The organism is Paraglaciecola polaris LMG 21857 (genome assembly GCF_000315055.1).
Taxonomy (GTDB): Bacteria; Pseudomonadota; Gammaproteobacteria; order Enterobacterales; family Alteromonadaceae; genus Paraglaciecola; species Paraglaciecola polaris.
The window spans coordinates 1-55,765 of the sequence record NZ_BAER01000075.1 but is presented as its reverse complement, the minus strand read 5'-3'; the positions used below and the strand labels follow the sequence as shown (position 1 = coordinate 55,765).

At 44.5% G+C, this 55,765-nt stretch carries 47 protein-coding genes and 1 pseudogene; 17 read left to right on the top strand and 31 right to left on the bottom strand.

The features are described from left to right. Positions 1–859, top strand: an 859-nt coding sequence (locus tag GPLA_RS14460; RefSeq protein ID WP_040514910.1) for a sensor histidine kinase, incomplete at its 5' end; no start/stop codon positions are given. On the opposite strand, the gene GPLA_RS14455 is transcribed toward GPLA_RS14460, so the two are convergent. After that, entirely contained in the window at positions 836–1,432 is a 597-nt protein-coding gene (locus GPLA_RS14455) for a TetR/AcrR family transcriptional regulator (RefSeq protein ID WP_007105682.1), read from the bottom strand. The two genes, GPLA_RS14460 and GPLA_RS14455, sit on opposite strands and share 24 nt — an antisense overlap. 114 nt (positions 1,433–1,546) lie before the next feature. Between GPLA_RS14455 and GPLA_RS14450 the strand changes: the two genes are divergently transcribed. Further along, positions 1,547–2,635 carry an MBL fold metallo-hydrolase gene (locus GPLA_RS14450; protein ID WP_040514898.1) on the top strand — a complete coding sequence of 363 codons (1,089 nt, stop codon included), beginning with the start codon at positions 1,547–1,549 and terminating at the stop codon, positions 2,633–2,635. Positions 2,636–2,700: 65 nt separating this feature from the next. On the opposite strand, the gene GPLA_RS14445 is transcribed toward GPLA_RS14450, so the two are convergent. The 3 genes from GPLA_RS14445 to GPLA_RS14435 all read right to left on the bottom strand — a co-directional run bounded on the left by GPLA_RS14445 (position 2,701) and on the right by GPLA_RS14435 (position 8,833). Continuing rightward, the gene (locus tag GPLA_RS14445; RefSeq protein ID WP_007105680.1) at positions 2,701–5,868 is read right to left on the bottom strand and encodes an efflux RND transporter permease subunit; all 3,168 of its coding nucleotides are present in this window, start codon (positions 5,866–5,868) and stop codon (positions 2,701–2,703) included. Between the two features lie 12 nt (positions 5,869–5,880). Further along, positions 5,881–6,996, bottom strand: coding sequence for an efflux RND transporter periplasmic adaptor subunit (locus tag GPLA_RS14440; protein WP_007105679.1), 1,116 nt, complete (start codon positions 6,994–6,996; stop codon positions 5,881–5,883). 361 nt (positions 6,997–7,357) lie between these two features. Beyond that, positions 7,358–8,833 carry a hypothetical protein gene (locus GPLA_RS14435; protein WP_007105678.1) on the bottom strand — a complete coding sequence of 492 codons (1,476 nt, stop codon included), beginning with the start codon at positions 8,831–8,833 and terminating at the stop codon, positions 7,358–7,360. 193 nt (positions 8,834–9,026) lie between these two features. Here GPLA_RS14435 and GPLA_RS14430 point away from each other — a divergent pair, with 193 nt between their 5' ends. After that, positions 9,027–9,542 carry a thioredoxin family protein gene (locus GPLA_RS14430; RefSeq protein WP_007105677.1) on the top strand — a complete coding sequence of 172 codons (516 nt, stop codon included), beginning with the start codon at positions 9,027–9,029 and terminating at the stop codon, positions 9,540–9,542. Between the two features lie 61 nt (positions 9,543–9,603). On the opposite strand, the gene GPLA_RS14425 is transcribed toward GPLA_RS14430, so the two are convergent. From GPLA_RS14425 to GPLA_RS24050, 3 genes are all read right to left on the bottom strand, one after another. After that, positions 9,604–10,038 (bottom strand): OsmC family protein, encoded by a 435-nt coding sequence (locus GPLA_RS14425; RefSeq protein ID WP_007105676.1) that lies wholly within the window; start codon positions 10,036–10,038, stop codon positions 9,604–9,606. A 245-nt stretch (positions 10,039–10,283) separates the two neighbouring features. Then, positions 10,284–10,730, bottom strand: a complete 447-nt coding sequence (locus GPLA_RS14420) for a TetR/AcrR family transcriptional regulator C-terminal domain-containing protein (RefSeq protein WP_007105675.1) — start codon at positions 10,728–10,730, stop codon at positions 10,284–10,286. A 10-nt stretch (positions 10,731–10,740) separates the two neighbouring features. Continuing rightward, positions 10,741–10,938, bottom strand: coding sequence for a TetR/AcrR family transcriptional regulator (locus tag GPLA_RS24050; protein ID WP_007105674.1), 198 nt, complete (start codon positions 10,936–10,938; stop codon positions 10,741–10,743). 137 nt (positions 10,939–11,075) lie between these two features. Between GPLA_RS24050 and GPLA_RS14415 the strand changes: the two genes are divergently transcribed. The 3 genes from GPLA_RS14415 (at position 11,076) to msrA (ending at position 14,444) form a co-directional block, all read left to right on the top strand. Continuing rightward, positions 11,076–12,167 (top strand): HlyD family secretion protein, encoded by a 1,092-nt coding sequence (locus GPLA_RS14415; protein WP_007105673.1) that lies wholly within the window; start codon positions 11,076–11,078, stop codon positions 12,165–12,167. 26 nt (positions 12,168–12,193) lie between these two features. Beyond that, positions 12,194–13,747 carry a DHA2 family efflux MFS transporter permease subunit gene (locus GPLA_RS14410; RefSeq protein WP_007105672.1) on the top strand — a complete coding sequence of 518 codons (1,554 nt, stop codon included), beginning with the start codon at positions 12,194–12,196 and terminating at the stop codon, positions 13,745–13,747. 109 nt (positions 13,748–13,856) lie between these two features. After that, positions 13,857–14,444, top strand: coding sequence for a peptide-methionine (S)-S-oxide reductase MsrA (msrA, locus tag GPLA_RS14405; RefSeq protein WP_007105671.1), 588 nt, complete (start codon positions 13,857–13,859; stop codon positions 14,442–14,444). Between the two features lie 94 nt (positions 14,445–14,538). Here the strand turns inward: msrA and nspC are convergent, their stop codons facing one another. Together nspC and GPLA_RS14395 are read right to left on the bottom strand one after the other, a co-directional pair. Further along, complete coding sequence (nspC, locus tag GPLA_RS14400; RefSeq protein WP_007105670.1) at positions 14,539–15,678, bottom strand: carboxynorspermidine decarboxylase; 1,140 nt, start codon at positions 15,676–15,678, stop codon at positions 14,539–14,541. A 58-nt stretch (positions 15,679–15,736) separates the two neighbouring features. Then, positions 15,737–16,939 (bottom strand): saccharopine dehydrogenase family protein, encoded by a 1,203-nt coding sequence (locus GPLA_RS14395; protein WP_007105669.1) that lies wholly within the window; start codon positions 16,937–16,939, stop codon positions 15,737–15,739. Positions 16,940–17,182: 243 nt separating this feature from the next. Between GPLA_RS14395 and GPLA_RS14390 the strand changes: the two genes are divergently transcribed. Next, on the top strand, positions 17,183–17,416 hold the full coding sequence (locus tag GPLA_RS14390) for a DUF2061 domain-containing protein (protein WP_007105668.1): 234 nt from the start codon (positions 17,183–17,185) through the stop codon (positions 17,414–17,416). A gap of 315 nt (positions 17,417–17,731) precedes the next feature. Here the strand turns inward: GPLA_RS14390 and GPLA_RS14385 are convergent. The 6 genes and pseudogenes from GPLA_RS14385 to GPLA_RS14360 all read right to left on the bottom strand — a co-directional run. Continuing rightward, a pseudogene (locus tag GPLA_RS14385) lies at positions 17,732–18,211 on the bottom strand (AAA family ATPase); the annotation flags it as partial. A 130-nt stretch (positions 18,212–18,341) separates the two neighbouring features. Further along, positions 18,342–18,980 (bottom strand): nicotinamide riboside transporter PnuC, encoded by a 639-nt coding sequence (gene pnuC / locus GPLA_RS14380; RefSeq protein ID WP_007105666.1) that lies wholly within the window; start codon positions 18,978–18,980, stop codon positions 18,342–18,344. Then, entirely contained in the window at positions 18,977–20,038 is a 1,062-nt protein-coding gene (locus GPLA_RS14375) for a Kelch repeat-containing protein (RefSeq protein WP_040514906.1), read from the bottom strand. The genes pnuC and GPLA_RS14375 overlap by 4 nt, the downstream gene beginning before the upstream one ends. Positions 20,039–20,171: 133 nt before the next feature. After that, positions 20,172–21,116: a 1-aminocyclopropane-1-carboxylate deaminase/D-cysteine desulfhydrase gene (locus GPLA_RS14370; RefSeq protein ID WP_007105664.1), complete on the bottom strand. Its 945-nt coding sequence runs from the start codon at positions 21,114–21,116 to the stop codon at positions 20,172–20,174. Positions 21,117–21,149: 33 nt separating this feature from the next. Then, positions 21,150–22,226 (bottom strand): GGDEF domain-containing protein, encoded by a 1,077-nt coding sequence (locus tag GPLA_RS14365; RefSeq protein ID WP_007105663.1) that lies wholly within the window; start codon positions 22,224–22,226, stop codon positions 21,150–21,152. A 67-nt stretch (positions 22,227–22,293) separates the two neighbouring features. Continuing rightward, positions 22,294–23,010, bottom strand: a complete 717-nt coding sequence (locus GPLA_RS14360) for a ZIP family metal transporter (protein ID WP_007105662.1) — start codon at positions 23,008–23,010, stop codon at positions 22,294–22,296. Between the two features lie 236 nt (positions 23,011–23,246). Here GPLA_RS14360 and GPLA_RS14355 point away from each other — a divergent pair, with 236 nt between their 5' ends. Both GPLA_RS14355 and GPLA_RS14350 read left to right on the top strand, forming a co-directional pair. Then, positions 23,247–23,636, top strand: a complete 390-nt coding sequence (locus GPLA_RS14355; RefSeq protein ID WP_007105661.1) for an MAPEG family protein — start codon at positions 23,247–23,249, stop codon at positions 23,634–23,636. A 162-nt stretch (positions 23,637–23,798) separates the two neighbouring features. Beyond that, positions 23,799–25,100, top strand: coding sequence for a mechanosensitive ion channel family protein (locus tag GPLA_RS14350; protein ID WP_226993116.1), 1,302 nt, complete (start codon positions 23,799–23,801; stop codon positions 25,098–25,100). A 41-nt stretch (positions 25,101–25,141) separates the two neighbouring features. Here the strand turns inward: GPLA_RS14350 and aceK are convergent, their stop codons facing one another. Together aceK and GPLA_RS14340 are read right to left on the bottom strand one after the other, a co-directional pair. Then, positions 25,142–26,875, bottom strand: a complete 1,734-nt coding sequence (gene aceK, locus GPLA_RS14345) for a bifunctional isocitrate dehydrogenase kinase/phosphatase (RefSeq protein WP_007105659.1) — start codon at positions 26,873–26,875, stop codon at positions 25,142–25,144. A gap of 128 nt (positions 26,876–27,003) precedes the next feature. Beyond that, the gene (locus GPLA_RS14340) at positions 27,004–27,426 is read right to left on the bottom strand and encodes a MaoC/PaaZ C-terminal domain-containing protein (protein WP_007105658.1); all 423 of its coding nucleotides are present in this window, start codon (positions 27,424–27,426) and stop codon (positions 27,004–27,006) included. 470 nt (positions 27,427–27,896) lie between these two features. Between GPLA_RS14340 and thrA the strand changes: the two genes are divergently transcribed. From thrA to ung, 4 genes are read left to right on the top strand one after another with little or no spacing between them, the layout of a single operon-like run. Beyond that, the gene (gene thrA / locus GPLA_RS14335) at positions 27,897–30,359 is read left to right on the top strand and encodes a bifunctional aspartate kinase/homoserine dehydrogenase I (protein ID WP_007105657.1); all 2,463 of its coding nucleotides are present in this window, start codon (positions 27,897–27,899) and stop codon (positions 30,357–30,359) included. After that, the gene (gene thrB / locus GPLA_RS14330; protein ID WP_407636150.1) at positions 30,359–31,378 is read left to right on the top strand and encodes a homoserine kinase; all 1,020 of its coding nucleotides are present in this window, start codon (positions 30,359–30,361) and stop codon (positions 31,376–31,378) included. The genes thrA and thrB overlap by 1 nt, the downstream gene beginning before the upstream one ends. A gap of 48 nt (positions 31,379–31,426) precedes the next feature. Then, a complete protein-coding gene (thrC, locus tag GPLA_RS14325; protein WP_007105655.1) occupies positions 31,427–32,710 on the top strand; it encodes a threonine synthase in 1,284 nt (427 codons plus the stop codon). Between the two features lie 21 nt (positions 32,711–32,731). Next, entirely contained in the window at positions 32,732–33,400 is a 669-nt protein-coding gene (gene ung, locus GPLA_RS14320) for a uracil-DNA glycosylase (RefSeq protein WP_007105654.1), read from the top strand. Here ung and GPLA_RS14315 read toward each other — a convergent pair. The 8 genes from GPLA_RS14315 to GPLA_RS14280 form a co-directional block, all read right to left on the bottom strand. Beyond that, entirely contained in the window at positions 33,397–34,842 is a 1,446-nt protein-coding gene (locus tag GPLA_RS14315) for a sensor domain-containing diguanylate cyclase (protein WP_040514895.1), read from the bottom strand. The two genes, ung and GPLA_RS14315, sit on opposite strands and share 4 nt — an antisense overlap. 385 nt (positions 34,843–35,227) lie before the next feature. Then, positions 35,228–35,851 (bottom strand): thiol:disulfide interchange protein DsbA/DsbL, encoded by a 624-nt coding sequence (locus GPLA_RS14310; protein WP_007105652.1) that lies wholly within the window; start codon positions 35,849–35,851, stop codon positions 35,228–35,230. A gap of 134 nt (positions 35,852–35,985) precedes the next feature. After that, on the bottom strand, positions 35,986–36,951 hold the full coding sequence (locus tag GPLA_RS14305) for a serine/threonine protein kinase (RefSeq protein ID WP_007105651.1): 966 nt from the start codon (positions 36,949–36,951) through the stop codon (positions 35,986–35,988). Further along, the gene (gene ccoG / locus GPLA_RS14300) at positions 36,951–38,378 is read right to left on the bottom strand and encodes a cytochrome c oxidase accessory protein CcoG (RefSeq protein WP_007105650.1); all 1,428 of its coding nucleotides are present in this window, start codon (positions 38,376–38,378) and stop codon (positions 36,951–36,953) included. Before ccoG ends, GPLA_RS14305 begins: the two co-directional genes overlap by 1 nt. A 220-nt stretch (positions 38,379–38,598) precedes the next feature. Further along, positions 38,599–39,837 (bottom strand): ATP-binding protein, encoded by a 1,239-nt coding sequence (locus GPLA_RS14295; RefSeq protein ID WP_007105649.1) that lies wholly within the window; start codon positions 39,835–39,837, stop codon positions 38,599–38,601. Between the two features lie 9 nt (positions 39,838–39,846). Continuing rightward, positions 39,847–40,545: a response regulator gene (locus GPLA_RS14290; RefSeq protein ID WP_007105648.1), complete on the bottom strand. Its 699-nt coding sequence runs from the start codon at positions 40,543–40,545 to the stop codon at positions 39,847–39,849. Further along, entirely contained in the window at positions 40,545–40,898 is a 354-nt protein-coding gene (locus GPLA_RS14285; protein ID WP_226993115.1) for a DUF3019 domain-containing protein, read from the bottom strand. Before GPLA_RS14285 ends, GPLA_RS14290 begins: the two co-directional genes overlap by 1 nt. Positions 40,899–40,967: 69 nt before the next feature. Further along, positions 40,968–41,837 (bottom strand): MipA/OmpV family protein, encoded by an 870-nt coding sequence (locus GPLA_RS14280; RefSeq protein ID WP_007105646.1) that lies wholly within the window; start codon positions 41,835–41,837, stop codon positions 40,968–40,970. 269 nt (positions 41,838–42,106) lie between these two features. Here GPLA_RS14280 and GPLA_RS14275 point away from each other — a divergent pair, with 269 nt between their 5' ends. Beyond that, complete coding sequence (locus GPLA_RS14275; RefSeq protein WP_007105645.1) at positions 42,107–43,474, top strand: hypothetical protein; 1,368 nt, start codon at positions 42,107–42,109, stop codon at positions 43,472–43,474. Positions 43,475–43,664: 190 nt separating this feature from the next. Beyond that, positions 43,665–44,189, top strand: a complete 525-nt coding sequence (locus tag GPLA_RS14270) for a DUF3016 domain-containing protein (protein ID WP_007105644.1) — start codon at positions 43,665–43,667, stop codon at positions 44,187–44,189. Between the two features lie 66 nt (positions 44,190–44,255). On the opposite strand, the gene GPLA_RS14265 is transcribed toward GPLA_RS14270, so the two are convergent. The 5 genes from GPLA_RS14265 to pepA form a co-directional block, all read right to left on the bottom strand. Next, entirely contained in the window at positions 44,256–45,941 is a 1,686-nt protein-coding gene (locus tag GPLA_RS14265; protein ID WP_040514890.1) for a GGDEF domain-containing protein, read from the bottom strand. Further along, positions 45,928–47,460, bottom strand: a complete 1,533-nt coding sequence (locus GPLA_RS14260; RefSeq protein WP_007105641.1) for a bifunctional metallophosphatase/5'-nucleotidase — start codon at positions 47,458–47,460, stop codon at positions 45,928–45,930. Before GPLA_RS14260 ends, GPLA_RS14265 begins: the two co-directional genes overlap by 14 nt. Positions 47,461–47,667: 207 nt before the next feature. Further along, positions 47,668–50,433: a valine--tRNA ligase gene (locus GPLA_RS14255; RefSeq protein ID WP_007105640.1), complete on the bottom strand. Its 2,766-nt coding sequence runs from the start codon at positions 50,431–50,433 to the stop codon at positions 47,668–47,670. Between the two features lie 14 nt (positions 50,434–50,447). Beyond that, a complete protein-coding gene (locus tag GPLA_RS14250) occupies positions 50,448–50,930 on the bottom strand; it encodes a DNA polymerase III subunit chi (RefSeq protein WP_007105639.1) in 483 nt (160 codons plus the stop codon). A 24-nt stretch (positions 50,931–50,954) separates the two neighbouring features. Then, a complete protein-coding gene (pepA, locus tag GPLA_RS14245; protein WP_007105638.1) occupies positions 50,955–52,460 on the bottom strand; it encodes a leucyl aminopeptidase in 1,506 nt (501 codons plus the stop codon). A 287-nt stretch (positions 52,461–52,747) separates the two neighbouring features. Here pepA and lptF point away from each other — a divergent pair, with 287 nt between their 5' ends. Further along, entirely contained in the window at positions 52,748–53,854 is a 1,107-nt protein-coding gene (lptF, locus tag GPLA_RS14240) for an LPS export ABC transporter permease LptF (RefSeq protein ID WP_007105636.1), read from the top strand. Next, the gene (gene lptG, locus GPLA_RS14235) at positions 53,851–54,912 is read left to right on the top strand and encodes an LPS export ABC transporter permease LptG (RefSeq protein ID WP_007105635.1); all 1,062 of its coding nucleotides are present in this window, start codon (positions 53,851–53,853) and stop codon (positions 54,910–54,912) included. The genes lptF and lptG overlap by 4 nt, the downstream gene beginning before the upstream one ends. Before the next feature lie 39 nt (positions 54,913–54,951). Here lptG and GPLA_RS14230 read toward each other — a convergent pair whose 3' ends face one another. Continuing rightward, the gene (locus GPLA_RS14230) at positions 54,952–55,458 is read right to left on the bottom strand and encodes an RDD family protein (protein ID WP_007105634.1); all 507 of its coding nucleotides are present in this window, start codon (positions 55,456–55,458) and stop codon (positions 54,952–54,954) included. Positions 55,459–55,765: the final 307 nt, after the last annotated feature.

The window sequence follows — 55,765 nt, the reverse complement described above, 5'->3', positions numbered from 1 at the left end:
GCGCTACTTTCATAAGGATGGGCAGTTGATTTGGGTGAAATTGACCGTGTCATTGGTGCGCGATGATGATGATCAACCACTGTATTTTATTTCACAGATACAGGATATCAGTGAGCAGAAAAAGGCTTCACAAGCATTATTGAGTGCAAAACAAGAGATGGAAGAGTTCTCCTATCGGATCACCCATGATTTGCGTTCTCCGTTAAGCTCAATGGATTATGTGATGAGTATGATAGCTAATTGCATAGAAGACGAGGAATACCAGAAGGCGTTAAGTACCGCGAAAGCAGCGCAAACCGGCATCACTAAATTAAGTGATCTGGTTACCAGTGTACTCGATGTGAGTAAAATAAAGCTGCAGGACGAGCCAGTTCAGTCAGTAGATGTTTCGGATATGGTATATAACGCGCTTGGTGCGCTGAGTCACATGAAAGACTTTGTCCGGTTAGATATTGAGACCTATTTTGACTATATAGGTGAAATTAATACCAAACCTCTGAAATTTATGCAAATTGTCGATAATTTTCTGTCAAACGCAATTAAATACCAAGATACAACAAGAGCTAATTCGTTTATTAAGATCTCTACTTACTCAGCCAACAATGTTTTTGTATTTGAAGTATATGATAATGGACTGGGGGTCGACGAGCAGTACAGGGATAAGTTGTTTAATATGTTTGAGCGCTTTCATCCTAAAGCGTCGTATGGCACGGGACTTGGATTGTATATGGTGAAAAAAAGCGCCGAAATGTTAGGCGGAAACGTATCCTACTCAACACCTGATTGTGCCGTTGGATCGATTTTTCGTGTCAGCCTACCGCTAAATAAACGCAGCTTAGATGGGACGATAGCGCGCTAAAAAAGTGCGCACGGTTTGCTCGATTATTTGCGAGGTTTGAATGGAGATCGATGTTTCGAACCCGTATAAAACAGGGTAAAAAATAAAAGATTTTAGCTGATAGACAAACTGCTTCGCGGCAAAGTCTATGTCTTCAATGTGCAGTTCTCCTGCCACGCAAGCCTGCTGTAGAAACTCGTGTAAATATCGCATACAACCAAACTGATTACTGGCAATACTTTTAGCCAAAGTCGGTTGTTGCAACATCTGCATGAAGGCTATCTTAGCTATGCGTAGAAAACGATCTGATGTAAGTAACACGACTTCTTGATTGGCGATGGCCGTGAGTTGTCTTTCAATAGTCATGTGCTGAGCGAATACCAGTTCTTCGCCTTCTTCGAGTTCTTCAAACATACGGCTCAAAATAGCGTCAAATAACACGTCTTTGCTAGCGAAATGGTTGTAAACCGTACGCTTAGAGGCTTTTGCTTGGGTTGCGACTTGATCCATTGTGGTGTGCTGCACACCGTGCTCAAAAAATAGTTGTTCAGCGGCATCGAGAATATTAATGCGCTTTTTGTCTGATAATTTCATGTTTGTCCTTACAAGTGAAATTACATATTAACTTAGATAAAGTGCACTTGATAGTTTACTTTTTGTTATTCCGATGACAAGCTACACTCATTAGTTTACTTTTTGGGGTGGTGAATGAAAACATTCGTCCTGAGCATATTATTCATTTGTGTGAGTAGCATCATAGGAGCATATCTGTTGAACAACGAATTACGCGCAAGATCAGCGAAAAGCCTGCCAAATACGGCTCATTTCGCCGATGGGAAATTTCACAACGACGTGCAGAGTGAAGCCCCTACTCTGGGTAAGACGTTAGGGATTTTCGCCCGGTATTTTACCGAGAAAAAAACTGATGCGACGCCGACCGAGCCAATGCCGATGCACAGTGTAACGCGGGCGCAACTCGATGCATTAAGCGAGCATGAAATACATATAGTTAAGCTTGGGCATTCATCATTGTTGCTCAAAATGTACGACGAATATTGGCTTATTGATCCCGTATTTTCACAACGCGCTTCGCCATTTTCATTTCTCGGACCTAAGCGTTTTGAACCAACGCCTATCAGTATTGATGCCTTGCCCCCCATCGACAAGGTCTTGATATCACATAATCACTATGACCATTTAGACCGAGCAGCAATTAAGACGTTGAATGCTAAAACGAAAGCATTCTATGTTCCTTTAGGCGTAGAAGCTGATTTACAGAAATGGGGGATACATGCAGATAAAATCCAGCGCTTTGACTGGTGGCAAGAATTGCAAACTCAACATGCGCTGGTGGTATTTACCCCTACTCAGCATTTTTCCGGTCGTGCAATTACCGATGGTAATAAAACGCTTTGGGGATCTTGGGTGATTAAAACGGCCACTGACAGTGTGTATTTTAGTGGTGACTCAGGGTACTTTTCTGGCTTCGAAGCTATCGGTGATAAATACGGGCCATTTGATATCACGCTGATTGAAAACGGTGCTTATGACAAAGATTGGGCGGATATTCACATGACTCCAGAGGAGTCAGTACAAGCCCATGTAGACTTACGTGGGAAGATAATGGTGCCCATTCATAACGGTACCTTTGATCTCGCGTTTCATCCTTGGTATGAACCATTAGTCAGAGTCAAAGAAGCGGCTAGCAAGCACAATGTAACGCTGAGTACACCGGTATTTGGCCAAATTTTTAGCTCTAAACAACAGTCAATTCAAGAACAATGGTGGCCTAAATAGCCAATCAATAAAAAAGGCCCATTACGGGCCTTTTTGGTATTACGTGTCTTAGTTCATTTCGCTCATTATTCTCTTTCAGTTACCGGCACTCGGCCCATATCGTCGAGCTTTTGGCCTTTAACTAACATCGATAACTTACGCATCAGTACGTAGAAAACCGGGGTGAATATCAAACCAAAGAAGGTCACTCCCAACATTCCACTGAATACTGCTACACCTAAAGCTTGGCGCATTTCAGCGCCTGCTCCAGTGGCTGCCGCTAGCGGTAATACCCCTAAGATAAAGGCGAATGACGTCATCAATATCGGGCGCAAACGCAGTTTAGCCGCGTCACTTGCCGCTTCGTACAAACAGGCACCTTCTTTTTCTCGATGACGGGCAAATTCCACGATAAGTATGGCGTTTTTACTTGCCAAACCAACCAATACAATTAAACCGACTTGGGTCAAAATGTTGTTGTCTAAGCCCATGAAATGCACACCTGTGATGGCACTAAGTAAACACATGGGAACAATTAAAATAACAGACAAAGGTAAGGTCCAACTTTCGTACAGGGCTACCAACAGCAGGAATACGAATATAACCGCGAACGCAAAAGCCAAGATACCTGTGTTACCTGATTGTTGTTCTTGATAAGCCAACTCGGTCCATTCGTAGGTTATACCGTCAGGTAGAATCTGCGCTGCCAAACGCTCCATAGTGGCAATTGCCTCACCTGAACTGAAGCCTGGTGCTGTGCTACCAATTAAGTCTGCGGCAGGATACAAGTTGTATCTTGGTACACGGGAAGGCCCTGAACGATATTCGAACGTGGCCACTGAGCTAAGAGGAACCATCTCACCGTTTGCATTACGTACTCGGATACGGCCTATGTCATCTGGCTCCATTCTATAAGGAGCATCAGCTTGGGCAGTTACCCGAAACGTTCTGCCTAAGTAGCTAAAGTCATTGACGAATGCACTGCCTAAATACACTTCTAACGCGCTAAACACATCAGACACGGATACACCTAAGCGTTCCACCCGTTCTCTATCTATGTCGGCATACAGCTGGGGTGTGTTGGTTTCGAAGAAACTAAACACAGATGTGGTGGCAGGCTCTTGATTCGCCGCCCCTGCGAGTTGCCACATCGCTTGTTCTAACGCAGGCAGACCCAGACCATTTCGGTCCTCGAGCATCATTTTAAATCCGCCACCATTACCAATACCGCGCACCGGTGGTGGTGGAATGACCACCACATTGGCATCATCGATCGCGCCCATCTTCGCGCGGGCTTGGCCTAATACATCATTAAAGGTCACGCCCAATTCAGCGCGCTCATCAAATGACTTCATTATAGTGAAAATGGCGGCAGCATTGGTGGCATTAGTAAAGGTTGCACCAGAGAAGCCAGCAAAAGCAACCGCGTTCTCAACACCATCAATGCTTAGCAATTTGTCTACCGCTTCTTGCACCACGGCATCCGTGCGTGACAAGGAAGCACCCGCGGGCAGTTGCACCCCGACGATAAGGTAGCCTTGATCTTGAGCCGGGATAAAACCTCTTGGTACTATGCTGAACATATATACCGTGAAGCCCATCAACACTAAGTAGATCAGCGACATTATACTGCCATGACGGACCAGTCTTGATACCAGTTTGGCGTAGGCGTCAGATGTTCTGTCCATGCCTCGGTTAAACTTCCCAGATAGGTAATGAAACCCACCACTTTTTTCTGATTCATCTTTATGAGGTTTGAATAATACCGCGGCAATCGCTGGGCTTAATATCAAAGAGACCGAAACGGAAATGATAGTCGCCACGGCAATGGTAATACCAAATTGACTATAAAACTGTCCGGAAATCCCATCAACAAAGGCTGTGGGTAAGAAAACCGCTATTAACACTAAGCCGATGGCTAATACTGCACCACCTACTTCAGTCATGGTTTGGCGTGCGGCTTTTAAAGGGCGCATACCTTGCGCCATAAGCCGTTCCATGTTTTCTACCACAACGATTGCGTCATCCACCACAATACCGATGGCTAAAACTAAGCCAAATAAAGTGAGGTTATTCAGTGAAAAACCTAAAGCGCTTAGTATGGCAAAGGTGCCCACCAGTGAAATAGGAATGGCAATAATCGGAATAAGCGCTGCACGCCAGTTTTGTAAAAACACCATGATAACTAAGACCACTAACGCGATGGCCTCATAAATGGTGTGTTCCACAGCCGTAATCGACTCACTGATAAAATTGGTTGGATTGTAGGCAATTTTATAGGTTAAATCTGGCGGAAAACGTTTTCCCACCTCAACCATAGCCGCTTTTATCGCATCGGCTGTTTCAATTGCATTTGAACCTGGGCGCTGGAACACCGGCATCGCTACCGCTTTTTTATCTCCTAAGTAACCACGAGTCGTGTAACTTTCGGCGCCTAGTTCAACACGTCCCACATCCCGTAAACGTACAATTTTGCCATCTTGGTTTTTGATAATGACATTCTCAAACTCGGCGGGCTCGATCAACTGGCCTTGGGTTTGCACATTGAGCTCAAACGCAGTTTGACCAGCTGCAACGGGTGATTGATTTAAGGTACCGCTGGCAACTTGAATATTCTGACCACGTAAGGCCGTTACCACTTCCGCCGCTGTCATGCCTAAGGATGCAATAATATCTGGGTCGAGCCAAACTCGCATGGAGTACTGACTGGCACCGAACAGTAAAATATCACCCACGCCATCAATACGAGAAAGCTGATCTCGAATTTGCAATGACGCATAGTTAGCGATATAGGTTTGATCATAGGTACCATTTGGCGAATACATATTCACGACTAGCATTAAATCGGGCGAGTTTTTCTTGGTGGTGATGCCTAAGCGTCGAACCGTTTCTGGCAACCTAGGTTCGGCTATGGCGACTCGGTTTTGTACCTGTACTTGTGCATTGTCCAAGTCAGTGCCGAGTTTAAAGGTAACGGTAATAGTGACACGTCCATCAGCGGTTGATTGTGACGACATGTACAACATATTTTCCACACCGTTGATTTGCTGCTCTAGTGGGGTCGCAACCGTCTTAGCCGCTACCTCTGCGCTGGCACCTGGGTACGACGCGGCCACTTGAATGGTCGGCGGGGCAATTTGCGGATATTGCTCAACAGGCAAGCTGAAATACGCCAAGCTACCTATGATGAGTACGATTATAGCGAGAACCGAAGCGAACTTCGGTCGATCGATAAAGAAATGCGATACGTTCATATTCTTATCCCCTTACAGCGTGTATTGGCTGGAAAGGTCGACTTCTTTGGCCTCAACCGGCGTGCCAGGTCTAGCGCGCATTAGATTATTCAGGATCATACGATCACCTGTGTCTAAACCGGATTCAATTACCCGCAATTCATTCGTGTGTAATTTGCCCAAGGTGACAAACTTACGGTCGACCTTGCCTTCATCATTGACAACAAAAACAAATTTACGCGACTGGTCTGTACCAATAATGGCGTCGGGGATCAGTATTTTCTCAACGTTCAGTTCTGATAACAAACGAATGCGCCCAAACAAACCAGGCAAAATAAAACCACCTGGGTTATCTAAGATTGCTCGGCCAACTATGGTGCCTGTGTTCTGATCAATTTGATTATCAACGAAGTCCATTACGCCTGTGTGGGTAAAGTCGCTTTCGTCTTGCAGACGAATTTTCACTGGATTGGATGCACTGCGTGAGCTTTCACGTTTATTCGATTGGCTTAAACGTATGTAACGTAATAAATCCCGTTCACCAGCATCAAAGTAAAAGTGAATTGGATCAATGGAAACCACATTGGTTAGCAAAGTGGCATTGGTTGCCGTGCCATTAATAAGGTTACCTTCGTTGATTAAATCGCGAGAGACAACGCCATCAATAGGGGATTTCACTTCAGTAAATTCTAAGTCAAGTTTAGCCGTATTAACATTTGCTAGCGCCATATCGTGTTCATTTTGGCGACGGTCTACTTCTTCTTGAGAAAGAGAGTTTTTCTTACGTAAATCTTTACCGCGTGTTAGCTCTTTTTTGGCTAATGCAAGTCGAGACTCGGCACTTTGTAAGGCGATAGTAAATGGACGCTGGTCAATAACAAATAGCACATCGCCCTTTTTGACCATCTGCCCGTCTTTGAAATTCACTTTATCTAAATACCCACTGACACGGGCGCGAATATCCACTTGTTGGGTGGCGTCGAAACGTCCCGTGTATTCATCCCACTGGGTGATGACAGATTGGATTGGATTGCCTACTTCAACGGGTAAAGCTTGCGGGGTAGATGCTTGTTGTTCAGGTTGCTTTGAGCAAGCGGTAACGAAAGTTAACAGTATTGTGGTCAATAAATAGGGCTTGAGTAAGCGCATTACATTAAATCCTTGTTTGGCGTGAGCAACACACGCTTAATTTTTATATAGTGTTGGTTTATGTTCAGTATGGCTGATATGAGTGCATTAATCTTAGAATCGCTCGTAGACCCTTGTTTATGGGTCGTTAAATGCAGCCCAGTATATTCTTATGCTCGCTTTCTACGTTCATGAAGCAAAGACAGATTAAACAGTAAAAAAATCTCATTTTTTTACTTAATGTCGAATAAACTGATGTCCGGCGAAAACCAGTTGGGTAAGTGGGGGCAGAATAGCAATAAACAAGCGACGAGAAATAATTTTTGTACTATTCGGTATGTATTTTAGTTATATATTATTCTTTTGCCGATTTTCATCCCCCTTACTGGGGCCAAAGATTTTGCTGCTTTTTAAAGTGAAAATATCCCTGAACTGTCCAGTATGTGGGGAGCGTTTCTTGATTTTTGGGTTGATCGAGGGTTATAGCAATTTTTTCAGCGACCGCCTTGAGTGTGGCAGCTGGTGTCTTTGAAAAGAGCTGATAAACCGGTTCAAAATATAAATTTTGTTGTTGGGGTAAAGTGAACTGTTTGCCAGTGCGGTGGTGTGTGTCTAACGTGGTAATGATAAGGCAGTGTGGCTCATTTGCGTGTTTAGGGTTTAACGCATTCACCACAGCGTAAGCATAGTTCGTTGGCACCATGCTTTGTGCATCCGCGGGGCCAAATACCACACCGTATCCCATAGGGAAATGACCAACAATTTTCTGTAAGCCGTTTGCACTGGATAAAGTCAGGGCACCTTTTTGAGCTGAGTGCAGGACAACTTTGCTGGCTTTGGGTAAATCGGCGACATTAAATTTGGGTTTAGTGGATAGCACGATTGAGGTATAAATTTGCACGGCCTTGAGTGTACTGCCTAATGCTTCTTTTGGTTTTATTGCGTCATTTAACATGCTCTGTGTTAAGCGATAACGATTATTTTCATTTTTGTCAAAATGCGCTTTGCGCTGCACATATTCTGGAGAGTCGTCATTTTCTTCGTCATATTCTTCCGTACCTAAGCCAAGGGAAACGTAGTCCATTGTTTGCTCGTGATTCATGATCAAAAGTGGTATCCGTACGTCTTTTTCTAGCACTCGGAAAGGATTAAACGAGCCGTCAGAGCCTTTTAACAAGCGCTGTATCTCAGGATGTTGCATACCTATATCTTGTAACAAGGCAGCACTTACTAGGGGACGTGCCACATCTCTTTGAAATAAATTAAGTACTGCAGATTTATTTGACGGCGCTGAGAAACGTGATGAACTATGAAAGCGACTGACAACATATTGGTTTTCTACGTCCTCACTGGTTAATAACTGATCAAGTAAACGTAAACTGAGCACAGCCTTATACAAGGGCTTACAGCGCTGATGCGCCGGTGCTACATTATTACCTTCATGGGGGCACAGTAGTAAGAGTGTGGTTAATACTTTTGCACTTTTTTGCTGGGTTTCCTGCCAGTCACGGCCTTCACATAATTGAATGATATCAGTACAGATTTGTTTCAAATATTTAAGACGAGCATAACGCTGACGTGCCTGTTTTACGGTTTCATCTTTTAGTTCTTTTTTGGCGTTGTTGTGAAGCTCACGCAAATGATTTTTCTGGATATCATTTTTGGCACTATCGAGATCTTTATGCTTTTCTTTCACAACCCTTGTCAATTGCTGAATGACGCGCTGCTGGCTTTGTGCTCCTTGAAAATAGATTTCAGCTTGCTCAAATAAGGAACTTTTTGTTTGAGTTGCAGCATTTATTTTAGCCACCAACGCATTGACCGACTGAGTAAATGCGTTATCGCTCGGTGTCGTCATAGTCTGTATCCTTTGCGGGTTAAAAGTTGCTGACAAAGCATTATAATTCTAGCGCAAAAAAAAAGGCCAAGTCACTGATTTTATTTACCTTTGATTTATCCTCGTAAACTAAATTAAGGGCGGGAGTAAAAATACTCGTTAATTAGCTGGCGGGTTACAATTAAACTTGCTTTTTAAATGGTGACATTATTGAATGTCAGATAAACAAATATGGAGTGATAACGTGTTGAAGCAAGTGAAAACTTTGGGGATATTGTGGCTAATGAGCTTGATTGTGGTTGGGTGCAGCCAATCTGTGCCTAATGAGCCAGATTTATTGGGGAAAATAAGCGCTGAACAATTGTTCGCCCAGTATCCTGTATTTCAAGCTGAATATAATCGTTACCAACCAAGCCAAGCTGAGCTATCCGCTGTTGGTGAATTAAAAGATGACACCCTAGTGGTCTTGTTCGGTACTTGGTGCCACGACAGTCAGCGAGAAGTCCCTCGTCTATTGAAGACCTTTGATCTTAGTGGGTTGGATGTGCCTAAGTTGACTTTAGTGGCTGTGGATACCAATAAAATGGATCCTCAAGGATTGGCCAGCAAATACGCACTTAAGTATACCCCTACCTTTGTGTTGCTAGACGGTGAAAAAGAGGTAGGTCGTGTGATAGAAAGGCCAAAAACAAGTTTAGGGGAAGATTTGCACGCTTTGACTGAGCTATAAGAAAAAGTCTTTTATATACACAAAGCAGGCCGTTACAGACCTGCTTTGCTGTTTACATATACTAGCTTTTGCTTAGTTCGAAATTTAAAGTAATGGGGACATTTAGTAGTTTGGATACAGGGCAGTTTTCTTTGGCACCTTGGGCTATTTTTGCAAACTCATCTTGGGATATTCCCGCGACTTTAGCTATTAAATTTAATGCTGATTGGCTTATTTCAAAGCCACCATCGGTTTTATCTAAACTGATTTTTGCCGTAGTGCTAAGTTCACCGTCGTCATAACCGGCATCTGCTAAAGCAAATGACAATGCCATGGTAAAACAACTGGCGTGGGCTGCACCTATGAGCTCCTCTGGATTGGTCCCTTTACCATCTTCAAAACGGGTGTTAAAACCGTACGGGTGATTAGATAAGGCTCCTGTTTGCGTTGAAATGCTGCCTTTACCCGATTTACCGAGGGGCTTGTATGTCGCACTACCTGATTTCACAATACTCATGGAATTTTCCTCAACCTAGGTTGCCAGTTGAACACTAGCAACATGAATGTATTCGATTAGATGCAAGTGCTTTGCCGTTTTTATACAATCGTGGGGAACCTCGGCCACATGGTACTTACAACGTTGGCTTTAGGGTATTTTACATAATCGTTCAGGCGTAATGACGAAGTACTTACGCAGGTCAGTGCAATTCTTACTGACTATGCTTAAGAGAATAAAATAAATGCTGGCGCCCATTGAGCGTATTAAGAAGGAGCGTAACCGTTGATAAACATGGCGACCGCTGTGGCGACAAATTCTTCTTGCTGTGCAAGACTAAGATTGACGACTTCACCTAACATACAACGGATATGATAATTGCCTTTGAGTGCGCCCATAAAATGGCTGGCTGCAATGTAGCAATTTTGAATATCTAATTGCTGCTTGTCTACTTGGCCCTGAAGGTAATCGGCAAGGTTGCGGATCGCCCGCTCTGTGGCCAAGGTCAAGAAAATCTCACGCAATCGAGGCGTACGCACTGCTTCACCTATTAGCAGACGATGAATGGCTCCGACCTCAGGTGAAATAACCATACTAAAAAAGCGCAGGCCTATTTCTAGTAAGGCACTTTCTGGAGGTTTGTTTTGCAAATGGCCATAATCGATTTCACTTAATAACTGATCACTTTTGCGTTCGATAACAGCATAAAACAAGCCTTCTTTATTACCAAATAAACGATACAGGGTTGCCAGTGACCCCCCCCGCGATCGAGACGATCTCCTGTAAACTGGCCGCTTCATAACCCGATTTAACAAAAACTTTTGTCGCGGCTTGAATAATTTTATCACGACGTATTAAGCCACGTTCACGGGGCGCATATTGCGTTATGTCGTTTGATTCTAGTTGTGTCTTTATTGGCATGAATTGGCTGAGTAAGTGAGACAAAATAACAATAACAAATATTTGCGTTTTTCGCTTTGTTATCGATTGATCGTTTTAAAGTGTAGTGTAATATACATTACACTTAGTGGTCAAAGCATTCAAATTCGGGCGCGCTCATGTGGTTAAAAAAAGGGTTTTTTCTAATTGTGTTAGTGGTACTAGTGGGTTGGGGTATTACTAAAGGTATTGAGTGGTTCGAACATGGACGTTTTATTGAAGAAACAGACAATGCTTATATCAAATCTGACAGTATTTCAATTCGTGCGGAAATAACTGGGCGAATTGAAACCCTTGCCGTTCAAGAAAACCAGCACGTACATAAAGGCCAATTACTGGTGCGCATTAACGCCAGCGATTATCTGGCTAAATTAGCCCAGGCCGAAGCTGAGCGAGCGGTTGCCCAAGCTGCACTTGTGAATGCCGAGCAGCAAATTAACCTACAACACAAAAAAATCGATGAAGCGATAGCAAATATTGATGCTGCAAAAGCGCAAGTGAAACGCGGTCAGCTAAATTTGGAACGTTTTCAAATTTTGGATAAGCAGTCGTTTGATTCCAAACAGCAATTGCAAAATACTGAAGCCGATGTAGCTGTTGCAAAAGCTGAATTAGCACAAACTCAAGCGGCCTTTGCGGCGAGTCAACAAATGTTTGCTGTGTTAGAAGCGCAAAAGCAGAGTGCTGAGGCCAACATTAATGCGGCTGAATCGCAAATAGCCTATGCCCAGAGTCAATTGGCAAAAACCGATATTTTGGCTCCTAGCGATGGCATTGTGGGTAACTTAGGCGCGCGCAGTGGTGGGTTAGTGCAGCCAACAATGACACTGTTATATTTAGTGCCTTTGCCGGAAGTGTACGTAGTGGCAAATTATAAAGAGACACAAATTGGCCATATGACAATCGGTCAACCGGTTAAGCTCACGGTTGATGCTCAAGATGACGTGGAATTCACCGGTGTTGTGGCATCAATTTCCCCTGCTACCGGCTCTGAATTTAGTTTATTACCGAAAGACAACGCCACCGGAAACTTCAACAAAATAGTGCAGCGCGTGCCGGTACGTATTCAAGTCACTGGGCCAAGTGAATATATGCATTTGCTGCGGCCTGGTTTATCTGTTGTGCCCTATGTGGATACCCAAGGGTTCAACCAGCAAAGCGCCTATCTGGCAAATGATCGGGTGTTAACTTCCCAGCGTGATATGCAGTAAGCCGTAAGCTAAATAGGGCGCTTGAGATGAGTGATGAAAAAGTAACCGAGATGCCATCGGTACGACAGCGGATCGGTTTTGTAGCGGTTATGCTAGGCATGTTCATGGCGATCCTTGATATTCAAATTGTCGCCAGCTCATTAAATGAAATTCAAGCTGGTGTCTCAGCCACACCAGATGAAATATCCTGGGTACAAACGGCTTACCTTATCGCCGAAATCATTATGATCCCACTTTCTGGGATGTTAACCCGTTGGTTATCAACACATCTAACCTTTGTTATCTCATGTATCGCCTTTACTGTTGCGAGTGTGGGCTGTGCATTAGCGCAAACGATTGATCAACTTATTATCATGCGTGCTATCCAGGGGTTTGTAGGGGGCGCCATGATCCCCATCGCCTATGCCATCAGCTTTAAGTTATTTCCGCTTAGGGTCATGGGGGCCGTGCAAGCTGTGATTGGTATGATTGCCACAACGGCACCTTCTATAGGGCCAACACTGGGCGGCTACATTACGCAGCATGCGAGCTGGCACTGGTTGTTTTTAATGAATGTGGTGCCAGGCATATTAGCCAGTGCCGGAGTGTGGTTTTATTTACGTATTGATAAACCGGATTTCTCCCTTTTCAAGAAAATCGACTTTTTAGGGTTACTCTATCTCGCGCTATTTTTGGGTCCACTGGAATACATACTCGAAGAAGGCCCAGGAGACGAGTGGTTCGACAGTACTCTAATTCTACTACTCAGTACGGTATGTGCCTTTGGGGCGCTTGGATTTTTCTGGCGTGCTTTTCGTGTCACTTTGCCCATTGTTGATTTACGGGTCTTTCGCGATCGTAATTTTGCCTTGGGCGCATCTCTAGGGTTCATTATTGGTATTGCCCTGTATGGAATGGTGTATTTGATGCCGCTTTTCCTAGGCACAGTGCGGGGCTTTAATAGTTTTCAAATTGGTCAGCTAATGTTTGTGACCGGTGCATCTATGTTCTTCAGCGCACCGATAATTGGGCGTTTGTCAGATAAGGTTGATGCGCGTTATATGTTGGCCGTGGGATTAGTCATGGTGGGGGTAGGCTCTATGATGAACGCAAATTTAACCGACCAAGCTGACTTTAATCAATTTATGTGGCCACAGATGGTCCGTGGTGTCGGGTTACTCATGTGCTTACTGACCGCCTCTCGTATCGCCATGGGTACCTTACCGAACAGTGAAATTAGTAATGCCGCGGGTTTGTTTAACGTGTTGCGTAACTTAGGCGGGGCGGTGGGATTAGCCTTTATGGATACTATTCGTGATATACGGGTAGATTATCATTGGGCACAGCTGATACCTGCTATTGATACTAGTCGTGCTGTGGTGCTTGAAGAGCTGACAAAAGCCCAGTTAGCCGTTGCTGGTGCGGCAAGTGATCCAGCTGCCGCTGCCATTAAACAAATTGCTGACAGAGTCATGATGCAAGCACAAGTTTTGGCTTTTAATGATCTATTTCTTTGGATCGGGGCTATGTACGCTTGCGCGTTGCCGTTGATGTTCTTTATCCGCAAAGCGCGCAATGAAGACACCGGAGGTGCGCATTAATGCCAATTCAGAGTACGGGAGATGAATGAAAGCCTAAAGCCACTTTACCGTTCTTCTATTAAACAACGCCTAATGTATAGGCTTTACGTTTTAGTTTGAAAGGATGTTTATGAAATCTGTTGTATTCGCATTATTGGCCAGCGTCGTCTTTGCCACCCCTTATGTATCAGCGGATGAAGCCGTACTAGCTGGTGGCTGCTTTTGGTGTATGGAATCTGATTTTGAAAAGCTGGAGGGGGTAAGTGATGTGGTGTCTGGTTTTACCGGCGGTACAGTGCGCAACCCCACCTATAACGGAAATCATCAAGGGCACTACGAAGCGGTTAAAATAACCTACAACCCTGACAAGGTAACCTATAAGCAGATCCTAGAGCATTTCTGGGTTAACACTGATCCCTTTGATGATCGAGGCCAGTTTTGCGATAAAGGGCATAGTTATTTGAGCGCCATTTTTGTGGCTAACGAGCATGAACGGAAGGTTGCCGAGCAATCTAAAAAAGACGTTCAGGCGCAATTTCCAAGGCAATCTGTTGTTACCCCTATTTTAGCTGCAAAACGTTTTTATCCCATTAAAGGCAATGAAATTGCTCATCAAGACTTTTATAAAAAAAGCCCAGTACGCTACAAGTTATATCGCTGGAACTGCGGGCGTGATCAGCGCTTAGAAGAGATTTGGGGTGATAAAGCAAGCCACTAATTATCATAACTTGGCCCGCACTTTGGCGTATATAACAAGCACAAAAAAGGCGTAACTTCAAAACTTGGTTACGCCTTTGTTAGCGAGATTAGTATTAAGATAGCTTGTTCTTAAAGTCTTCGTATTCGAATTTACGTACTAATTCGAACTCACCATTTTTACGTAAAATACCGATTGATGGATGCTCTACGCCATTAAAAAAGGTCGTTTTGACCATAGTGTAGTGGATCATATCTTCGAAAATAATCCGCTCGCCAATGTGTAATTCATGATCAAAGCTATATAGATCAATGGCATCACCGGTTAAGCAGGAGTTTCCACCAAACCGATAAGTGTAGGCTAGTTCACCTGCTTTACCTGCCCCGCGGACTTCTGGACGGTAGGGCATTTCGAGCACATCTGGCATGTGGGCGGTCGCTGACATATCGACAATCGCAATTTTATCGCGGTTCTCAACAATGTCGATGACCTCACACACAAGCGGACCGGTTTGCCAAGCGACTGCTGACCCCGGTTCGAGAATGACGTTTAAATGAGGGTGACGGGCTTTGAATGCCTTTAACGTAGCGATAAGGTGATCTAGATCATATCCTTCTTTTGTCATCAGGTGACCACCACCAAAGTTGATCCACTTAATCTGTGAGAAATATTGGCCGAACTTTTTTTCAACTGCCAATATGGTGCGTTCGGTGGCATAAGAATCACATTCACACAAATTATGAATGTGAAATCCTTCGATTCCACTCAGATCAGCGTCGACTAAGTCTTTAGCCAGAATGCCGAATCGCGACCCTGGCGCGCTTGGGTCGTACAACTCCGTTTCAGCTTCACGGTGTTCGGCATTTAAGCGTAGGCCAGGTGACACACTCGAGCGTAAAATCTGTTGTTTATAGCGCTGCCATTGGCCAAGGCTGTTAAATGAAATGTGGTCAACTAATTCCACTAACTGATCAATATCCTCGGGTTTATAGGCCGGGGAAAAAGCGTGTACCTGTTTGCCAATTTCTTCTTTGCCTAGGCGTGCTTCCCACACGGCACTGGCAGTGGAACCTTGCAAATATTGCTTGACCAAGTCAAAAGTAGACCACATGGAAAAGCCTTTTAATGCCAAAATAATCTCTACGCCACTTTGTTCTTGAACGCGCTGCATGAGCTGCAAATTTGCTTCGAGTTTGGCTTCTTCGCATACATAACAAGGAGAGGGAATAGCAGGATTTAACATTGGATCAGTCACGGGGTACTCCGCTGAATAAGTAAAGGGCCAAATCATTGGCCCGTGTATTATGGTCGGTTTACTTGCTAAACGGACTCGCGTCGCATTCAATCACATGCCAAGGCAGACCATGTTGATTCAACATATCCATGAAAGGGTCAGGATCAAATTGTTCCATGTTCCAAACACCTGGTTTCTTCCATTTACCGCTTAACATCAATGAAGCACCTATCATCGCCGGAACACCAGTGGTGTAAGACACCGCTTGGGCACCAACTTCAGCAAAGCAGGCCGCGTGTTCGCAGTTGTTGTAGATAAAGATAGTTTTTTCTTTGCCGTATTTTAAGCCTGTGATGTAAGTACCAATACAGGTCATGCCTGTGTACCCGTCAGCCAATGAGCCTGGGTTAGGCAGCACAGCTTTTAAGAACTCTAGGGGCACAATTTGTTGACCTTGGAAATCGATTGGTTCGATACTGGTCATGCCAATGCCTTCAAGCACCTTAAGGTGCGTCAAGTAAGCATCGCCGAAAGTCATCCAGAAGCGTGCACGTTTTAAAGTAGGGAAGTGCTTAACGATCGACTCAAGTTCTTCGTGAAACATCAAGTAAGATGCGCGCACACCAATGTTTTTGTAGTCTAAGTCTTCACGTACGCTCAATGGATCGGTTTCTTTCCATTCGCCATTTTCAAAGAAGCGTCCGCGCTGAGTGATTTCTCGAATGTTAATTTCAGGGTTGAAGTTAGTCGCAAAAGCTTGGCCATGGTCGCCACCGTTACAATCAACGATATCCAGATAATGAATTTCATCAAAATAGTGCTTGGCGGCATAGGCTGTATACACATTGGTTACGCCGGGATCAAATCCACTGCCTAACAAGGCCATTAAGCCTGCTTTTTCAAATTTTTCTTGATAGGCCCACTGCCACGAATACTCAAATTTTGCCACATCTTTTGGCTCATAGTTGGCCGTATCTAAATAGTGCACACCCGTCTCTAAACAGGCGTCCATGATGGCTAAATCTTGGTAGGGCAAGGCCAGATTAATAACTAAGTCAGGTTTGACTTGATTAATTACCTTAACGACTTCACTAGCGTGATCTGCGTCTACTGTAAATACACCTTTCACACGGTCGATGCCGACTTCTTGTTGCAAGGCCTCACATTTGGAAACCGTGCGGCTAGCAAGATAAATTTCGTCAAACAGCTCAGGTAAACGAGCACATTTTTTGATGGTGACAGCAGCCACGCCGCCAGCGCCAATAATCAGAACACGAGACATAGGGAGACCCTTATAAGTAACAAGATTCAATAAAACGCGAATGCTATCACCTAATTATCGGATGTAAACAAACGGCGACGAAAAAACTCAAGTTGATGGGATATATTCCCATACAAAGCAGGCGGAAATAATTAAATGAGAATTAATCTTATTTGTAGATTGATGCGATTGATTTGTTTCATTGGCTCGATTGGCGAACGCAGAATATTATCTGTTCATCAGCCTCATTAAACCGGAATATCTATGAAAACCATTACCTTCGCTATCACCCATTTTACCGTCGCATTCAGCGTTGCATACCTATTAACGGGCAGCTTTATTGTGGGGGGCTTGATTGCCGTGGTTGAGCCAGCGGTTAATACGGTTGCTTACATGATCCATGAACGTATTTGGGAAAATAAGCGACTTCAAGCAGAAGGGACAGAGTCAGTGCAATCTAGGCGTTTTGCCACATCACACTTTGGGCATAGTCACTAGAACCAAAGCGGTTGCCGCATTGCGAGGATCAAAAAAGCGCCTTACCCGGACAAGAATAAGACGCTTTCGTTTGAAGAGCTTTATATCGCTCAGTACTGCTTTTTTTATTATAGTTATTTTTGTTCCCCGTGCTGGGTGATCTGGACACCTAACACACTTAAGTCTTTGCAACTCATAGGCCAACTTTTAAAAGCTATATATTTCAATAGGTTATGTTTTTTGTGCTGGGAGAAGTGGTTAAAGAAAATATTCCAATGGTATAAATCAGTGCAAGAAGCACCAAATAAGTGAACTAATTCAATCGTTTACATTATTTTAACAGCTTGCGGCAGCTGCTTGCTGTGGTTCAGTGTTAAGTGATGTCAGTGCAGATAGCACTTGGGCCTCACGAGACTCAATGGTGCCACTTACTTTTATGAAGCTGATTCCGTGGGCTAGTAAATATTGATTCAGAAACTGTTGAAATTCACTGCGATTAGCGTCGCCTGAGCGCTCCCATGTATCATCATAGGGAATATCATTGTCGCACAGTACCACCAAATCATAGCGTTGCCAGCTGGCATGGGCCAGTTTGCTCAGTTCGGGTAAAGGCGTGGTGTGATAGTGACAGGCGAAATGCCAAGTTGTAAAAGCGTTGGTATCACAGAATAAATAACGATTAGCGTTTGTTTCCGCTGCATCTTCCCATTGGTTTTGAATTTGAGCGATATGCAGCAACTGTTCTGGGCTAAGGCGACGGTCCACCTGGTGCTCAATCCAGTATTCACGGCCATATTCAGCAACTGACAGGGTATTTAGGCGCCTGGCAAGGACTTCGCTAAGTGTCGACTTGCCTGTGGAAGGGGCACCTAAAAAAAACTATTTTTTGAATCATGTTACTGCTCTGCTGGTTATTTCCAGTCGCGGTTTGGGATGACATCCTGCACTAACCAGACACATCATTTGAGTCTAATGATACTTGGCTATTAGTATGGCGACGGAATTCTTTTATCCAAGTGTATTGGCCGATTATTGCCATTATTAAAAAACAGCAGTACAACGCGGAGGTAGGATATAACCCTTTTTGCCAGTAAATACTGATAGCCACAATATCCACAATGATCCAGACGCTCCAATTAAACAGTTTTCTGTGGGTGAGCAACCATTGAGCGACCAAACTCGCGCAGGTCGTAAAGGCATCCGCATAGGGAAAGCTGGCATCGGTTTGACTCGACATCAGGCTGCCCAATAGACTTGTGGCGACAACGATTAAGGCTCCGTAACCAGCATATTCTGCGGCATTGGCGGATACGGGAGATATTTGCCCTTGTTGGTTTTGGTTACGGGTCCACATGTACCAGCCGTATAGTTGAAAGCCGATATAGATAAGATGTAGGCCCATATCTGAATAAAGTTTCACATCGAAAAATATCCAACTATAAATGCTGACCTGAATAAGTCCGAAGAAAAAGCTCCAGCGGCTGCGCCTGATCAATAGAAATACACACAAAAAACCGGCAATAGTGGCGATCCATTCTATCGCTGATGCACCGGCAAATCCTTGCAGCCAGCTTAACCAGTTCAATGCTGAAATGCCTGTATTTGAGCCATGAAGGATTTACCTTTTCCTGCGTTTCCACCGATTACGTATAAGGTGTCACCGAGTACGTTTGCGCTGGTGTAAAGTGCGCTTTGGTAATCGAATTTAGCTATCTTCCAGGTATTGCTATTTAACGTCATGTAATAGCAATTCTGGGCCGCGACTTCGTTAGCAAAAACCCATAGCGTGTCATTTAACATCACAGCACTGTGGGCACTGACGGGGTGGGGCAAACTCGTCATGCGGTGCCAGGTATTGCTCGCAACATCGTAGCGCTCAACGTTTGTCAGGCTTTCAAGGTTTTGTTCACCCCCAATGGCAAATAGACCTTGCTTGCCTGCCACCAAAGCGGTGGATTTTGCGCTGGGCATATTAGCCAGCTGTTGCCAAGTGCGATGCTTGATATCGAAACGCCATAAGGACGCACTGGAAATTAATTTATAACCGGTTGACGCGTTATATGATGCACCACCGACTAAATAAATATAACCGTCAAGATAAACGGCTTTGTTGTCCCTAAGAGGTTCGGGGATCGTGCCAATAACGGTTACTTTTTGGCTGGGTATATCGAATACTTCAATACGTTGTTCTTCCCTGACATCGTCTGTTTGATGGCTAACCCCACCAATAAGGTAAATAGAATGTTGCTGATCATATACCGCAGAGAAGTAGCCTCTGGGCAATACTTTATTTGCCAGCACAGTTACTTCAGCGGTTTGTGGGTCAATGATCTCCACATCGGTTAAATAGCCTTGTTTTCCGTATCCGGAAAACACATAAAGACGCTTGCCGTCACTCGCTGATGCATGGGCAAATCTTGCTGTCTTCAATCTAAGATTAGCGCTGGTACCTAAGGTGTTTTTTACCTGACTCGACGTGCTTGGCGCAGCCGTGGGATCTAACTTTTTTTGTACTGTGACGCTGGTTGATTCAGCCCGTTCAGAATCGACAGTATCTGTACTAGGGTCGAGGGAACGTGTGGCGCAGCCGCCTATTATAATAGCCAAACATAATAACAACGAGATACGAGTGTTAAACAGCATATTTGCCCAATGTGATAAGTAATCCAATGATGGGCGGGAATATAGCATCACCATTGGCAAATGTATTCACTGCATGTGAACCTTAAAAGACTAAATTTGGACGCTGTAAAAGCACAGACATTACCGCGGGATATTATGTGTTTCGCAGGCCTTGTAAGCCGCCTGTATGCAGTAACAAAATTTTGCTGCCGTTAGGGAATGCTTGTTGGGCAATTAATTCTTTCGCGGCCCAGAATAGTTTGCCGCTATAGACCGGCTCTATGGGGATAGACACGTCTTGCTGCACATCTTGACAGAACGCATGCAGTTGATCAGTGGCTTTCGCATAGCCGTTGAAATGGAAGTGATGATCAATACTCCACTTGGGAAGTTGGGCAATAGATTGATGTGCTGAAGCGAGCAGATTCGTGACGAGTTCCTCTAAATAGCCTTGCCCTTTTAATACGCCAATACCCAATATTTGGGCTTGATGATCCACAGGTTGCATAGCTGTGCCGTGGATCAAGCCGGCTAATGTGCCACCGCTGCCCACGGGAGCTAAAATGTAATCGTAATCTTGGGTGAGTTCGTGAATGATGTCGGCAACACCGCCAAGGGCAAAATGAGACGAACCGCCTTCGGGAATAATGAACGCCTGTGAATAGCGCAGCGATAGTGAACTAAGGTAATCCGTTTGGTCACGAAGCTGATAGGTCTTACGATCAACAAATTGAAGATCAACTTGCCAATCGACTAAGTCTTGTAACATGGGCGTTAATTTATCAAGCTGATAGTGACCACGTACTATCGCTGTTAATTTTATATCTAAAATCTTACACGCATAACCAAGGGCATGTAAGTGGTTGGAATATCCACCTCCAAAGCTGACGATATGTTGAATTTTATTTTCGACAATATATTGAATTGCATAGCGTAATTTACGCCACTTATTACCTGATACGATAGGGTGGATACAATCATCTCGTTTAACCCACAAATTAGTTCGTTCAGCATTTTGCCAGGCAGGTGTGATCTTTTGCTCGGCTGAGGGCAAGTTGAAATTTAAACTCGGATAGGAAGAATTTACGATGTCTGGCACAAATAGGGTCACCTAAAATGAGTCAGTTTAGCGTTATTTTTCAGGGCTGAATAACACAGTGCGATTACGCCCTTGTGCCTTGGCTTGATATAAAGCGTGATCGGCCTGTTCGATTAAGCTGTTTGATTTTTGCCGCGGCTCGGGTATCGAGGTGGCAATACCTATGCTCACTGTAATGGGTAAGATATTATTTCGATAAACAAATTTGTGGTTATCAATGGCGTGCATGATATCTCTGGCAATGACCTGACTTTGCTCTTTGTTGCAGCCAGATAACAGTACCACGAATTCCTCACCACCATAACGGGCGGCTATATCCGTACTACGATTAATGGCTTTATTAACGACATAGGCAATGTTTACCAAGCAGGCGTCTCCCGCTAGATGGCCATGGGTGTCGTTGATGGATTTAAAATGGTCCACATCTATAATCAGCAATGCGACCTCGACGTTATGGCGAATAGCATATTGCCATTGGCTTTCAAAATATTGATTGAAATAACCACGGTTATAGATGCTGGTAAGAGCGTCCGTTTGACTGAGTGTCTCTAATTCTTTGCGCTGAGCTTCGAGTTCAATTTCAATCTGAAATGAACGTAAATATTCTTTATTGGCTCGTATTCCTATCCCAGAAATATAAAAGGTAAACACCAACATCATAGTGGCGAATGGAATGTATCCCTCAGTGAGAAATCCCGTGATCATAGCCGGTAGCATGAGAATGGCTAAATTAGTAATACCGAAGCGGATCCTCGGGCTTAAAGCAAACAGCGCACTGCTGGCAATACCTGCAAGGGCGAGCATGGAAACATGAATGATGGGATAAAACCGTTCATCAAAAATGGCTAGGGTAAAAACGAAGCCCAGAATTGCCGCTTGTGAAAGCGATAACAAGGCAAATAGGGCAAACCATAAACGCGATGATAACGTGTAAAGTGACGCCGAGTAATAGTAATGCAGGAGGCGTAGTGTACTAATGAAGAACATTCCTCCAGCAAATAAATAGGTCAAGTTAGGTTGAATTTTATGAAAGTTAATCGGCCAAAAAATCACCGGTAACAAAAATGCATACACAAAAATACCGGCCAGCGAACGCCTTAGTAAATCCATATCAATACGTTTTTCGATACTTGAAGGATGAATAACTTGCTACTCCTATACCTTGAAATTTTCGTGATTAATGTTGTGTCAACATAAAGCCAATCAGGCCCAGTGAGAAGCCAAATACACCGCCCATCGGCGGGAACCAATGCTTATCAAGCTTAGCCTGAGGAGCAATATCCTGAAAAATAGAATATAAAATTCCGCCAGATGCAAAAAGCATAATTGCTGAAACATAATGTGGATAGTTGGCTAACCAAAAATAGCCACTTAAACCCGCAACAGGGCCAAATATGGCCAGTGCGCAGAAAATCAGCAACAGACGATTCGCACTGAATTTATTGCCCAAGCGCATTTCACGAAAAGCGTTGAAACCTTCTGGTAAATTTTGCAGAGAAATTAACAAGGCAAGTAAATAAGCGTTACTTTTTCCCGTAGCAAATGCCGCGCCTAAGGCCACAGACTCGGGAATGAAATCCGCTAGCATTGCGGCTAATTGACTGGCGGGGGTATTGATTTTCATTAATAAAATATCAATACCCATAAAACATACACTGCCGCCAATGAAAAAAAGCAGGCTGGGGGCGAGAGACAAGTTGGCGATACCTTCGGGTACCAATACTAGGGCGACGGCAGATAAAAGTGCGCCGCCACCGAATGCAATAATCAGGTGGCGCAATTCGTCTTCGAACCACTGAGACTGAAAGTGCTCAATACGGGCGACAAGCGCCCCCACAGGCATCGCTAGGCCTGCGAGTAGAGTGAAAATAATAACCAACCATACGTTATCCATATACGCCCTTGAAATACGTAACGATATTTTAATGCGGCTTCAGAATAAGCCTTATTCTATAAAAATCAACGTATTAAACCTAGCTTCAGTACTAACATTTCGCTAATGGTATGTATAAGGCAGCGTTAGTCCCGTTAGCTAAAAACGCTATAAGTGTTGGCGATACACATCTGTAGTGTAATTTTTAAAAGGCGTGCTAAAGTCGCATTATCTAAAGATGTTTGAGCTAATGCATTATGACCATCATTCTAGTATGTCTGCTTATCGCAGCCTTGATGCCTATTTTGGCAAAAGTACCATTGGCCGTTGCGATGAATAAAGAGCCTGGCGGTTATGACAATTGTTATCCAAGAGAGCAACTAAAAAACTTAACGGGCTTCGGTGCTCGAGCCGCCGCAGCGCATGCTAATTGTTTTGAAGCACTGATCTTGTTTGCACCAGGTGCGTTAGCGGTTATCGCCACGCAGTCAACAGGTCACTTAGCAGAATATAGTGCGATTTTGTTTATTGCTGCGCGTATCGGCTATTTGTGTGCATATTGGTTTAACCTGCATGCCTTGCGTAGTATTTTATGGGCTATTGGCTACTTAGCCTCGTTAGCGCTTATTTGGCTAGCGATCCCTTAATCAGGTTAGAGAAAAAACGTGCAAACATATAATAACAATCAACTGGTCGAGACCGCATCCGATGCAGTGTTAGTGGAAAACGTTAACGTGATAAAAACAACAACGCAAACCCTAGGTGAAACGCTTCAGCACTATGCTGATATCGCTCAACAGCATTTATTCATGACCGATACTTATATACAACTAGCGTTAATCGTCTGCATTTACCTGTTAGCATTTTGGCTGGGGACTAAGTTACGACGCGCTTCTAAATTCGTTGAAAATGCACCTGACGCTAAGGATCACCCCTTGCGACGCATTACGTATCGAATTGATAAAATGATATTTCCTCTCATCGCTATCTTGCTCCTTAAGCTAGTGACTGAATTTAGTTTGAGCGTAATTGCAGCTAACTGGATCCTAGATTTAGCACTAACGATTGCCGTGCTGCTGTTTGTTAACTCGGTCATCAATGCTTGTGTGTCACATCCTATTTTGGCTGGTTTGTTGAAATGGATGATGTTGCCCCTGCTATTTTTGCATATGGTGGGCTGGTTAGGCCATATTATTGAAGTACTGCAAGGGCTTAGCGTGAGTTTAGGCAATATCGATATTTCCGCTTATGGACTTGCTCGAGTGTTGATTTTCGGTACGTTACTGTTCTGGATAGGGCGAGCGTCTAATCACGTTGGGCAAGACATTATCCGTAAGCAAGAGTCGTTGGATATTCGCACCCGTGAAGTATTTGCCAAACTCTTTGAAGTGGCCTTAGTGTGCGTTATCGCACTATTGCTCTTAAACGTCATGGGTATCAATTTAACGGCACTGGCGGTATTTGGTGGTGCAGTCGGTGTAGGATTGGGATTTGGATTACAGTCCATCGCGTCAAACTTCATATCTGGAATTATCATTCTACTTGATCGTTCGGTAACGATAGGCGATTACATCGAGATGGAAGAAGGACAAAAGGGCTTCGTTCGGCACTTTAAAATGCGTTATACCACTCTTGAAACCTATGATGGTAAAGACATTATGGTGCCCAATGAAAAGTTTATTTCAAGTACCTTTGTTAACTGGTCTCACAAGAATCCTAAACAGCGGTATCGGGTTGATTTTTCGGTGGCTTATCAAACTGATATTCGCGCCATGGTCGATATCATTAAGGACGTAGTAGGGACGCATCCCCAGGTGCTCAGCGGTGAAGAGTATCCCATTGAAGAACGTCCTGATTGTGAAATTGATAGCTTCGGTGACTCTGGCGTGAACGTGTTTGTGGAGTTTTGGATGGAAGGCATTGATGACGGTAAAAACCGAGTGGGCGGTGATTTAATGTTGATGATCTTCGAAACCTTGCGTGAGCATGATATTTCCATCCCGTTCCCGCAGCGAGAAGTACGGGTGCTCAATCCACAAAATTATACCGTATCGAATACTACTGGAACCGGCGCAGAGCACAATGTATCTGGTGCCACAAAGCAGCCTTAACAAAAGGCTGCATTAGGCGCTTCGTATTCGGTTAGGGCTGGTTAGTTAACGAAGCGCTTGGTCTGGTCATAGGGGATAAAATCAGGTACGTCGCCTTTTAGGGATTGTGCCTGCATTTCTAGCCAGAATTCAGCCGTCATTATTTCCCCGTGCAGGGCTTTTAATTCCAGCTTCAAATGTTTCTTGCCCACAATAAAGTGTTCAAATTGCTCTGGAAAAACATCTGTCGGGCCAACCGATAAGGTGTCGAGGGCATAAGGATCGTCAGATTTTGGCAAGCGCCTAAATTCTCGCTCTGTTAAGTAACAAATTTCATCGTAATCATAAAAAATTACCCGCCCACCTCGGGTGATCCCAAAATTTTTGTGCAACATATCTCCGGCAAAAATATGCGCGGCGGCGATTTGCTTAATGCATAGCCCTAAGTCATTCAGAGCGCTGGTGATGAGTTTAGGATCGTTTTGTTGCTCTAAATAGATATTCAGTGGCGTCATTTTACGCTCGATATATAAATGTTGAATAATGACTTCGTCTTCGGTCAGTTCGATACTGCTCGCACAGGTGTCGAGTAATTCTACAATCAGTTCTAGCGCCACCCGTGACCGAGGCAAACGGAAATTCATATACTCATGGGTGTCGGCCATACGGCCCACTCGGTCGGTCATCTTAACCAGCCGGTAACAGTCTTTCACATGTTGACGGGTTATCTTTTTACTTTCCGGAAATTCGTCTTTTATGATCTTAAAAACGACGCCATATGAAGGTAAGTGAAATACCGCCATGACTAATCCCCTTATGCCTGGGGCGATAGCAAACTGATCATGTGAGTCTTCTAAATGCTGTAAAAAGTTGCGATAGAATACGGTTTTACCGTGTTTGTATAAGCCTAGCGCTATGTATAACTCGAATTTTTTCTTGTGGGGTAAAAGCTCATGTAAAAAGGCCACTACTTCTGCTGGGTGCTGAGTATCAGCCATAAAATAGGCCCGTGCGAAGCTGAATATCACGCTCAGATCTTGACGCTCGGTTAACAGTGCTTCCACTACGATTTTATGCTTTTGCTTGTCTGCGGTCGACTCACTTACCGAAAGTGGAATAACGAAGGGTAAGGTTTCATCTGGCATGCAAATACGGCCAATTAGATAAGCTGATTTACTGCGATAAAACACCGCTTTTAACATCTCAACTGTGTGCACATAGGCTAACTGTTCGCGATTTAAACGGGTACGCAGGGCAGCGTCTAAATGACGAAGGTCGCGTTCCATATCTTGATAGTCAATATCAAAGTGATACTGGGCAAAGATATCATCAAGCATTTGACGCACAGTGCCTGAGGTATCAAAACTATGGACCACCAAATGACGTTGTAATCCGGTTAGATAACAGCGAGTAGGCAAAATAAACATCATGTCGTCGTTAATTTGCTGATGCTTAAAAATACGTCCGATAACAGAGTTGTAAAAAGTTTCGGCAAGTTCGTATTGTGGATGATCATTAAGCAATTTTTGAAAACGGTGCTTTAGATCCAGCCAAAATTGGCTATTTTCTTGGTGTGGAAACACCTGCTGGTAAATCTCGCCAACGGCGTCAGACAGGGTGCGTTCGTAGATAGCGATACGCTCTTTTACTGCCTTTTGCGTTTCTTGCCACTGGGCTTGCTCGAAGCGTCGCTGACCGTCACGAGTAATACGTGAATGCCAGCGGTAGCTCTTATCAAAGCCATGCAGAATCAAATACGCTACTTTATTCAACACCGAAGAATGTGTGTTGTTCACCAAAACCTACTTATGCTTTTACAATCAATGGACTACCAATAACAAAAAAGCGTGGGACTTGCTATTACTGGATGATATCTACTGAGGGAATTTAACCGATTAGCTTCACCGACTTGCGTTCGTCGTCATCAAAACGAAGGCAGTAACATGATTTGCGCCTTTGCCGTTACCAATGTCTGATTGTTAGCATCTAATATGATTCCGTTTAAGGTTACAACAACAGTCGCGTCTGTTTTAGTTCGCGTATCTGATATTTCCCAACTCATTTTTATCGGTGTATTTGGCCGGATAGGTGACGGAAATTTGAACGACATTTCCAAGCCTAACATAGGGGTCATTGCCGATATATGTGCTGGTATCATTGCCGAAAATATCGCTGATATTGCACTGCCACTCGCAATTATTTCGTTAAATCGAGATTGCTTGGCTTGCACCATGTCATGATGAATAAAATTGCTATCCCCACAATCAATGGCCATTTTTTGTAATTGCGCGACTGTATATGTTTTTTCTTGCTCAAATGTATAACCTGTCACTAGTTTTTCTATCATGCGCTAATCACTTTTAAAGAAAGAGTATGATGAGTATGCCATAGCGGAAACCAACTCAAGCCATTTTCGGCCATCCGCAAACAGGTGACACTGGCATTTTTTCATCGGCGAATTGGTCTAACCACTTGTTCTATACAGCATGTCACCGTGGCGTAAAAAGGTAAGAGAATTACCAAGCAGATTGAAAATGCATAATAAATCCCAAAACAAGACGTCTAGATGGTTGACATATAGACGTCTATACGGCAAATTGAGCCCATGAACGTAGATTCAAATATAATAACAAGCACCACCGGCATGATTATGATTATTACCTCTTTGAGGTGATTGCTGGCTTGTGCATATAAAACAGACATAAAGCCCGCAAATATAGCGGGCTTTTTTGTTATTTAGCGCAGCAAAAAGTTAATTATTGGTTATTCCGTTGCGTCAACGAACGTGGTGTGAATGGTCATCAGAGGAGCGAATAAATGAAGGTGTTGAAGTTTGGCGGTTCGTCATTAGCCGATGCAGAGCGTTATTTACGGGTAAAAGATATTTGTTTAGATACCCATGCAACTAGCGGCGCAGCCGTTGTGTTATCAGCCCCTAAAGGCGTAACCAACGCGTTATCCCTGTTATGCGACGAAGCAAGTAGTGGTAAAGATTACGGCGAATTATTCGCTAAGCTGAACATGGTGCTTTTCGGTATTTTGGATGACTTAAAAGTCACATTGCCTGAGTTTGAAGATGCTGCCTTGGCAAAATATATTCAAAATGTATTGAATGAATTGAATCAGCACCTTGAAGGGTTTGCTTTACTGCGCTGTGCACCTGAGTCTGTGGTGGCTAAAATTTTAAGCATTGGTGAATACCTGAGCGTAAACATTTTCAGTCAAATATTGACCACGCTTGGGACTAAAAACCAAATCATCGACCCAGCGGAATTAATTTTAGCTGAAGGGGATTACCTTGATAGCATCGCTGATGTGGCCGTAAGTAAAGCTCGCTTTAGTGAGGTAGACAGTTCCGGCGAGGTGGTGTTGATTATGCCAGGCTTTGTTGCCGTGAATGCGGAAGGCGAAAAAGTGACCCTAGGCCGCAATGGCTCTGATTATTCAGCGGCTATTTTGGCCGCGTGTATTGATGCCGAATGTTGTGAAATATGGACCGATGTAGACGGCGTGTATAACGCAGACCCAAATCAGGTTGATGGTGCTGTATTACTCGACAAGTTGACCTATCAAGAAGCTATGGAGTTGTCTTATTTCGGTGCCAAAGTATTGCACCCTAAGACGATTGGACCGATTGCCCAGCATCATATTCCTTGTTTAATCCGTAATACGTTAAACCCTGCTGCGCCGGGTACGCTTATCAGCAATGAAGCGAGCACTAAGTGGACAAGCGTAAAAGGTATTTCGCACCTTGATGACATGACCATGTTTAACGTGGCAGGCCCTGGTATGAAAGGTATGGTTGGTATGGCGAGCCGAGTGTTTGAGGTCATGTCGAATGCCAATATATCCATAAGCTTGATCACGCAATCTTCTTCTGAATACAGCATCAGTTTTTGTATTCACAGTAAAGATGCGTCTCGGGCACAAGATTTGTTAGAAGACTCCTTTGCTCTTGAGCTGGCGAATAACCTGCTTGATCCAATTGAAGTCCGTCATGACTTAGCGATTGTGACTTTAGTGGGGGATGGTATGCGTCATTCTCAAGGATTAGCCGCAAAGTTCTTTAGCTCCTTAGCCCAGGCTCGGGTGAACAATGTGGCAATTGCCCAGGGTTCTTCTGAGCGTTCAATCTCCACAGTGATCGAAAGCAGTAAGGCGAAAAAGGCGGTGAAAGTCGTTCATCAAAATTTCTTTTCAAATTTGCACGCTATCGACGCATTTTTGGTCGGTTGTGGCACAGTGGGCAAAGAGCTACTTGATCAAATATCCCGTCAACAAGCCATATTGCTTGAGCGCGGCATCAGTTTGAAAATTTACGGCATCGCAAATAGTCGCAAATTATTATTAAAGGCTGGCGGCATTGATTTAAGTGAAGATTGGTCCGCTCAGCTAAACGACAGTGAGCAGTCGCTTTCTGTTGAGCAACTGCAATCATTTGTTATGCGTAACAGTTTGGTGAATCCGGTGGTGATTGATTGTACTAGCAGCTCTATTATTGCTGAGCTGTATGTTGAGCTGATGAACAGTGGTTTCCATGTGGTCACGCCGAATAAAAAAGCCAATACAGCTTCTTACGCTTATTATCAGCAGCTTCGTGAAACCGCACAATCGACTAACCGCCAATTTTTGTATGAAACCACGGTCGGTGCAGGTTTGCCGGTTATTGATAACTTGCAAAAGCTGATTTATGCCGGCGATGAATTACAGCGCTTCGAGGGTATTTTGTCTGGCTCGCTTTCCTTTGTATTTGGTAAACTGGATGAAGGTTTAAGTCTTTCTCAAGCAACTGAAATAGCTAAGAAAAATGGCTTTACTGAACCAGATCCTAGAGATGATCTAAGTGGCACCGATGTGGCTCGTAAACTACTCATCATGGCTCGTGAAGCAGACTTAAAGCTTGAGTTAGAGGATATTCAGATTGAGCCGGTACTGCCCTCACACTTTGACTCTAGCGGTAGTATTGACGAGTTTATGAGCAAGCTACCTGAGCTTGATGCCCTGTACGCCGATAAGGTCAATGCGGCGAAAGAAGAAGGTACAGTACTGCGTTATGTGGGCTCTATCAGCAAGGGGAAATGTGTGGTGTCTATTCAGGCCGTGGGCGAAGATCATCCTTTGTATGTCATTAAAGAAGGTGAGAATGCCTTGGCTATCCACAGTAATTATTATCAGCCAATCCCCTATGTGATACGTGGCTATGGAGCAGGTGCTGCGGTTACTGCTGCGGGTGTCTTTGCCGATGTACTGAGAACCATGCCATGGAAGCAAGACGTGTAATGAGCAAACAAAACGACATGCAAAACGTAAATGAAGCGGTGATGCGCGGGAAAGTCCTGCGTGCCTTTGCGCCAGCATCGACGGGTAACGTTAGCCTCGGATTTGATTTATTAGGTGCGGCGTTAAAACCGATAGATGGTACGGTACTTGGGGACGAAGTTGACCTTGAATTGGCCAGTGAATTTAGTCTTGTGGTGAAAGGGGCGTTTGCCCATAAATTACCAGCGGATCACGATACCAATATCGTTACCCGCTGCTATCGTCATTTCATTAAAGTCTTAGGTGACAAAGGCATAGTGTTACCAGCGGTTAAAATGACCTTGCATAAGCATTTGCCTATTGGCAGTGGTTTGGGCTCAAGTGCCGCATCAGTGGTCGCTGCGTTACATGGTTTGAATGAATTTTACGCGCAAGTGTTAGGTGAAGTCCCCTTTAATCAACATCAATTGTTGTTGATTATGGGCGAGTTAGAAGGTCAGATCAGTGGCAGCGTACATTATGATAATGTCGCACCGTGTTATCTTGGTGGTTTAACGCTCATGGCCGAGCAAGCAGATACACTTGCCTTGCAGTTACCGACGTTCAAACATTGGTATTGGGTGGCGTGTTATTCGGGTATTACCGTATCCACAGCCGCAGCGCGGGAAATTTTACCGAAGCAAGTATCTATGCCTGATACTTTGAAATTTGGTCGCCAGTTAGCGGTATTTGTTGATGCATTGTATCGCCAAGACGAGAAACTGGCGGTGAGTATGATGACAGATGTGATTGCTGAACCTTATCGCAAGTCATTATTACCGTACTTTGACGAGTCTCGCCAATTTGCTATGCAAAATGGCGCATTGGCATTTGGTATTTCAGGCTCTGGCCCAACGGTGTTCGCCGTGTGCGATAACCTAGAGCAAGCGCAGAAAATTAGCCTTTGGCTAAAAGAAAATTACATTCAGAATGACACGGGTTTCAGCCATGTGTGTCAGCTTGACGAACAAGGAGCGGTGGTAAAAAACGCCAACGCTTAGCATAATATTAAAATACGCTTAATTGAATAAGCACAAAAGGTAAGAAACGTGGAACTTGTTAATTTAAAAGACCCTTCAGATAAAGTCACTTTTGCAGAAGCGGTTAAAAAAGGGTTAGGTAAGAACCAAGGGTTATATTTCCCTACAACTCTGCCGACATTTGATGATATTGATAGCATCTTAGACATGCCATTTGTTGCGCGCTCAGTAGAGATCTTAAGTCAGTTGATTGGGGATGAAATTCCTCGTGATCGTCTACAGGGCATTGTTGAACGCGCTTTTGCGTTCGACGCACCATTGGTAAAGGTTACTGACAATGTTTATAGCCTAGAGCTTTTTCATGGCCCGACATTGGCGTTTAAAGACTTCGGTGGTCGCTTTATGGCTCAGTGCTTAACTGAGCTGGCTGCAGGGGAGAAAATTACTATTTTAACCGCGACTTCTGGTGATACTGGCGCCGCGGTTGCCCATGCGTTTCATGGTCTAGAAAATATTAATGTGGTTATCTTGTTCCCTAAAGGCAAAATCAGCCCGTTACAAGAGAAACTTTTTACTACCTTAGGTGACAACATACACACAGTATCAATTGAAGATGACTTTGATGCCTGCCAACAGATGGTCAAAAGTGCGTTTGATGATGCCGAAGTACGCGAAGGTTTACACCTCAACTCAGCTAATTCGATCAACATTAGCCGTTTGGTTGCCCAAGTTTGTTATTACTTTGAAGCGGTTTCACAGCTTAGCAAAGAACAGCGCGAAGACTTAGTTATCTCAGTGCCTAGCGGTAACTTTGGTAACCTAACTGCAGGCATGATTGCCAAAACCATGGGGTTACCTGTTAAGCACTTTGTGGCAGCGACGAACCTTAATGATACCGTACCTCGTTATCTAAAAACCGGAGAGTGGGATCCAAAAGACACGGTTGCGACTATGTCGAACGCCATGGATGTCAGTCAGCCAAACAACTGGCCGCGCATTGAAGCGATCATTGAACTAGGCTATTTGCCCCGTGATGTGCTGTCTGGTGATACCGTTGATGAAGACTATACCCAAGTAGCTATGCGTCAATTGGCTCAGTTAGGCTACATCAGTGAGCCCCATGCCGCGATTGCTTATAAAGCCTTGATACGTCATATGGAAGAAGGGCAAACCGGTATTTTTCTGGGCACGGCTCACCCAGCGAAATTCCGTGAAACCGTTGAGAATGTATTAGGGCAACCTATCAGCTTGCCTCAGCCTTTAGTCGATTGTTCGACTAAAGAAAGCTTTGCAGTTGATTTGCCCAGTGATTACGAAGCTTTGAAGCAGCATTTGTTCACGCTGCTAGGTTAAGCTGCTTGCTAGGTTGTATAAATGACGTCTAGGTTAACGTGGCAGAACTTACTTTCTGCAGAAAAGCATAAAGCTTACTACATCGAAATGATGCGGTTTATTCGTGCCCAACGTGACAGTGGCAAAGTCATATACCCCCTAGAAAGTGACGTATTCAACGCATTTACCTGTACCGAGTTTAATCAGATCAAAGTGGTTATTCTCGGACAAGATCCTTACCACGGGCCGACTCAGGCCCATGGTTTGAGTTTTTCTGTTCAAGACGGGGTGAAACCTCCACCTTCGTTAAAAAACATCTACAAAGCGTTAGCCCATGATTTCCCCAATTTTGTTGTGCCAACCCATGGATGCTTGCAATCTTGGGCTCAGCAAGGGGTCTTTCTGCTGAACACTGTGTTAACAGTGGAGCAGGGTAAGGCGCATTCACATGCTAAAATTGGTTGGCAACGTTTTACCGATACGGTTATTAAAACCATCAGTGAATACAATGAGGGGGTGATATTTTTATTGTGGGGCAGCCATGCCCAACAAAAATCAGTATTGATAAACGAACACAAGCATCACGTGTTAACGGCTGTTCATCCATCTCCACTGTCTGCTTATCGCGGCTTCTTTGAGTGCGGTCACTTTGTTAAAACGAATAATATACTACTGGCCCGCGCACGAGCTCCGATTAACTGGCAAGTCTAAGCTGCATTGCTGTGTTCAGCATTGACTATGGTATTGCGGCCTTTTTGCTTCGCTTTATACAGCGCGGCGTCTGCTAAGTTAAATAATTCAGTAAAATTCTGATCGCTCCTGAGCTGGGCAATGCCAAAGCTACAGTGGATGGGGTGACCTGGGGCGATCTCGGCTTCATTCACGCTGGTTAAAATACGTTGGGCGATATGCTGGGCATCCTTGATGGTGGACTCGGGCAGCAAAGCGACGAATTCGTCTCCGCCAAAGCGCCCGAGCAGATCTGTCGGGCGCAACGACAATTGTGCCACTCGGCAAACATTCTGCAATGCTCTGTCTCCAGCGCTGTGGCCAAAGGTATCATTCACTTTTTTAAAGTTGTCCATGTCGAACATGATAAGAGATAGGGGGGCATTATCCGTTAAACTACGATTTACAGCCCGTTCTGCTTGTTGCATAAAGTGCTGACGTGAGGCTGCCTGCGTTAACGCATCTGTGGTGATGATGGCTTGTAATTTTTCATTGTCTGCCATCAAGGCAGGAACGGCTACCCCGAACAAGGCATTGGCGGCAACAATGATAATCGCAAACTGATAAATCAATACGTATTCATTTAAACCTAAAACGTTGACAAAAAGCGCAATAATCATACAGCTGAAGGTTAAGCTTAGCATGTTAAACAGTGCACTTTCGGTACACGCAATCCACATATGCGGCAATACCAGTAAAAAAATCACAAAGGCACTTTCTTGCTGTTGTGTGGACTGGTTTAAGATGGTGGTAAATATTACGAGTAGGGTCACCAGCATCAACTTGCAGTAATAAAACTCACTTGGCTTGGTTTGATTAGGGCTAAGGTAGGATTTTAATAAGAAGCGTTTGTTGTTAATTTGTTGACTTAACAGCGCGGCAAACAGTGGCGCTAATATTAACACGCCAGCATAGTCTCCGATCCAAAATGCTAACCAAGTTTGGCTGATTTCACTTGGCTGCATCATATTGCTAAAGACTAGGCTATATATGACCAGCAACGTGGTGCACAGCGATGCTACCCCGGTATTAATGATGTACACAATTATCAAGCCGGGTGTGCTTAAACGACCTATACGGGCTATCCAGATGAATAATTGCACACTGAGCCAGTAAGGGAGGATATGAGCAGCGCCAAACAACAAACCTGCTTGTATAACCTGAGGTAAATCGAGAGGGAGACCGTACTGAATACAAGTAACAAAGGTCACTATGACCGCACACAGAAGGATAGGAAGTATGGCCGATGAGCCGATAATTAATAAAGCGGCATATGTTAGACCTGAGGCCGGAAACCATACGCTAGCATGGGCTGTGTATTCCATTAGCTGAGCAAGCACCCAAACCGCTATCCATAGGAGCATAAACAGAATACCCCGGTACCACCTGTGAGTCGCTGCCTTCGGCGCTAACTTGTTTTGCATAACTGGCTTACCTCAATTCAGAAGAGGCCATAAACAACGACACCAAGGCCATGGACAGGTGCGCGTCGTCCTAGGTCAATACATGGAATATCACCAGTGAAATTTGGCTTTTAATAGGCAGATGAACGCTAAAAATCGGCTCAATAAACATTCATTGGTCTTATCATACTGACACAAAATCGCCCCTTGTCACGACTTATAACACCGGTATTTTTTCAGCTAAAGCTATATTTTATAAGGGCTGGGAGGTTTACTTACCTCAATGTTTTATGGGGCAGGTGGAATTATTTACCTGTATAAAAAAGCCCCACATGGCATGAGCTCATGTGAGGCTTAAAAGATTGCTTTATGATCAACTTCAATCAGTAAGCAAAATTTGCTTGGCTTACTTTTGTTTTGACAACCAGACGATTAAATCAACAATGTCGTCATTGGTCATGTCTCGGGTAAATTTCGCTTGGTATTTACCATTAACAATGAAGTTAGGGACACCGCTTAAATGTTTGCGATACTTGACGATCAATTTGTTGTTCTTGTTTAGCATACTGTTTACACCGAAACTACTGACAAGCTTATCAAATTCTGCGTCTTCTACGCCATTGACTAAGAAGATATTCTTCAGGTCTTTGATACTGGTAACAGGTGACTTCTGAACATGTATATAACGAAAGATAGCGTTGCTTAGGGTATCTTCTTTTTTCAGTGCGCGAGCAACCATCAAGGCGCGGCTCGCATCGTCTTGGATTTCAGGACTGGTGAAACCCATGAAGTTTACGTGTACTTTCTCAAATTTCACATCATCGGAAATTTTACTTTTAATTTTCGCCACTAGGGGTTCAAAGTTATAACAGTGTGGACACCAGTACGAAAAAAACTCGTTGATAACAGGTTTGTCGGTCGCAGTATCATTAATGACTGTGTAGTGCTCACCTTCTTTCCATTGTTCTTGAGCGCAAGCTTGAAGCGGAACTAAAACCGCAATAAAAAAAGCAAGTATGATTTTTTTCATTGTTTATTCATCTCTTTAGTAAAAATAACTGGCCGCAGATTAGCATAGCTAATATAAAATGCCGACTGCACTTTGTAACCAGTTATAAGAAAAAGTGGTAAAAAAAGCCACTGATTATCATGCTACAGCTGGGCCTAAATACGTAATTCCGGCTCTTGTAAGGCTGAAAATTGCTCTTTCAGGGCCAATATTTGTTGCTCCCAATACCTGGGCTCCGCAAACCATGCAAATGCCTGAGGGAACGCAGGATCTTGCCAGCGCCTGTGTAACCAGGCCATATAATGCACCATACGCATCGCGCGAAGTGGCTCGATTAAGCGCAACTGTAACGGGTTGAAATTGCAAAACTCGTTGTAAGCGTCGACTATGGTGCTCATCTGTAATGATTGGGCCTGATGGTCACCAGATAACATCATCCATAAATCTTGTACGGCTGGGCCGTTACGACAATCATCGAGATCCACGAAGGTGGGGCCGTCACGCCACAAAATGTTTCCCGGATGGCAGTCACCATGCAAACGCAAGTTATCTTCGCTGTGGTAACGTTGACCGGCAAGTGCAACGACTTGATGCAATATGGTGAAAAAGGCTTCGTGTAAGCTAGGGGGGATCAATTCACTACCTTGCAACTCAGCAACAGAACGAGCTAAATAATCATCGGTATTTATGGTCGGTCTGTGGGTAAATAAGCGGGCTTTCGCAACCTTGTGTATCCGCCCAACGAAACGGCCCATCCACTCTAGCTGCTCCAGATTATCTACCTCAAATTGGCGACCACCCACAGAGGGAAACACGGCAAAATGATAACCCTTGTAAAGATGTAAGCTGTCACCATTAATGAGCAGAGGGGCAACTACGGGTACTTCATGAGCGGCTAATTCTAAGGAAAAGCTGTGCTCTTCTTTTAATTGTTCTTCGCTCCAACGTTTCGGGCGGTAAAACTTGGCTACGTAACGTTTATTATCTTGGCCGACAAACTGATACACACGATTTTCGTAGCTGTTTAAGGCCAGTAAACCTGATTCGACTAGAATTCCGGTTGACTCAATGGCATCTAAAATGAGATCAGGATTAAGCTCGCTAAAATTAAAGGTACTCACTAGCGGTACAAGAACTTAGAGGTTTGCTCGATAACGGCCTCTTCGACTTCCCGTGATTGGATGGTAAAGCTAAATGCTGTCACTGGCTTTTCCAACTTGTAGGGGTCAATAGCGATGCTAATTGGCAGGTTGTAGACTTCTCCTCCCATTACGGTCACGCTGCTGTCACCTATGTATTTATAGCCATCGAGTCCGTTAACCGAGATATCAAAGTGCTGAGTATGCTGGGACTTGTTTAATATTTTCAAGGTGTATACATTTTCAATCAAACCGTCATTTGTTTCTCGGTATAAGGCATTACGATCCCGAATGATATCCACTTCTAGCGGCACGCGACTCAATAATTCGAACACAAGAAGACCGCTCATCAACAACAGAACGACGGCATAACCCATTAACTTAGGACGAAATATCTTGGTTTTACCTCCGGCTAACTGAGTTTCCGACGTAAAATCAATCAGGCCTTTGGGGTAGTTCATTTTTTCCATCACGCCGTTACAGGCGTCGACACAAGCGCCGCAGTTAATGCATTCGTATTGCAAACCGTTACGAATATCTATGCCGGTTGGGCAGACCTGCACGCACAGGTTACAGTCAATGCAATCGCCTAGACCTTTTGCTGCGTTTTGTTCGCGACTGTCTTTACGTGGCCGAGGACCGCGTTGTTCACCTCGTGCGGCATCATAGGCGACAGTAAAGGTGTCTTTGTCAAACATGGCGGACTGAAAACGCGCATAAGGGCAGATGTGAGTACACATTATTTCACGCATATATGCTGCGTTTCCGTAGGTACATACGGCAAAAAACAGCACCCAGACGGTTGCCCAAAAACCGGACGAAAAAGTGAAAAAATCGACAAACAGTGCGTCGATGGGTGTGAAATACCCAACGAATGTCAGCGAAGTAAGCAAGGCAACACTCACCCAGGCCACATGCTTTAAGGTTTTACGTATGAATTTGTCAGCGTCCATCTTACGCTCATCAAGCTTGATGCGTTTATTGCGGCTGCCTTCGATCTTTTCTTCGAACCAAATATAGATAAAGGTCCAAGTGGTTTGCGGGCACATAAAGCCGCACCATACACGACCAGCGAAGGTGGTAACAAAGAACAGTGCAAAGGCGGCAACGATAAAAATCCATGCTAACAAGGTTAAATCTTGTGGCCATAATGTGAGACCAAAAATCTGAAAACGTTGGGCGCCGATATCGAGTAAAATCGCTTGGCTGCCCTCAAACCGTAACCAAGGAAGCACAGCGAATAAGGATAAAAATACTAAACCAAAAAAGCGTCTAAAATTCTCTAATGCGCCTTTTACTGCGCGCACATAAATGCGGTTACGGGGAGTGTAATGATCATTGTGTTTGCTTTTGTCAGGACGATGAACCTGTACGGGGGAGATGTCTTTTACGGGAATGCGCTCACTCATTGCTGCTCCTTGACTGAACCGGAATTTCTATCTATCTCGCCTCTAAACACATATCTAAAGGTGTCATGGATATATATGGCATATAAACGCGGCGTATTATAGCAGTTTGTTGGGATAAATACGCCAACTTGCTGTGAACATCTTATTAAAGATTGATAGAGATCATGACGATAAATAAAATGCCATCACAGAGTAAGTGCTGCAATGAGGATTAAGGTATTTAAAGGCCATGGCGGGGATATCGCAGGATAAACTTTACTCCACCTAGTTCAGAGTCTTGCGCCCAGCAGTCGCCTTCATGCCATTGCTGAATACGCCTTACAATCGCTAAACCTAAGCCCGCCCCGCCTGAGGCGCGCGTGCGTCCTTCATCAGGGCGATAAAAGGCATCGAATATTTTTTCTTGTACTGCGTGGGGAATACCTGGACCGTCGTCTTCTACACTTAGCAAAACATGGTTGGCACTTTGGCTGATATTTAACCTAATTTGGTACTGAGCATAACGACTGGCGTTGATTAGCAGGTTTTCCAGTGCGCGCTGTACAAAGTGATCGTCCGCTAGCAGAGTGACATTATCGCCGACAATACAAACCTTGTGCTTAGCTAGATGAGGAGTGTGCAAGTGTCGAACAACTTGTTCGACCAATTCCTTCAGCGGAATTTCTGCTAAATTCAACTCAGGCAGCAGTACATCACTGCCCGCGTAATCGAGCATTTCTTGCACCAATCTCTCGAGTTCCTCAACGTCCATTGCCATGGCATGCCATTGTGGTGAGTCGAGAGTAGGCCTAGCTTCAAGCGCAAATTTCAATCGGGCTAGGGGGGTTCTAAATTCATGGGCAACCGCCCCTGAAAGCTCACGCTGAGATTGTAAAAGGCTTTTCACTTTGACACTCATGGTATTGAGCGCTTGGGCAATGGGGGCAATCAGGGAAGCGTTAGAAACATGGTTGTCAGCAATGCTGCCATCGTCTTGTACATGACTCACACTGCGCTTTAGTTGATTTAGGTCTCGCCATAGGGGCCATAACCACAACGCTATTAACGCGCCGAGTAAAACAAAAAATATTGTGCTGTAAAGCAGCAGGGACTGATTGTCTGCTTTTTGCGCTGATATATTTAGCTCAAGAATAGTTTGCTTGTCCAACGGGATGTAAAGTTGTTCGCCGAGATGTTCATCATATAACAATACGCTTTTACCGAGGGCCAGTTGTTCAGCACTTTGCGTACTCCAACCTATGCTCGTCAATGGCACGACTTTGTAGGGCAAGCCGGTATTGTCGGCTAAGGTGCGTATGTCGAGATGGGCGGCGTGGGCTGAATCAAATAACGTGATAATGGTAGATACATGTTGGGCAGGTCCTTGAGAGGCGGGGCTAAATAGGCGTTCTAATCCGGCACTTAAGCCTACAAGTGCTAACACGATAAAAACATATAAGCTGATAAATAATCTAGCCATAATATGAGGTTATTCCCAAGCGTCAGCAACAAAGTAAAAGCCCTTGCCCCAAATCGTTTTTATCCGATAAGGATGACGTGGATCGTCAAGTAGCTTTTTACGTAAGCGGGAGATACGTACATCTGCAGAGCGGTCTAAACCATCATACTCCCGGCCAATCAATTCCCGGTATAAGGTGTTTCGATCGACTAGCTGAGATGCATTCGACGCGAGTTTCCACAACATGTCGAATTCGTGGCTGGTTAAAGGCACGTCTTTGGCGTGCAAGGTAACTTTGCGCGCCAGATAGTCAATTTGTAATTGACCAAAGTGCAGACTGCTAACATTTTCAGTACTTGTTTGTTGAGATTGACTGCGTCTTAGCAAGGCTTGAATGCGAGCGAGTAGCACACGTGGTTCAACGGGTTTCATGACGTAATCGTCGGCACCTATTTCCAATCCCAGAACATGATCAAAGTCACTATTTTTGGCCGTCATAAACAGCAAAGGTCCGTCGTAATGAGGGCGCAACTTTCTGCATAAGGTGAAGCCGTTGTCACCGGGCAACATGACATCCAATACGATCAAATCAGGTGGGTTTTGCTTAACGCTAGTGAGCAGTGTTTTACCATCGCTCAAACATCTAACGTTAAAGTCATGTTGTTTTAGATATTCACTGACCAATTGGCTCAGGCGCGTGTCATCCTCAACAAGTAATATATCAGGCATCAGAAGAGACTCCATGGGCTGTGTACCCTAAAGCGGGTGCGACTTTGGGTGGATTTTACGCTCAGTGGCTGGCTGAGCACAGTCGTTCCCCAGGTATCTTTTAGAAGTAAAGTCGCCTGGTTATCAATGGTTAAGGTTAGGCTTTGTTGGTGCACTTGGGATGACGAACAAAACAAACGCTGCTCAGACAGTTGGTACAAAAATACGCAATATTGTCTTTGGCTCGTATTGGTGACCTGCAGACTGACCGCAAACTGGCAGGGGGTGTCCGGGCGTTGGGTTACGCATACTACCGGCTGAACTTGCCAAGTAATGTCAATATCCTCAGCGTTACTCTTGCTCACAAATAGCATACATAAACACGCTAACAACACTCTCAAATTACGCGTGCTCCAACGGTCTATTGCAAGTATTGAATGGCATTAAAACACATATCCAATACCCAAAAATACCGTGCCAATCGTTTTCTTTGCTACTAAAGGGCTGTCAGTCATACCTGAGTGCAATAATGTCACACTTGAGCGCATCAACCATTGCCAGCGAGGATTAATAGCCTTACTGGCACTCAGCGCTAGGCTAGGTTGCCAGCCGCCTTGAGCATGGTAATATTGCGCATTAAATACGTTATCTTGCTCGTCTATGCCGTAGTAATAATCGATCAGTTTGCTGCTTTTCCAGCTCAAAGTTGGGGCGATCGTAAAGTGCCAATCTGCTAGCTGCCAACGGTAACGATAAGCCACATCGAATTGCTGGCCGTTGTGTACGTTGCTTACGTCGGTTTTTAAGGTGAACTGCCACTCAGCGTGGTTGCTGCGCTTATGCAAGCGTATGCCTGCATCCACCGCCCATCTTCGACTCGACACCTGATCAATCGATATCTGACGGCTATTAAAGGGAGCATCATTTGATGGTCCAATTTCACTCAGTACACTTTGTGATGATAAAAACACGTTGCTGGGGTGCCAGAAGGTAAAAAAAGCTTTCTCGCTGTTAATACTGATAAAGGCGTCCAGGGCATAGGTGTCGTGTTGTTGCCACTGATAACCGACTTCCGCGTTATCTAAATAGATATTATCACCGTAGTAGGCGATATCAGGTAGTACGATCAATGGAATGGCATCTCCCCCAATCAGAGGATTACTCTTGACGCCAGCGCCTACAGCAATACCAATACGCCAATTGCCGGTTTCAATACATTGTGGCGTCACGCAAGCGGCGTTTACTGATGCCATATTAGCCAAGTAATAAACGATAAATAGCACTGCACTGCGTATTTTTATGCCACTCATCATGATTTTACCCACCTGCAAACCGTTATGCCAAAACTCAATTAAAAAGACTCCATAATAGATAGAAAATCCTCTGTAAAAAAACAGCGATAAATTCCATCAGCGCATCCTATCAAACCCGTAAACAAAGCTCATCTCAGGGTTACAATTATTCACAAATCCTCGCAATTATGATCGAGACACTCAGCGTGCTGTCGTTAGGATAATGCGTCACTACTTTATGTCAGCACTGCTGCTGATCACAGTCACTATCATTGATAAGGAAATACACTATGTTGGGTTCTTTTTTGCGCGGCTTACTCCTCACCACTTTAGGTCTACAGGTGATAGCCTGTGGAGGTTCAAGCGATAGTCAAGACAACAAAAAATACGATAAACCCTATGTGCAGTTTTATAATGGCTCCGCTGATAGCGGCTCTATCTATGTTAATGCTGATCAAGGCAGCAACTTGGGTTCTGCTGTGTACGGTGATGCCACGAGCTTGTTTACACTGGATAAAAGCGACGTTAAATTGGGGTTTAGTCAACAAGGTGATGATGGCAACAGTCAAGTCATTGAGGAACTTGCGGCCGATATAGATACGGGGCAAAAATTATTGGTGGTAGCAAGTGGAACCAAAAATGCCCTGAAGTTTAGTGCCTATCCCATAACACGCAAAGAGTTGGATAAACGTTTTCGTCTTTTTGCGGCGTCAGTGCTGACCAGTGGACAAAACTACGACTTATATTTGGCAGACAGTGGTGAGTCATTTGCTGAAGCGCACTTGTTGTCTACCGTGACAACCGACGGGCTTGAAGAGTTGACCTCGTGGCAAACCGACGACAGCGATTCATTTGCTCAGGGGGAATATCAGGTATTTTTGACGTTACCTGGGGAAACCAGTGCTATTTTCGCAAGTCGAGATATCGCCTTCAATTATGCCACTGAATATACCATGGTGATCCGTACTAGCTCAGGAGCAATAAAAAATAACCTCGAAATCGATTTAGTGATCAATTCTTCATCGGTGAGCAATTACACCGATCGGGAGCAAGCTGCGCAATATCGAATCTATAACAGTCTTGATGCCCAGAATGTACTCGTTGATATTAATGGTGGGCAAAATAATCAGCAGCACGTAACAGTTAATGGTAATGGATTAAGTGATTTTAACAGTATTGCCTATGGTGATTATCAACTCTCAGGTGAAGTCGAGGGCAACGAAGGATTGTTGTTTAGTAATCGCTTATTGAGTTTGAGCCAAGGGAGAAGCAATGCCATCGTGATATATCAAGATGCAAAGCAATTACTCCAATCACTGACATTTGAAGAAAGCACCCTGCCACAAAGTGTCGAGCACGAGTTGCAGGTAGTAAACCTCACACCTGATTACGAGTCACTAGACGTGTTTTTCGTACGTCAAAGCGAAACGATCAAAAGCGCAAAATATCGCCTGCAGAATTTGAATTTTCAGCATTCGGCTAAATTAACTGTGCCCAGCGGACAATATGAAATTGTCATTGTGTATAACGACAACAGTTCCCAATTGTTGTTAGAGCGCAGTGATATGTTCGATATCGATCAGGATGTTAATTATATCGTGAGTGTGGAAAAGTCGTTGTCATCGCCCAGCGGATATAAAGTATCATTGCTGTATTAATTCCGCTGTGAATTTATTCCCAACCAACCGGTCTATTAGATATAAGCAGGAAGAATTGAGTATTTCCTAGGTACGCTAGGAAATACTTGCGAGCAGGTTAGGTTCAGGCAGTATTCAGCGCTTTGCTGTAAGCTTAGTTATAAAGAATTAAGCTTCATACGCATAACCATAAAATGAGAGGGTGAGAGATATGAAAAAATTAACCGTCGTTTTGTTATCCGGCATAGCGTTAATGCTATCTGCACAGGCTTATAGTCAAGGGAAGGTCGAGGTTATTTGGCAAAATTCAGATAAATACACGGATGTGCGCTCAGCAAACGAGTCTCGTACACGTTTTAAAGAGCGAACATTTACGCAACTAGAAGAATATTTGACAGAATTAGCAGAAGCGTTACCGAATGAGCAAACGCTTAAAATTACCGTGACCAATCTGGATTTAGCCGGTCAGGTTTGGCCGGCCTCATTTGTTGGCTTTGGTCACAGTGCTAGCGATGTGCGCCTGATTAAAAGCATTGATATTCCGCGCATTGCCTTTAATTACGAGTTACTTGATAGTGCGGGAGCTGTATTGCAGCAAGGTGAGCCGAAGTTAAAGGATATGTCGTTCCAAGACCGTCACAATCCGTTCTTTTCTTCCGAAACGTTACGCTACGAAAAAAACATGTTGCGCATGTGGTTTAACGAACAGTTTCCACAAGATGTCGCTAAAAATTAGCCCTTAATGATCAATGCTCAATATAGACGCCACTGAAAAGTGGCGTTTTTTTTGTCTAGGGGAAACCTATGGGGTAATCACGTCAGAATAGTGGATAACTTGGTCTCGGCCATTTTGCTTGGCGGCGTAGAGCGCCTGATCTGCTAGGCGCTGAACATAGTCGGCGTCTTTGATATTATTTTTCGCACATGTTGCCACCCCAATACTGACAGTGATGTAAGCTGTGTTGGGGTTGTGTTTATGCTCTATTGCAGCGGTTCTTACAGCATCTAAAAGGATATCGGCCACTTTTATCGCGCCTACTTTATCTGTATTTGGCAATACAAAAACAAACTCTTCGCCACCGTAGCGAGCCGCAAAGTCACCACTGCGCTTGGCCACTTTTTCTAAAATTTGCGCAATTTTAATTAAGGTTTCGTCGCCGGCAATGTGGCCGTAATTGTCGTTATAGGGTTTGAAAAAATCTACGTCGACCATCAATATGGATAATGGCCATTTCTCTCGTGCTGCCAGCTTTAATTCATGCTCAAGTCGCTCGTCTAACGCACGGCGATTAGGGATGCCTGTTAAACCGTCAAGCAACGACAATTCCTGCAAGGCTTTCTTTTGCTGCTCGATGGTTGCGGCAAAATAATCTATCGTGTCTACAATATCGGATATCTCATCGTTACCCGATATGCGGGTGGAGTTACGAAACCCATTGGCGCGATCTTGTACCACACGATTGAGTTTGACGAGACGGCGTACCACACGGTTCTGGATAAAAAATACGATTAGTAACAATAAGATTAATGCGCCAATGACATACAAACCGACGTTCTGAATTTGTATATTTGTGCGTATGGAGGTGCGCCTGGTTTGGGTGATCAGAGAGTCACTTAATTGATAGGATTTAAAGTTAAGTAGCCGTGAATAGTCGGCGATCAGGCTGTGCACAAAATTTCCCCGACCAATGACTCGACCTGATAGGCGCAGCAAGTTAATTTGCAGTGGAAAGATCCCCTGTTCACTGAGCACAATATGGTTGAAATCATCCACAATAGCGAGCATTTTTGTGTGTTGTGTAACCGGAAATTGTGTCACATCAGTGTAGAGTTTTGCGGTGATTTCCGTCACCTTGAAGGATGACTGACGAATGGTTTGCAAGCGCGACAAATTGGCGGCATTAGTGGCCAAGGCCACTGCTTCAAATATGGCGGCCCGCCAGCGTTGAAGCATTTGAATATCTTGACTGCCTAACGTCGCAACAGTTGTAAGCTCAACCACTTCATCATTAAGTGCATATAGGGCTTGTTCTTGTTTCGCTAATTGCTTCGCTAATTTTATTCGATGCAGTGCGAGGGATTTCAATTCGAGTATTTCACTTTCGATCGCATTTAAATGAAAGTCTAAATACTGGGTGCCGTCTTTGTGTTCGGCTAGGATGCGGATCTGATCAATTTTTTGCTTTACGTTGCCCTCAGCAATGCGCAATGCTGGCTCTGAATTGGCATAACTTAATCCGTCGCTGATAGCGGAAAGGGTGGTGATATGATTATTAACTTGCTCTGAAAAAACCACATGTGGCAGTGATTTGTTGGCAATGTCGTCTAAAATGTCGCGAAAATCGGCTAGGCGAGAATAGGCTAACATGGTTACGCTGATAAAAATAATGAAGACGCCGATAAACGCGACGACAAACACCGAACTTAACGAAATGCGTGCTTTCGTTTTAGACGGCTGGGCGGTGGGTGGTGAATTATTTTGATTCATGAACATTCACCAAACGTGCGTTCAATGCCGGACCTAAGGTATCGCGTTCTCGAATGCTATCAATGAACACATCCACTAACATAGGGGGAGCCATATAGCCTAAGGCTATTTTAGGGCATGCGTCCAGCACATGATAGCCGTCACCGCCATTAGCCAAATAATCAGTGGTGGCTAACTTGTATGCTCTGGTGGGGTTAATGGCTTTACCATTAATTTTGAGTGATGTTATTCGTTCTCCGGCTACCTTGCTTGGATCGTACGTGACCTGAATGCCAGATACTTGGGGAAAGCGTCCACGAGTTTGCTCTATGGTACTGATACCATTTTCAAGAGCCTGCTTGAGTTGCTGGCCGGTAATAGTTAGTACCGCCACTTTGCTGCGAAAAGGTAATTCTTCAGCAATATCTCGCCGAGTAAGTCGCTGCCCTTGAGCATAAGAACGATTACCACGGATGATGCCACCATTGATCAATGCAATGTCGGCATTGGCAAACGTGCGCAACGTATCAGCAACTAAATTTGCAAAGGCATTTTCTTCACTACGTACACTGGTTCTTAGTGTCTGAAAATCTTTCGTCACAGTAGCAATAGGTTGGTTTAACAAACGATTTAAGCGTGATGTGTAACCTTTGACTTGCCCAGCAACGATTGGATCACTAGGAAAGCTAGATAGCTCTTTACTGGTCCAAGTGACACGCGGAGCAGTGGATGGTCGGCCGGTAAATTCAAGGTGTATTTCAGCGAGATAATTCAGTTTATTCAACACTACAGCGTTCGGGTGTTTAGGCATTTTTTCGTTGGGGAAACTGGTAAATAACGGACTGGTGCTCATGGTTAGGTCAACGACTTGGTTCGTCAGCAGTTGATCGATAAACGAAAAATTGAACGAGTACATAAGCACCAATACATCAGCGCCTTGTTCACGAAGCGCCTGCGCGGACGTTGTTATGGCTTTTTGTGGGTCTAATATGACCACTTGTTTGAGCAAATAATCACTGATGGCACTCTCATCTAATACTGAAATAATGCCGACTTTAACGCCGCGCTGTTCGACAATCACTGTGCTTAATAAACCGTCGACGTTAGCCTTGCTGCGCTTGTCGTAAACGTTACTGGTGACAATGGGAAAAGCAGCTTCATAGGCGCGAAGAGATAATTCATCTTCAAAATAACTAAATTCTCGCTTAGTCACAGACATCGCATCCGGCTCTAGGCTGTTGAGTATATCGATGATGTGTGTGCCACGGTCAAGTGACGATAATGGGCTTGGGGCTAAACTGTTGCCACCGAATAGGAAAAAGGTACTGGTATTTTTTTGATTACGATAGGTTTGCAGTGCACTGGCGAGCTCGGGATAACCACCAACTTTTTTTAAGCCAATAACGGGCATGTCTGATGCGTAAATGATGGCGATTTTCTGATCCTCAGATAGCTCAGCGATAGCTGGCGTGGTAATGCTGGTGAGCACCACGATGCAAATGAGTAAAAATCGAATTCGGTTAATCTTGTCACCCTCCATTATCTGCACTTGCCTAACTATTTGAAACATCGGGTATTAATAGCACAGATTAGCATTAATCAATAATCACCATTTAGTCTGATTTTGACGTTATTATTGGCGTATTGCTGGGTGTTGAATTTGAGTATAAAAATACTCAACTTACCTATGTAATGAACAATAGCGACCGCACTCGTATTGGGGCTAGTGCGGTCGTGTTTAACCTGACTACAAGTTTTCGATTGTTTGCTTTTGCTCTTTTAACTTCTTCATTTGCATGGTGAAGTCATCAAGTTTAGCTTTTTCTTTATCAATTACCGCAGCAGGAGCATTGCTAACAAACTTTTGGTTGTTTAATTTACCTTGAGTTCGTGCAAAATCAGCCTCTATTTTAGCCAATGCTTTATTGATTCGAGCCAGCTCAGCGTCTTTATCAATTAGGCCAGCCATAGGAATAAGGATCTCCATTTCACCGACTAATGCAGTGGCACTGGCAGGTGCTTCTTCTTCAGCTTGCAGCAATTCAACGCTTTCTAGTTTGGCTAATGCACCTAAAAACTCACGACTGGTTTGCAGGCGTTGCCAATCCTGAGCGCTGGCATTACGCAGCAATACATTAAGCGGTTTATTCGGTGAGATGTCCATTTCGCCACGAATATTACGAATACCCACAATGACACTTTTTATCCATTCCATTTCCGCTAGTGTGTCTTGATCACGTAATGACGGGTCTTGCACTGGAAATGCTTGTGTCATGATGCTCGGTGCATTAATGCCGCATAACGGCGCCACTCGCTGCCAAATCTCTTCAGTGATAAACGGCATAATGGGGTGGGCTAAACGGAGAATGCTTTCAAGTACGTTGACGAGTGTATGGCGGGTGCCGCGTTTTTGCGCTTGGGTACTTATTTCAGAATTCAGAACCGGCTTTGATAACTCTAAATACCAGTCACAGAATTGATTCCAAGTGAATTCGTAAATCAAGTTAGCCGCAATATCAAAGCGATAGCCCGTTAATGCGTCTTCAAAGTCTTTCAATGTTTGCTGGAAGCGGGCCAAAATCCACTTATCCGCTAAGCTAAGTTGCATGTCGCCGCCGTTAGCACCGGTATCTTGGTCTTCTGCGTTCATCAATACAAAGCGTGAGGCATTCCATAATTTATTACAGAAATTACGATAGCCTTCTACTCGCTTAACGTCGAAGCTGATGTCTCGGCTGGTGGATGCCATCGCCGTAAACGTAAAGCGCAACGCATCTGTGCCGTATGCTTCAAACCCTTCTGGGTAACTTTTACGGGTGTTTTTTTCAATTTTTGCCGCCAGTTTTGGTTGCATCATTCCCGAAGTGCGCTTGGCAACTAAGTCATCGATACTGATGCCGTCAATCAAGTCGATTGGATCGATCACATTGCCTTTAGATTTAGACATCTTATCGCCTTGTTCATCGCGAATAAGGCCGGTGATGTAAATCTCTTTAAACGGGATTTGACCGGTAAACTTCTTGGTCATCATGATCATTCTGGCCACCCAGAAGAAAATAATATCGAAACCTGTTACCAATACCGCACTCGGTACAAACGTCTCTAACTCTGGTGTTTTCTTAGGCCAGCCCATGGTGGCAAATGGCCAGAGGGCAGACGAGAACCAGGTATCGAGTACGTCTTCGTCTTGACGTAAGTTTACGCTGGCATCTAAGGCGTGCTTTTCGCGTACTTCAGCTTCGGTGCGACCCACATATATTTTGCCGCTCTCGTCGTACCAAGCTGGAATGCGGTGTCCCCACCATAATTGACGCGAAATACACCAATCTTGAATGTTGTTCATCCACTGGTAATAAGTTTTATCCCAGTTCTCTGGTACAAACTTGATTTCACCACTTTTGACTGCATCAATGGCTGGCTTGGCGAGTTCTTGTACGGCGACGTACCACTGATCGGTTAGATAAGGTTCGATCACTGCCCCGGAACGATCACCGCGTGGTACTTTTAGCTTGTGGTCTTCAATTTTAACCAACACACCGGCGGCGTCTAGGTCGGCAACGATTTGCTTGCGCGCGTCGAATCGATCCAGCCCACGGTATTGCTCCGGTGCCTCGTCGTTGATTTTGGCGTCATCGGTGAGGATGTTAATCATCTCAAGATTATGACGTTTACCCATGTCGTAATCGTTAAAGTCATGGGCAGGGGTAATTTTTACGCAACCTGTGCCGAAATCTTGCTCAACATAATCGTCGGCGATGATGGGAATTAAGCGACCAGTAATAGGCAACTTAATCGATTTGCCAATAAAACTCTGATAACGCTCATCATCTGGATGAACGGCAACGGCGGTATCGCCCAACATAGTTTCAGGGCGAGTGGTGGCCACAACCAGCTCTCCTGTACCATCCGCAAGGGGGTAGCGCATATGCCACATAAAGCCGTTTTCTTCTTCGCTAAGCACTTCAAGATCGGATACTGCTGTGTGCAGAACTGGATCCCAATTTACTAAGCGCTTACCACGATAAATCAAGCCTTCTTCATGTAAGCGCACAAAGACTTCATTGACGGCTTCAGATAGGTCATCGTCCATGGTGAACACTTCACGATCCCAGTCGGGTGAGGTACCTAGGCGGCGCATTTGCTGAGTAATATTGCCGCCGGACTCTTTCTTCCAGTCCCAAATTTTATCAACGAAGGCTTCGCGACCTAAATCATGACGGGTTTTGCCTTGGGCGTTTAATTGGCGTTCAACCACCATTTGGGTCGCAATGCCAGCATGGTCAGTGCCGCACTGCCATAAGGTATTGTCACCCTTCATTCGATGATAACGGGTGAGGGTATCCATAATGGTTTGTTGAAAACCATGACCCATGTGCAAGCTGCCTGTCACGTTGGGTGGCGGCAACAAGATACAATAAGGTTGGCCTTCGCCGCTGGCTTTAAAGTAGCCTTTTTCTTCCCACTGTTGGTAACACTGCTGTTCGATATTTTGTGGGCTAAATGTTTTATCCATTGTATTTGGTCTCGTTATTGCGATTGCGAATTACCAGCGAGTGAGTCGAGTAACGCTTTGCTGGGTAATGTATCTAATTGATGGCCGGCGGCACGGTAATGTTTATAGCGCTCCCGCGCTTGCTGCTTAAGCGTATCAGCCGCGGGTACAAAATCGAATATGCGGCTAAATTTGCTATGAAAATCCGGCATGTTATCCGCTAAGTTGATAAGCACTGGCTTGTTAAATTGACTGGGGCGCTGCCAGCAAATTTCAACCGGGGTGCCAGCTTGTGGACCTTCGCCGGTCAAGTTATGTGGTACAAAGCGATCGTTTGGCAGTTGCCACAGCAATTCGTCGAATTGCTCAGCCTGCGCTTGGCTTTGGCACATCACCACACAGCGTTGCTTATTGCTAAAACACTGGGCCGCTAATTGACAAGCCAGCGCGAGGTGCGCTGGCTGGTTGCTGGTTGCTTCTGTTTCTTGTTCAAGCAGGTAAAACGTGACCTTTGACATCAGGTGTTTAGTTCTCTTTGAAGACTAATCTTCCGATTCAATGCCTGCTCGGTTCATTAAGAACTGAGATAACATTGGTACGGGGCGGCCAGTAGAGCCTTTATCTTTACCGCCAACCCAAGCTGTGCCTGCGATATCCATATGTGCCCAGTTGTATTTACGAGTGAAGCGCGACAAGAAACATGCGGCAGTAATAGAGCCTGCAGGACGGCCACCTAAGTTGGTCATGTCGGCAAATGGGCTTTCAAGCTGATCTTGGTATTCATCCCACAATGGCATACGCCACGCTTTGTCACCGCTTTGCTCTGATGCGTTGACAAGCTCATGGGCCAAAGGATTATGGTTACTGAATACGCCGGTAGCATGATGACCAAGGGCGATAACACATGCACCGGTCAAGGTTGCTACATCAATTACCAATTCTGGATCGAAGCGCTCAACATAAGTTAACGCATCACATAAAACCAAACGGCCTTCAGCATCGGTATTTAACACTTCAACGGTTTGACCAGACATAGTCGTCAGTATGTCACCTGGACGATATGCATTGGCATCAGGCATGTTTTCACAGCCAGCCAATATACCAACTACGTTTAACGGCAAGTTAAGTGCGCTTATGGTATGCATTGCACCCAAGACACCTGCTGCACCGCCCATATCATATTTCATTTCGTCCATGGCTTCGCCTGGCTTAATTGAAATGCCGCCTGAGTCGAAGGTTAAGCCTTTGCCGACTAGTACTATGGGAGCTTGATCAGCGGGGCCGCCTTTATGCTCCATTATGGTCATAATGGATTCATTGGCTGAACCACGACCTACCGCTAGGTATGAGTGCATACCTAGGTCATCCATTTGCTTTTCGTTGACCGAATCTACATGCAAATTCGGGTATTCGGCTTCCAGTAACTTGGCTTGATCGAACAGGTACTTAGGGTTACAAATGTTGGGTGGCATGTTGGCCACATCACGGGTGGTCTTACTCCCTAAAGATACCGCTAAACCATGCTCAACGGCACGCTCACCTATGGTTAGCTCACGGCGGGTCGGTACGTTAAAGACCATTTTACGCAAAGGACGGCGCGGCTCGCCTTTTTTGGTTTTCAATTGCAAGAAGGTATATAAGGAGTCTTGCGTTGCTTCCACCGCCTGACGCACACGCCAGTAGGTGTCACGTCCCTTCACATGTAACTCAGACAAGAAGCAGACGGCTTCCATTGAACCGGTTTCGTTTAGGGTTTTGATCGTCTTGGAGATAATTTGCTTGTATTGGCGCTCGTCTAGTTCACGCTCTTTACCGCAGCCCACTAACAATACTCGTTCACTGAGTACGTTTGGTACATGATGCAATAAGAGCATTTGTCCCGGCTTGCCTTCTAAATCGCCACGACGCAGCAGGTTGCTAAGATAGCCACCGCTTATTTCGTCTAATTGCTCGGCCACTGACGTTAATCGACGTGGTTCAAATACGCCTACTACGATACAGGCGCTGCGTTGTTTTTCTGGGCTTCCACTTTTTACACTAAATTCCACGGGGCATCCTCGTCACGAAACTGTTAATCTGTCATTACATACTGCTTGTAACACTGAGCTATTTGAATTTGTTATTATGATGTTGTGCTGAGCGTTACGGCGTTATCTTTGTAAACGGCGTTTCATTGCAATTGCAAGACGAGCCCAAGCCAGACATAATCTGTAAATTACGTGCGGGCAAGCGCTTTAAAATGGCACACATTGCAAATGAAACGTGTGAAAACGTTAAGTTTACTGAAAATTTTGTAGCTTGCCACTAAAATTACCACTTTTGTGTTGGATATTGCGTGCTGATATTTCGTTATTTAGTCAAAGAAACCGTCAAATCCCAAACTGCCGTTTTTCTGGTTTTGATGGCCATTTTTATTACCAATAAATTTGTCAGAGTGCTCTCTGAAGCCTCTAATGGTGATATTCCTGCTAGTTTAGTGCTAGGTTTTTTAGCCTTGAGCATGCCTGTTTTAGCTTCCCTTATTTTACCCTTGAGTTTATTTCTTGGCATTATGTTGGCCCATGGGCGTTTGTATGTAGACAGTGAAATGACCGTAATGCGGGCTTGCGGCGTTAGTGAGTGGTACGTTACGCGAGTAATGTTGGTCCTTGCTGTGGTGATGGCACTCATTACCGGCGCCATGACGTTATGGATTGCGCCTATGTCCGTGGAGCGGGAATATCAACTTGAAGAACAAGCCGGGGCCGATACTGGGCTGACGACTTTGATCCCTGGGCGCTTCCAACAAACGGCCAATGAAAAAGCAGTTATTTTTGTACATGAAATCGGTAACGACAGTGAGCCGCTAAAACGTGTGTTTATGGCCCAGCACGATACCACGACAGATAGCCAAAATGTGCATTTGGTCTATGCCAAAAAAGGCGGTCTACGTGAGGCTGCCGATGGTTCTGAAACCTTAGTGCTCGGTGATGGCATTCAGTACGAAGGTACCTTGGGTAAACAAGATTATCGGGTAGTGGAATTTGGTGAGTATCAGATTCAAATTGCTGAACAAGAGGCTGAGCAAAAGCGCAGAAAGTTATCTGCGTATACTACTATGCAGCTCTTTGATGACCCCTCTATCGACGCTATCGCAGAGCTTCAGTGGCGCTTCGCAATCCCGCTTTCGTTGTTTTTTTTGGTGATTATAGCCGTGCCACTTAGCGCTGCGGATCCACGTCAAGGGCGCTTCGGTAAGATGTTCCCAGCGCTGATGTTGTATCTAGGTTATTTCTTATTGCTATTGGCAGGCCGCAAAGTGTTAGAAGACGGCAAAGTCCCTCCTATGTTGGGTTTGTGGTGGGTGCATTTTGTCATTGGCCTGATTGGTATGGCACTGATCTTTAAGGGACGCCCTCTAGGCGTGCGAATACGAGCACAACTACGAGGTAAAAAGTCATGATTAAAATCCTCGATTGGTATATCGCCCGCACATTACTGGGCACGACTGCCATGAGTTTAGGTGTGCTAGTGGGTTTAAGCGCGTTAATTAAATTTATCGAGCAGATGAAAAGTGTCGGTAAGGGCAGTTACGACATGACAGTGGCTGCTGTTTATGTATTTTTAAGCCTGCCCCGTGAATTAGAACAATTTTTCCCCGTGGCAACCTTAATTGGTGGTTTGATTGGTATGGGAATATTAGCCAGCAATAGCGAATTAGTGGTAATGCAATCCGCTGGGCAAAGCCGCTGGAATATTATTATCTCTGCCATGAAGTCGGCCATCTTGATGGTTTTATTTGTGATGGTGATAGGTGAGTGGGTCGCACCGGTAAGTGAAACCAAAGCCAAAGAAATTCGTACTCAAGCCATATCAGGTGGTAGTTTGTTTTCGTCTGATCGCTTAGTTTGGGCTAAAGATGGTGATAATTTTGTCAGTATTGGTGAGGTTGTAGATAAAAACACCCTGCGTGATGTGAACATATATGAGTTCGACAGTGAGTTATATCTACGTAAAGTTACTACAGCAGAAAGCGCCCGCTACCAAGAAGAAACATGGCGTTTGAGCCACGTACAATCCACCCATTTCTCAGATAATCGTATTCAAGTTGAAGATGCGGCTGATGGTGCGTGGGCCTCGTCCCTTACCCCGGATAAACTAGGGGTTGTGACGGTAAAGCCTGAAGCTTTGTCGATACGTGGGCTTGTGGGGTATGTCAATTATTTAGAAAACAATAGCCAAAACTCTGAGCGTTACCGCTTAGCATTATGGCGCAAGGTGCTGCAACCTGTATCGGTTGGGGTGATGCTGCTCATGGCGCTATCGTTTATTTTTGGTCCGTTGCGTAGCGTCACCATGGGGGCGCGGGTGATTATGGGTGTTTTGACAGGCTTTGGCTTTTTCGTGAGTAACGAAGTGTTTGGCTCATTAAGTACTGTGTATCATATACCGCCATTTATCGGCGCTATCCTGCCAAGTCTTATCTTCGCTGGGATTTCCGTTCATTTACTGCGCCGATAAAAGCGCAGATTTATTTCAACTTATTCTAGGACGGGACAATTAGTTTAGATTACGCCAACTGCGGTGATGGTTCGCTTCTTTGCTTAAACAAATCACCTCTGTGCTGGTAATACGGTCTTGTAACGACTGTTTATGTTTAACGTCCACAAGCACTAATAATGTCCCTAAGCCCAAAAATGACGTCACCATGCGCACAAATGCACGTGTATAGGTGATGGGTTTGCCATTCGTACTGGCAATGCGCAGTCGCCAAGCGCGCATGCCAATAGTCTGCCCACCATTACGCCAAAACCATAAAAAGAAGACAATCACCCAAGCTGTAACCCATATCTGCAAGACATGTTGATAAATAGGAGCGTGCTGAATTAAATCACTAAAATGTTCATATCCATGATTGCCCAACACGTTATTTTCAACCAGTAATAACATGGCAACTAACATCACCATAGCGGCACACATACCGATAGCAACGGCGACTAAAATATCGTAAATAATGGCGGCTAGGCGGCGAAAAAAACCTGCACGATGGTAATGCTCAGTGGTCAAAAGTGCGTTCTCGTATAATAAAAATGAAATACACATGCGCAAAAGGCGCAAATACCCTATGCCTAGTCTCGCATAATTGATGTCTTAAGGGGTAGTGACGATACACAAAATAGCGGAACTGGTGATAAGTTAAGCATTTAAACTCGGAACATAAAAAATCACTTGCGCGTATCAGGTAAACCGCTATAATGCGGCGCTCTTAAAGGTTGTCACAAACGTTTAAGCACCTTTGCCAGTGTGATGGAATTGGTAGACATGACGGATTCAAAATCCGTTGCTGAATAAGCGTGGCGGTTCGAGTCCGCCC

Bases quoted from the DNA above. Each gene is read 5' to 3' on its own strand.
- GPLA_RS14455 (WP_007105682.1), bottom strand. From the start codon at position 1,432: ATGAAATTATCAGACAAAAAGCGCATTAATATTCTCGATGCCGCTGAA.
- GPLA_RS14450 (WP_040514898.1), top strand. From the start codon at position 1,547: ATGAAAACATTCGTCCTGAGCATATTATTCATTTGTGTGAGTAGCATC.
- GPLA_RS14445 (WP_007105680.1), bottom strand. From the start codon at position 5,868: ATGAACGTATCGCATTTCTTTATCGATCGACCGAAGTTCGCTTCGGTT.
- GPLA_RS14440 (WP_007105679.1), bottom strand. From the start codon at position 6,996: ATGCGCTTACTCAAGCCCTATTTATTGACCACAATACTGTTAACTTTC.
- GPLA_RS14435 (WP_007105678.1), bottom strand. From the start codon at position 8,833: ATGACGACACCGAGCGATAACGCATTTACTCAGTCGGTCAATGCGTTG.
- GPLA_RS14430 (WP_007105677.1), top strand. From the start codon at position 9,027: ATGTCAGATAAACAAATATGGAGTGATAACGTGTTGAAGCAAGTGAAA.
- GPLA_RS14425 (WP_007105676.1), bottom strand. From the start codon at position 10,038: ATGAGTATTGTGAAATCAGGTAGTGCGACATACAAGCCCCTCGGTAAA.
- GPLA_RS24050 (WP_007105674.1), bottom strand. From the start codon at position 10,938: ATGCCAATAAAGACACAACTAGAATCAAACGACATAACGCAATATGCG.
- GPLA_RS14415 (WP_007105673.1), top strand. From the start codon at position 11,076: ATGTGGTTAAAAAAAGGGTTTTTTCTAATTGTGTTAGTGGTACTAGTG.
- GPLA_RS14410 (WP_007105672.1), top strand. From the start codon at position 12,194: ATGAGTGATGAAAAAGTAACCGAGATGCCATCGGTACGACAGCGGATC.
- msrA (WP_007105671.1), top strand. From the start codon at position 13,857: ATGAAATCTGTTGTATTCGCATTATTGGCCAGCGTCGTCTTTGCCACC.
- GPLA_RS14395 (WP_007105669.1), bottom strand. From the start codon at position 16,939: ATGTCTCGTGTTCTGATTATTGGCGCTGGCGGCGTGGCTGCTGTCACC.
- GPLA_RS14390 (WP_007105668.1), top strand. From the start codon at position 17,183: ATGAAAACCATTACCTTCGCTATCACCCATTTTACCGTCGCATTCAGC.
- GPLA_RS14375 (WP_040514906.1), bottom strand. From the start codon at position 20,038: ATGCTGTTTAACACTCGTATCTCGTTGTTATTATGTTTGGCTATTATA.
- GPLA_RS14365 (WP_007105663.1), bottom strand. From the start codon at position 22,226: ATGGATTTACTAAGGCGTTCGCTGGCCGGTATTTTTGTGTATGCATTT.
- GPLA_RS14360 (WP_007105662.1), bottom strand. From the start codon at position 23,010: ATGGATAACGTATGGTTGGTTATTATTTTCACTCTACTCGCAGGCCTA.
- GPLA_RS14355 (WP_007105661.1), top strand. From the start codon at position 23,247: ATGACCATCATTCTAGTATGTCTGCTTATCGCAGCCTTGATGCCTATT.
- GPLA_RS14350 (WP_226993116.1), top strand. From the start codon at position 23,799: ATGACCGATACTTATATACAACTAGCGTTAATCGTCTGCATTTACCTG.
- GPLA_RS14340 (WP_007105658.1), bottom strand. From the start codon at position 27,426: ATGATAGAAAAACTAGTGACAGGTTATACATTTGAGCAAGAAAAAACA.
- thrA (WP_007105657.1), top strand. From the start codon at position 27,897: ATGAAGGTGTTGAAGTTTGGCGGTTCGTCATTAGCCGATGCAGAGCGT.
- thrB (WP_407636150.1), top strand. From the start codon at position 30,359: ATGAGCAAACAAAACGACATGCAAAACGTAAATGAAGCGGTGATGCGC.
- ung (WP_007105654.1), top strand. From the start codon at position 32,732: ATGACGTCTAGGTTAACGTGGCAGAACTTACTTTCTGCAGAAAAGCAT.
- GPLA_RS14315 (WP_040514895.1), bottom strand. From the start codon at position 34,842: ATGCAAAACAAGTTAGCGCCGAAGGCAGCGACTCACAGGTGGTACCGG.
- GPLA_RS14310 (WP_007105652.1), bottom strand. From the start codon at position 35,851: ATGAAAAAAATCATACTTGCTTTTTTTATTGCGGTTTTAGTTCCGCTT.
- ccoG (WP_007105650.1), bottom strand. From the start codon at position 38,378: ATGAGTGAGCGCATTCCCGTAAAAGACATCTCCCCCGTACAGGTTCAT.
- GPLA_RS14295 (WP_007105649.1), bottom strand. From the start codon at position 39,837: ATGGCTAGATTATTTATCAGCTTATATGTTTTTATCGTGTTAGCACTT.
- GPLA_RS14290 (WP_007105648.1), bottom strand. From the start codon at position 40,545: ATGCCTGATATATTACTTGTTGAGGATGACACGCGCCTGAGCCAATTG.
- GPLA_RS14285 (WP_226993115.1), bottom strand. From the start codon at position 40,898: ATGCTATTTGTGAGCAAGAGTAACGCTGAGGATATTGACATTACTTGG.
- GPLA_RS14280 (WP_007105646.1), bottom strand. From the start codon at position 41,837: ATGATGAGTGGCATAAAAATACGCAGTGCAGTGCTATTTATCGTTTAT.
- GPLA_RS14275 (WP_007105645.1), top strand. From the start codon at position 42,107: ATGTTGGGTTCTTTTTTGCGCGGCTTACTCCTCACCACTTTAGGTCTA.
- GPLA_RS14270 (WP_007105644.1), top strand. From the start codon at position 43,665: ATGAAAAAATTAACCGTCGTTTTGTTATCCGGCATAGCGTTAATGCTA.
- GPLA_RS14265 (WP_040514890.1), bottom strand. From the start codon at position 45,941: ATGAATCAAAATAATTCACCACCCACCGCCCAGCCGTCTAAAACGAAA.
- GPLA_RS14260 (WP_007105641.1), bottom strand. From the start codon at position 47,460: ATGGAGGGTGACAAGATTAACCGAATTCGATTTTTACTCATTTGCATC.
- GPLA_RS14255 (WP_007105640.1), bottom strand. From the start codon at position 50,433: ATGGATAAAACATTTAGCCCACAAAATATCGAACAGCAGTGTTACCAA.
- GPLA_RS14250 (WP_007105639.1), bottom strand. From the start codon at position 50,930: ATGTCAAAGGTCACGTTTTACCTGCTTGAACAAGAAACAGAAGCAACC.
- lptG (WP_007105635.1), top strand. From the start codon at position 53,851: ATGATTAAAATCCTCGATTGGTATATCGCCCGCACATTACTGGGCACG.